The following is a 55824-nucleotide window of genomic DNA, read 5'->3' on the forward strand; positions in this document are numbered from 1 at the left end:
CTGAAAATTGTCTTCTCTTTTGCATAGGATAACAAGTTAATAATTTACACTTAACCTGCTGTCCTATTTTCGGGGTCCATTATACTCTGTGGATGGCTCCCCCTTCAGGGCAGGAAGCCTACGCAAGAGGAATAGGGCCTTCGGGAAATAGCGGCGAACGAAATAATTTTAAGGTACCCGCCTCATCTGTGGGTTTTACCAGATGCTGTTATTTATGATGGAGCTCTGGAGCATTCCTTCAATCTATTCGTCAATCACCTCAAGTTGTAATAGAAGCTTTGCCAGCATTATCAGCTTTACTCCACCGGCACCATTTTCAGATAAACCGGTTTTCCTACTTCAATCTCCTCTCCCGTCGGGCTTAATTTTCCTGTTTCGATGTCACGTGCAAAAACAATTACATTATCGCTGTTCTGGTGGGCCACGAGTAGAAAGCGTCCGGTCGGGTCAATGGTGAAGTTTCGGGGTGTTTTACCGAGCGTGGACTGGCGGTCTACCAAAGTTAAGGTACCCTTTTCTGGGCCGATCTTGTAAATCACGATTTCATTGGCATCGCCACGGTTAGAGGCATACAGGAATTTCCCGTCGGGCGAAATTTTTACCTCCGCAGCACTCACCGCTCCTTTGAAATCCGGTTCAGTCATTGGAACCGTCTGCACATGGCTTAGCTTCCCATTTTCATGCCTAAATACGCTTACTTCTGCAGTTAATTCCTGCACCAGGTAAGCATAATCTCCCAGTTCATCGAAAATAAGGTGCCGCGGTCCTGTACCAGGCTCTACTGCAATAAAAGGCGTGGCAGCAGGCTTCAACGGCTGATTGCTCTCAGGATGGTATTCATAAATATTTACTTTATCCGTTCCCAGGTCGCCTACGAAAAGATGCTTTTCTTCAGGCCCTAAAACGGTCGAGTGCACATGGGCTTTTTCCTGCCGCTCTTTGTTAACACTACTCCCCGCGTGTTGGATTGTCTGAATTGCAGCTCCCAAACTTCCATCTTTCTGTACAGGCAGCACAGAAAGGTTACCACCAGTATAATTACCTACAAAGAGGTTTTCACCCTTTTGATCGACCGTTAAATAAGCCGGATCTCCTCCACCGGAAGCTTGTTTATTGATAAACTCCAGCGCCCCTGTCTCCCGGTTGAATCGGAAGGCACTTACCGAACCTTCTTTTTCTCCCGATACTTCATTAACGGCATACAAATATTGTCCATCAGGACTTAGCACCACAAAGGAAGGGTTTTCCACTCCTTTTGCGGTAAAGGTATGCTCTAACTTTCCAGTCTTCGAATCGAAACGGTACACATAAATCCCCTCGCTTTTCCCTGAAGTATAAGTACCCACAATCAGGTGAAATGATGGAGAGTTTTTTATTTGTTGGGCAACTGCCGATGGATTAACTATTGTCATAGCAGTTAAAAAGCCGAAAAGCAAAATATGTTTTAGCATATGAGTGATTTCTATATGACACCTTTTATGGGATCTCCCAGATCTCTGCCAGGTTTAAGAAAAATAAATTTGGTGTTGAACGGTGGTTATCATTGCCCAGGGATTCAGGATTAAAAGCCTTATTTTCACTACTTTCTCCATTTTATTCCACCTGTCTTGCTGTACCATTCAGGATAATCCCCACTAAAGTTAGTATAAATTCTAAAGAAAAGAACAGTGGAGAGGCTTGTTACTGCCACCTTCTCTCTACTGCCTATTCCTATGCCTGCAAAATTTCATCTTCTCCACTCAGCTTCTCTAACCTTTCACCGAGCCCTACAGGTTTTTACCCTACAAAACTTTAGTACCTAAAAGGCAGGAAGCTATTCCAACAGCCGGAATCAGGAATAATACCACCGGAAAGATACCCGGCGTGAAGATCTACTCAGCTAAGCCAAAGCCACCCGGAGAGAAATTACCACCGCCTCCGGAATAAGCAAAAGGAAAGGCACAAATCAGCATTAGAATACCCCCTTAGCCTCCCCTATACCCTAGCTCATTGCCTATAAATCAACTTTTCCGTTTTCCTGCTTCCGTATGTCCGGCAGATTGCCTAATTTATCTTTTTAAAAAGATTTTAACCCACAACCTCATGAACAAAGGCACTTTATTAAGTGGCGCTGCCCTAGCCGCTTCTCTTCTGGCCTGCGATGCGCAGAAAGAAGGGACGGAACAGGCAGCCATTCAATACCCTACCGTTAAAACCGTCGATACCGTAGATGTTTACTATGGCACCGAAGTGCCTGACCCATACCGCTGGCTCGAAGACGACCGCTCCGAGGAAACCGGTAAATGGGTACAGGCGCAAAATGCGATTACCGAAGATTACCTGGCCCAGATTCCCTTCCGCGATAAAATAGAGGAGCGCCTGACAGAAATCTGGAACTACCCTAAAAGCGGAGCCCCTTTTAAGCGTGGCGACCAATATTTTGTGTACCGGAACGATGGCCTCCAGAACCAGTATGTAGTCTATACCATGGACGAACTGGGCGGTGAAGAAGAAGTATTCCTGGACCCGAATAAATGGTCGGACGATGGCACTACCTCCCTTAGCGGCTTAAGCTTTTCGGAAGATGGCGAATATGCCGCCTACTCCATTTCCGAAGCAGGTTCCGACTGGCGCACTATAAAAATAATGGAAGTCGATAGTCGTAAAGAACTGGAAGACGAAGTAAACTGGGCCAAATTCAGTGGCATTAGCTGGGCCGGCGATGGTTTCTATTACAGTGCCTACGACGCTCCTGAAAAAGGCAATAAGCTCAAGGGCAAAAATGAGTTCCACAAGGTATACTACCACAAACTCGGCACCCCACAAAGTGAAGACCGGCTGGTGCATGAAGATAAAGAGCATGCCCTGCGCAACTTCTATGCCGGCACGACCGAAGATGAGCGCTTCGTTTATGTTGCCGGCTCCGAAGGCACCAGCGGCAATAATTTAATGGTAAAGGACCTGAGCAAGCCCAATAGTGAGTTTGTTACCGTTGTCGATAATTTCGAGAACGACCACAGCGTAGTAGGCAATATTGGAGATGAACTGCTCATCCTCACCACAAAAAACGCCCCTAACAAACGTCTGGTGAAAGTATCGCTCGATAACCCGCAGGAGTGGGAGAATGTAATTGCAGAGAAAGAACAGCTGCTGGAAGATGTGAGCCTTGCAGGCGGAAAAATGTTCGTGAGCTATATGCAGGATGCCGCAACCAAAGTATACCAGTACAGCAAAGAGGGCGAATTGGAAAAAGAAATTGAACTGCCGGGCATTGGCTCTGCCGGAGGCTTTGAGGGTAGCGAAGAGGACAAAGAACTGTTCTATACCTTTACCTCTTTTACTTTCCCGAGCAATATTTACAAATATAATGTGGAAACCGGAGAGTCGGAGCTATATGAAGCCTCAAAAATCGATTTTGATGCCGACAAATTTGAAACAAAACAGGTATTCTACACCAGCAAGGATGGCACCAAGGTTCCCATGTTTATCGTGCACAAAAAAGGCCTTGAGCTCGATGGCAGCAACCCCACCTTCCTCTATAGCTATGGTGGCTTCGACATCAGCATGACCCCTAATTTCAGCGCTGCCCGCCTGGTTTGGCTCGAAAACGGAGGCATATATGCGCAGCCGAGCATCCGCGGCGGTGGTGAATACGGACAGGAATGGCACGAAGGTGGTATGAAGATGAAGAAGCAGAATGTATTTGACGATTTTATAGCTGCAGCCGAATACCTGATTGAAGAAGGCTATACCAGCAAAGACAAGCTTGCCATCAGCGGTGGTTCCAACGGTGGCCTGCTCGTAGGCGCCAGCATGACGCAGCGTCCCGACCTTTTTCAGGTAGCTCTGCCGGCTGTAGGTGTACTCGATATGCTGCGTTACCACAAATTTACCATTGGCTGGGCATGGGCCGTGGAATATGGCGATGTAGACGACAGCGAGGAAATGTTCCGCTACCTGTATGGCTATTCACCTCTTCATAATATCGAAGAAGGTGTACTGTACCCCGCCACCCTGGTTGCCACGGCCGACCATGACGACCGCGTAGTGCCGGCACACAGCTTCAAGTTTATTTCTGAGCTGCAGGCAAATGGTGCACCGGGCAACCCCTACCTCATTCGTATCGAAACCAATGCAGGTCATGGTGCCGGCAAGCCTACCTCTAAAATTATTGAAGAGTGGGCCGATAAGTATGCCTTTACCTGGTACAATATGGGGGTGGAACCCGAGCTGGAGATAGAAAAGAATATAGAACAATTATAATCAGACGGATTCCGAAGGGCAGACTAATTATCTGCCCTTCTTTTTTGTGCCGCAGGGCATAAATTTAACTTTAGCTTTCTATTAAGTGCTGCTCTTCGTAGTTTTAATGGCTAAACAATAAAATATATGCAGATTCGAAAAGGAACGAAAGAAGACCTGCCACAGGTACTGGACCTGATAAAAGAGCTGGCAGAATATGAAAAGGCACCACAGGAAGTAGACAATACCCTCGAGCGGATGGAGCGGGATGGCTTCGGACCTGAAAAAGTGTTTGACTTTATTGTAGCCGAAGAAGAGGGAAAAATCATTGCCCTGGCCCTCTATTTCTGGAGCTACAGTACCTGGAAGGGAAAATGTATGTATCTGGAAGATTTAGTCGTTACCCTGCAGCATCGCCGCAGAGGTCTTGGCGGCTTACTCTTTAAAGAGCTCATCCGCATTGCAAAGGAAAAAGATGCCCGCCGCCTCAGCTGGCAGGTGCTCGACTGGAATGAGCCCGCCATTGAGTTTTATAAAACCATCGGTGCGGAACTTGACGGAGGCTGGATTAATGGAAGACTAACATATGAACAGCTGAAGAATAGTCTTTAGTCATGAGAAAGGATGGGAGACAGGAGATACTAGACCTGAGACAAGTGAAACTTTAAATACTTTCCCAATTCGCATGTCTCATGTCTCACATCGTATGTCTCACTCCTAAATAACCTGTTCCAGGAGGGTACGGAAAGCGAGGGCTTTGTTCTGGTAGCGGTCGGCATGCTCTTTTTGCAGACGGGGGGCATGTTCTCGCTGGTAGGTATTAATATCTTCCGCTTCGAGGGCAAAGTACTGAATGGCATAGGTGGTGCCACCGTCCACTTCGTTCATCAGTTTGTATATCTTATGGTCAATAAAGAGTTTAGTTGCCATTACATCGGGTATATGCACCTCGCGCATCCACTGCAGCCACTCTTTTTCTATACTTCCTTCCACGCTTACGGTTACGTTGTATAAAATCATGCTTTCTGATTAATTTAACTTTAAACACTAGTAAAGATAAGGGGTTTAGCTGAATATATGGAAAATCTGCCATTTTATCGCGTCCTCTCTCCACTCCGGTCATGCTAAAGGAACATGCTCTCCAGTGGGTAAGCTACCTTAATGGCCGGCAAAAGGGCCTGCTGGCGCTAATGGTGGCTACTTACCTGGCAGGTATTGTAGGTTTAATATTACCTGTCAGCCGTACGCTTTTTCAGTCACTTACTCCTGTAAACCTCCTTCTTTCGGCGGGGATCCTTTTTTCCTTTCACCGGCAATGGAATAGTGCTTTTATTCTTTTTGCTGTGGTGTGCTACCTGCTGGGCTTTTTTTCTGAAGTGGTGGGTGTGGCGACAGGTCTGCTTTTTGGCAGCTATACTTACGGGCCTGTTTTAGGATTTCAGCTGTGGGAAGTTCCTCTTATTATCGGCCTGAACTGGCTGATGCTTATTTACAGCACTGGCACTATTTGTGCGAACTTACCCCTATCCAAGTTCTTAAAAGCCCTTTTTGCTTCCGGTTTAATGGTACTCCTGGATTTCTTTATCGAACCGGTGGCCATGGCGCTGAATTTCTGGCAGTGGGAAAATGAACAGATTCCTGTGCAGAACTTTATTGCCTGGTTTGTCATCTCTTTTATCCTGCATCTGCTCTTTTTCCTGCTCCCCTTTCCCAAAGGCAACCCGGCGGCTAAAATTTTATATCTCTGCCAATTGGTATTCTTTATTATTTTATGTTTGTTTACTGTTTATTAGACCACAATTAAACAAGATTTTCAGGCTTCCGTTAACTAAATAATAGTTAACTTATGATACTTGTTGTTTCCGTCATACTCAGCTTCATTGGTATGGAATTAGCCTCATGGCTTATTCACAGGTATATTATGCATGGGCCGTTATGGAATATCCATAAAACACACCACCAGCATAAAGGGGGATGGCTGGAGCTGAACGATGTATTTACCCTCTTCTTCGGTGGTCTGGCAGTTATTTTCCTGGTCGTTGGGCTGGAACACAATAATGGAGTGCTAACATGTACCGGAACAGGAATTACCCTTTATGGACTAACCTATTTTATAGTGCACGACATGCTGATTCACCGCCGACTAAAGCTGTTCGGTCGGGTAAAACATCCGTTTCTAAAAGCCTTGGCCGAGGCCCATCAGGACCACCACAAAAGTAGAGAACGCGATGGCAGCACCTCGTTCGGGTTGCTGTTAATTGATATTAAATATATTCGTAAACACTTTAGACAAGGGAGGAAAACGTGAGTTCCTATTCCATTAAAGACCTGGAGCAGCTTTCGGGCATTAAAGCCCATACCCTGCGTATTTGGGAGCAACGCTATAATTTTATTACCCCAAAGCGTACCGAAACCAATATTCGTTATTACAATGACCATGACCTTAAGCTGATTTTAAATGTGTCGCTCCTCCGCGAAAATGGCTATAAAATATCCAAAATAGCCGAAATGGAGCCGCAGCAAATGGCACAGGCAGTTCTCAGCATCACCGAAAAGAGCGACAACTTCGCTGACCAAATCCACAGTCTGGTTCTCTCGATGATTGACCTGGACGAAGAGCGCTTCGAGAAGATTCTGTCGACGAACATCCTGCAGAACGGCTTCGAAAATACCATGCTGGGTATTATTTTTCCTTTTCTTAACAAAATTGGCATCCTCTGGCAAACAGGTTCAATCAATCCTGCTCACGAACATTTTATTTCTAACCTCATCAGGCAGAAATTAATCGTAGCAATTGATGGATGCTATGTATCCAGCAAAGAAACCCGCAACAAATACCTCCTCTTTCTGCCGGAAGGTGAGCTCCACGAAATCAGCCTGCTCTTTTGTCACTATATTATCAAGAGCCGGAAGAATAAGGTGGTGTACCTTGGCCAGAACGTACCCCTGCCCGACCTTGCCAGTACTTACGATACTTACCAGCCCAATTTTCTGGTGGGCGTACTTACCTGTGCCCCGGTACAGGCTAAGGTGCAAAAATATATTAACCAGCTGGGAGAGAGTTTTCCTAAGAGTAAAATATTCCTGTCCGGGCAGCAGGTAATTGGGCAGGATCTGAAAGCCCCGCAAAATGTAGAGTTTTTTCTTCGGCTCGATAGCTTTCTGAATCTGGTAGAAGAGCTTTCGGCCGGAAAAATAACTGGCTAAACAACGCCTCCAACTATAAAAAGGCAGCATTGTTAAAAGAATTAAAAATTTCTGCAACCTTTATTATAACCGGCCGTACAAGACTCATACCCGGCCTGATAACCCGGGTTTGATAAATTCACAAAATAGTAAGAGCCTTATTTTTTAAACGCCTGTTTTTTTTATTTTTTCACCTTTCCGGGCTTGCTATTTTAGGGAACATATCTTAAATTTGTTTAACTTTTTTACTGAACTTATAAACATTTTTTTGCATGACAGCACTAGAATTCAGTTATTCCCTGAACAAAATGTCCAAGTCGTTAAAACCATTTGCTTTGAAACTGACGAAAGATATGGAAGAAGCAAATGACCTGTTGCAGGAAACCATCCTGAAAGCCTTTACGAACCGAGATAAGTTTGCCGATGGTACCAACCTGAAAGCCTGGTTGTACACGATCATGAAAAACACCTTTATTACCAACTATCAGCGCATGGTAAGAAGGAACACCTTTATCGACACCACCGATAACCTCCACTACATTAACTCAACTGATAATATTACAGAAAACCTGGCCTACTCAAGCTTTGCTTTAAAGGATATAAACGAAGCCATCGTAAATCTGGACGACGCTTACAAAACTCCTTTTATGATGCACTTCCGTGGCTTTAAATACCACGAAATAGCCGATAAACTAAGCATTCCTATCGGTACTGTTAAAAACCGCATCCACATTGCCCGCAAAGAACTCAAGAGTAAGCTGAAGAATTACGCTGTAAAATAACAGCCACACTTCTATGCTTGCATGAACAAAAAAATAGTTGTAATTGGTGCAGGCTTTGCCGGTATTTCGGCAGCCTCCACCCTGGCAAAGCAGGGATACCATGTAACAGTACTGGAAAAACATAAAACCCCCGGCGGACGTGCTCGCGCATTTTCTGCCGAGGGTTTTACTTTTGATATGGGCCCCAGCTGGTACTGGATGCCCGATGTGTTCGAACAGTACTTTAACCGTTTCGGCAAGTCAGCCTCCGACTATTATATACTCCGGCGGCTCGACCCTTCCTATACCATCCACTTTGGTAAAAACGACGCCCTTGCTATACCTGCAGGGTTACCCGACTTATTTACGCTTTTCGAACAGCTCGAAAAAGGCAGCAGCCTTGCGCTGCAGAAGTTTCTGGAACAGGCGGCCTATAAGTACAAAGTAGGCATGCAGCAACTGGTTTATAAACCCGCCCGCTCCATAAAAGAATTTACAAGCCTTCGCCTCCTGCTGGATATAGCCCGGATGGATGTATTCAGCTCCTTTCATAAACATATCCGCAGGTATTTCAGCCATCCTAAAATTCTGCAGCTGATGGAGTTCCCCATCCTGTTTTTAGGCGCCTTACCCCAAAATACTCCTGCCCTCTACAGCCTTATGAATTATGCCGACATTCAGTTAGGCACCTGGTATCCCATGGGGGGCATGCACGAAATTATAAAAGGAATGGTAAGCCTCGCAGAAGAGCAGGGTGTAAACTTTCTGTACGAGCACAATGTGAAGGGATTTGACGTTATCGACGGAAAGATAAAAGCGGTGAACACCGATAAAGGAACTGTTACTGCCGATGTAGTAGTAGGCGGAGCAGACTATCACCACATCGAACAGCAATTGCTGCCCCCTCCCTACCGGAGCTACAGCGAAGCTTACTGGCAAAAGCGCACCTTGGCCCCCTCTTCTCTTCTGTTTTACATAGGGGTCAACAAAAAGTTGAAAGGACTGCAGCACCATAACCTCTTTTTCGATCGTGACTTTATGCCCCATGCCCGTGAAATATACGAGCAGCCACAATGGCCAACTGATCCACTTTTTTACGTTTGCACCCCTTCCAAAACCGATAATTCCGTAGCCCCTGATGGCTCAGAAAATTTGTTTATACTGATGCCGGTAGCCCCGGGCCTGGACGATACCGAAGAAACACGTGAAAAATATTACCACCTGCTAATGGACAGGCTGGAAACATTAACAGGCCAGGAAATCCGGCCCCACGTGGTATACCAGCGCAGCTATGCACACCAGAACTTTATAGAGGATTATAATGCCTTTAAAGGCAATGCCTATGGACTGGCCAACACATTAATGCAGACTGCCCTGCTGAAACCATCTCTTAAAAGCAAAAAGCTCAAAAATCTCTACTACACCGGTCAGTTAACCGTACCCGGTCCCGGGGTACCACCTTCTCTCATCTCCGGACAGGTAGTAGCGGGAGAAATTATCCGGGAAAATTAAACTTTTCCCTTTAACAGCTGATATTATTTATAAAACCTTCGCTTATGGAGCTGTTTAGCCAAACCACCTACGAGTGCAGTAAGCTTATTACCCAACGCTACAGCACTTCCTTTACCCTCGGCATAAAAACGCTGGATAAGCGCTTCCACATGCCTATCTATGCCATTTATGGTTTTGTTCGTTATGCAGATGAGATTGTAGATACCTTCCACGAACATGATAAAGCTAAACTACTTAAGCGCTTCAGGCATGACACCCGCCTGGCCCTGGAAGAGAAAATAAGCCTGAACCCGGTTTTACACTGCTTCCAGGAAGTAGTGCACCAGTATAAAATAGAAACTGCCCTGATAGATGCCTTCCTCGACAGCATGGCCATGGACCTGCAATGGAAGCCATATGACCAGGAGCGGTACCAGGAGTACATCTTTGGCTCGGCCGAAGCAGTAGGACTCATGTGCCTCCGTGTTTTTTGCGAAGGAGATACGGAGCAGTACGAGAAGCTGAGGGCGCCGGCTAAGAGTCTTGGCGCTGCCTTTCAGAAGGTTAACTTTCTACGCGATATAAGGAGTGACTATAACGAGCGGGGTCGGGTATACTTTCCGGGTGTTAATTTTAAGGATTTCAGCTTATCTGAAAAGACTAGAATTGAGGAAGATATAGAGAATGATTTTAAACATGCCTATGAAGGTATTTTAGCCCTGCCAAAAGGAGCCAGGATGGGAGTATACCTGGCGTATATATATTACCTCAAATTGTTTAACAAAATAAAAAACAGCCCTGCTTCAACAGTCATAAACCAGCGCATTAGGATCGACAACCAAAGAAAACTTAGTCTGCTGATACAGACCATGTTCCGATTCAAATTTAATTATTTATGACAATTATTGGTAGGATGATGGAATCTTATTTCCGTATATTTGTTAAAGTAGCAAGCCATTAAAGTTACACAATTTTACCTGCAGTGCCATGCCAGATTTAGAGGTAGCCATCGACCCACACTCAGGCTTCTGTTTTGGAGTAGTGTATGCTATTGCAATGGCCGAAGAAATTCTTGATGAACAGGGCTACCTTTACTGCCTGGGCGATATTGTCCATAACGATGAAGAGGTAAAGCGTCTTCAGCGGAAAGGACTCAGGATTATATCACAAGGTGAACTCCGGAATTTGTATAACGAAAAAGTACTTATAAGGGCCCATGGCGAGCCTCCCGCCACCTACCAGCTTGCCCTGCAAAATAACCTTGAGCTTATCGATGCCTCCTGCCCCGTGGTGCTAAAGCTTCAAAACCGCATTAAAAACTCATTCGATAAGGAAGAGCAAATATACATCTACGGTAAGCATGGACATGCCGAAGTCATCGGCCTGCTCGGGCAAACCAGCAACAAGGCCATCGTATTCCAGGACCTTGAAGAGCTAAAGCTGGAGGAACTTCCTAAGCGCCTTACCCTCTATAGCCAGACAACGAAAAGCACAGATCAGTTTTACCGCATAAAAAAAGCCATGGAGGAAGCGGGCATAGAAGTGAATGCCAATGATACCATTTGCCGGCAGGTAAGCAACAGAGATAAAGAGCTCCGGGAGTTTGCCGGCAGGTACAATAAAATTATATTTGTTTCCGGCACTAAGTCCTCGAACGGGAAAGTGCTGTACGGAGTCTGTAAAGATCGTAACCCTAACACCTATTTTGTTTCCGGACCCGCCGACCTGCAGGCTGCCTGGTTCGAGGAAGGGGATACCGTAGGCATTTGTGGCGCAACCTCTACGCCCCTGTGGCTGATGGAATCGGTAAAGGAGACGATAGAGCGGATTTGAGGGAATAAATGTAGGATAAGAGACGTGAGACCATAGATAGATTATAGAAACAAGAGACGGGAAAGCTCTCTTTATCAGGCCACAGGAACAAGAAGAAGACAGCCTTCAGCTCCGGGCGCCAAAGCTAATATCCGTAATCCTTTAGGCAGTATCCCCGTATAAAATGCCAGCTATGCAGCCAAGCTCATCAGCAAAAGACCTTTATCTAACTTCCCGCGGTACCCTTATTGCAGGCGGTATTATCGTGGGCTGGTTACTGTTATTGCTCTTCCTGCTCGGCAGCTATACCATCAACTGGAGCTCTCCCCTCACCTACCTGTTTGTTTGGCTGCAAACGCACCTGTATACCGGCCTTTTTATTACAGCGCACGATGCCATGCACGGTGCCATTAGCCCAAAGCCAGTAGTTAACAAACGACTCGGACAGCTATCTGCCCTGCTATTTGCCTTTAACTCCTACAATAAGCTCTTCCCGAAACACCACGAGCACCACCGCTTCGTGGCCAGCGATAAAGATCCGGACTACCACGCCAGTCAGAACTTTTTTATCTGGTACTTCAGCTTTCTGAAGCAGTACATCACCTGGTGGCAGATAGTAGCCATGGCCATTACTTACAACCTGCTAAAACTCGCTTTTCCGCAGGAAAATGTTGTTCTCTTCTGGATTGTCCCTTCCCTTTTGGCTACACTCCAGCTTTTTTACTTTGGCACTTACCTCCCGCACAGGGGAGAGCATAGCAATCGGCACAAATCAGGCAGCCAGCGCAAGAATCACCTGTGGGCCTTTTTAAGCTGCTATTTTTTCGGCTACCACTGGGAACACCACAACCACCCCGGCACCCCCTGGTGGCAATTATGGAAAAAGAAGCGATAAAATTATGATATTTTAACCCAGAGAAACCACCTGCTACCTTATTGACAAAGCATGTAAAGCCGCAAGCGACATTGTTGTATCAGGAGCGCCTTTACCAGTCCTGAAAACCATTTTACCTTCCCGTCCATTAATACATTAAAATATTGATACCTCAGCTCATTCACCATGGCTTCAGCAAAGAATATAAGTGCGGGTTTGCTCATGTACCGCAGACACGAAGGAGAATGGCAATACTTTCTGGTTCATCCGGGTGGCCCATATTTCGAAAAAAAGGATGAAGGCTGGTGGATGATTCCGAAAGGCCTCCCCGAAACAGAGGAAGAGTTACTGAATACTGCTATTCGTGAGTTTGAGGAAGAAACCGGCATAAAGCCGGCACCTCCTTACCTCCCCTTAGGCAGCATTAAACAGAAGGGTGGCAAATGGGTCCATGCATGGGCCTTTGAGGGAGAATGGAAGGAAGCAACAGGTTTTAGTTGCAACACCTTCAGGGTAGAATGGCCTTATAAGTCTGGCCGCTGGCAGGAATACCCTGAAGTAGACAAAGCTGGCTGGTTTAGCTATAAAGAGGCCTGTAAAAAAATAAACCCCGCACAAATTCCCCTGCTCGACCGCCTGCTCGAAAACCTGGATTGATACCATTAATGAATGGAGCAACAGGGAACGTTTAGCGATATACTGGAGTTATTCTCACATGGCCAAAGTCACCTTAAAGCAGCTTAAGCGACATTTACAGGAGCTATCGGAAGAGGAGCTGCGAGAAGAAATCATTCGCCTGTACCAGAATGTGCCGCTGGTAAAGGAATATTTTCAGCTGGAACTCAGCCAGGATTCCGCTGCTTTAGTAAGTACTTACAAGCAAAAAATTCAGCGTTACTACTTTCCAAAGGGGAAATCCCTGAAAAGGCCCAAAGCAGCTAAAATGCGGGAGCTTATCCGTGACTTTCAGCGCATTTCCAGCTTCCCCTACGATGTGGCCGACCTCTTACTGTACCAGACAGAGTGTATGGTGGCCTTTTCTGAAAGTAAGGGTTTTGTAAGTACCGGCTTTCAGCAAACACTTATTAACCGCTATAAAGAGGCTTTAGTGCTGATAAAAAAGGAAATGCTCAAAGAAGCGTTTATGCAGCGCTGCCAGCTTATTCTTAAAAAATCGCGCTTTATGCACTGGGACACCTACGAACAGCTCCTCCAACTCTACATCGACAATTTTAATAAGGAGGAACTACCCATCCATCTACACGGGCCCGATCAGCAGAAGTTAGCCTAGGCGATTAAAATTCCTGCTACACCGAAAGAAGCAACATGCCATCCCACAGGGCAAAGCGGGCTTCCAGTGCCGATTTGGCAGCAGCTTCTGCTTCTTTCCATTTCTGCTCATCCTCACCACATAATTCCTGCAGCACTATTTCCACGTGCTCATTATGCTTTTCGGTATCTACATTCGTGTGGCGCTCGAGGTATTCCTTCATTACCGATAATTCCTTCGGGTGGTGCAGAATCAGGTCATCGGCCAGCTTATGAAACAATTGAGGCACCACATCCTCGCGGCCCAGAAAAAAGGCTGCAGCCATGGCATGCGGCTGACCGGAGTGGCTAATTTCCCAGTTAATTTTCAGGTATTTTTTTATGCTGTCGGGCAGCTGTATTTTATCCAGGGCAGCGTGCATACTTCCTTCTTCCTGAAGAAGAATGAGAAAACGGTCGACCAGGTGAGTTTTGGCTCCCGCCTGCTCCATCGCTTTTTTATAAAGCTCGAAGTGACTCATGTTTTCTCCATTATACTTATCACACTCATCTTCCAGCGCCATTTCATTAAATATCCTGATGCTGTTTTTGTAAGGAGAGGGTACCCAGGCATGGTCTATGGTAGAAAGCTCAATCTGCAGAGCCTTCAGCTGCGACATATTGTCCCATACGGCAAACACATGGTGTTCCATGAATTCGCGAATGTCGTCGAGGGTTTCCATTTGCTGGTATATTTCATGCCCGAACAGGCGTACACGGAGAGGCTTGAGGGTAAATCTTATTTTTTCTATCCTTGAAGGTTCCATAGTAGTTTAAAAAATAGTCATTTCTAATATTGTCTGTCTACTTTATGTACGAGCACCCATAGATGGAGGTTCGAAAAACAGGAGAGTATTTACAAGAAGAACACACCTAACCTCCTGATTTACAGGAACAAGAAGTGAATCTCCATACCCATCAACAGACAGACATTCAAGGGAGATACTGACAGCGAAAACCGCCTAAAAGGGAATGACTTCAGGAGTAGCAGACGAAGAAAACACAGGAAGCTCGACAACCGGGGGCGGCTTCAAAAGAAAGTAAAGGAGAGCAAAACAGGCCGTAAAAACAGAACTCTGCTCTAGCAAGAGGCTTTACAGAAGAACAAACCCTGCTTAAATTTTTAGTCTTTTTTCTGAAAAAGGCGCCCCATGCGACTCAGCATTTTCTTTTCCTTTTCCCAGAAGAAGCGAAACTGGCCCAGCAGAAAGCCATAAGCCAGCAGCAATAGCTGATAAGCAGGAAAAACAAAAAGGATATAGGTAACCGCCTTGAGCCAGAAAGGAGTAGCCTCACCGAATTCTAAAAAAGCAAAAAGGAATTTCCGGATGTAAACAACCGTAGAACCGGTAAGGGCAAAAACAGCCAAAACTGCCAGCACCTGCACCAGGCTGTCGAGCTGCCATTTAGCCTTTAATTTATTAAGAAATGATTTTGTTACAGTTCCGGTAATCTCAGCGGTTTGTCCTTTATTTTCCAAGCTCATCGAATCGTTAATGCTGTGAATGTTACTGCAAATCTACAACCTAAATTTTGTTCCGGCTAATCCATTCTGCTAAAATATCCGTATAGATTAACCTGCTACAGGCTTGATAAACAGAGAGGGACCCTGTACATTTAGCAAAGAATCGTAGCCTTAACCGCTGCAGGAACAAAATTAATTCCTTCAACTTCTATAAATTTTATTTTTACGACTATGGAAAAGTCTTTTGAGCTAAAAAAAATAGTGGTATGCCTTGACATGACTCAAATGGACGAATCGCTGATCAGGTTTGCTTCTTATATTTCAAAAAAAATGAATGCCGACCATATCCTCTTTGTGCATATTGCTCCGAAGATGGAAATGCCGGAGGAAATAAAGAAGAGTTATCCTGGCCTTTTCACCCCTGCAGAAGAAACCCTTCGCCAAAAAATGACCGCCACGGTAGAGGAGCTTTTTGAGGCACCAAACAATTGCAGAACAGAACAGCTGGTCGAGGAAGGCAAACCCTCGGACAGCATCCTTAAAATCGCCAAAGAGCGTGATATCGATCTTTTAGTCGTAGGAAAGAAAATGGGATTGAAAGGCGAGGGCATTCTGGCCCGCAAGCTTGCCAAAGTAGCCCACCTTTCCATCCTGATGGTTCCTGAAGTTCTCCCACAGCTCATGGACCGCATTTTAGTACCGGTAGATTTTTCGGAAGATTCGCTTCTTGCTCTTAAGCAGGCCATTAAAATTAAAGAAACCTCCGAGGTACCGATGAACATTACCTGCCACCATGTATATCGCCTGCCAAGTGGCTGGCACAGCACCGGAAAAAGCAAAGAAGAATTTGCCAGCATAATGAAAGGACATGCAGAGAAAGACTACCAAAAGTTCTTAAAACAGCTTGGCCCAGATCATCCCCAGATTCCCTGCATTTTTACACTGGAAGAAGAAAATAATGCGGCCCAGGAGATTTATCAGCAGGCCGTAAAAGACCGCTCCGACCTTATTGTATTGGGCTCTAAAGGAAAAACAGCCGCCGCCTCGGCCTTACTGGGCAGCACAGCAGAACGGCTGGCAGAGTGCGATAAAAATATTCCTTTACTAATTGCCAAAGACAAAACCGACAACCTCAGCTTTCTCGAAGCTCTCTTCAAGATATAGCATTTCCCTAACACAAAAAAATGCACACCCATCATCTTGATGAATGTGCCTTTTTTTGTGTACACCGATTCCGGCAATTCAATATTCAAATTCAGCTTTAATAGCGTACTTAGCCGGCTCACTAAAAATCATTTTCTGTACCCCTTCAATAGTGTAGCCCATGGGTAACCTTACTCCTTTTACTTCCCCATACTCTACCTTTAGCAGTCGTGTAGAGTTGTACAGGATATTTCGGTTACTGAATAAAGCTTCCAGTCGCTCTACTTCTTCTGCCTCCGCATTCAGATACACTTTCAGGTAGTTAACATTCAGGTCTTCCTTATCTTCGGCTACATAAGTAATTACCTGCAGCCCGTTTTCCTCCTTCACCTCTTTTATATAGCTTTCGCTGAACTCCGGCTTGTTAATATCTGCATCGCGAAACACATCGAGCTCCCGAATTATGGCGGCAGAGTCGAGTCGTACGACTGTTTTTTCTACCTCCCCGTCGAAAGAGGCAATTTTAGCCATTTTTACCTCCCGCCGCAGCAGCTCTTCAGCATTAGAAGCCAGCAAACCTTCCACATCGAAGTACTCATCGATTTCCGCCACCTTCTTTTCTGCGATTTCGGGCTCTTCGCAAGCGAACAACAGGGCTATACCTACAAAGGGCAGAAGCTTTATTAACATGCGCTACGACTGTTTGGAAATTAAAATATCTCCTGTCATTTCAGCAGGTTTCGGCACCTCCAAAAGCTGAAGAATGGTGGGCGCCAGGTCTCCTAGCTTTCCGTCTTTAAGCTTTACCGCTTCTTTCTCCGGACTTACCAAAATACAGGGCACCAGATTAGTCGTGTGGGCGGTATTGGGGCTGCCATCTTCATTAATCATAAAATCTGAGTTGCCATGGTCGGCAATAATAATGCTGGTATACCCATGCTCCAAACCTGCTTCTACCACCGCTCTGGCACATTCATCCACTACCTCACAGGCCTTTACGGCCGCTTCAAACACACCGGTATGGCCTACCATATCGGGGTTGGCAAAGTTCAGGCATACGAAATCTACCTCCTCCTTTTCCAGTTCCGGAATAATTTTATCACGAATTTCATAGGCACTCATTTCCGGCTGCAGGTCATAGGTGGCTACTTTTGGAGAAGGGCACATAATACGGCTTTCGCCTTCGAACTCTTTTTCGCGGCCACCGCTAAAAAAGAAGGTTACGTGCGGGTACTTCTCCGTTTCGGCTATTCTTATTTGTTTTTTCCCGGCCCGGGCCAATACTTCTCCCAAGGTATTCTGCAGCTTATCCTTGTCGAAAATAATGCCTACATTCCGGAAAGTTTCGTCGTAGTTGGTAAGGGTAACATAATGCAGGTTGAGCTTTTGCATACCCTGCTCAGGAAAGTCCTGCTGGGTGAGCGCCATGGTAATTTCACGGCCGCGGTCGGTCCGGAAATTAAAGCAGATTACTACATCCCCTTCTTCAATAGTGGCGACAGCTTCGCCCTGTGCATTGGCATGGATAACAGGCTTAATAAACTCATCGGTTACCCCTTCGGCATATGATTCCCTGATGGCCTGCAGGATATCCGTTGTTTTCTTTCCCTCCCCTTTCACAAGGGCATCATAAGCAAGCTTTACCCGTTCCCAGCGCTTGTCGCGGTCCATGGCATAATAGCGGCCTACAACGCTGGCAATTTCTCCGCCGGTAGTTTTCAGGTGCTGCTGTAAATCTTCCAGATAACCCAGGCCACTCTTCGGATCTGTATCCCTACCGTCAGTAAAAGCATGTACGTACACCTGCTCCAGGCCTGCTTCTCCGGCAAGAGTACAAAGTCCTTTCAGGTGGTCGATATGGGAATGCACTCCGCCATCGGAAACCAGGCCGATAAAATGCAGCTTTTTTCCTTCTTTTTTTGCATAGCTAAAAGCCTGCTGCAGCACCTCATTCTCTGCCAGGCTACCATCTTCCAGTGCCTTGCTTACCTTTACCAGGTCCTGGTACACCACCCGGCCGGCGCCAATATTCATGTGGCCTACCTCAGAGTTTCCCATCTGCCCTTCGGGCAAGCCTACTGCCAGGCCGGATGCCTCCAGGCGACTCTGGGGGTATTTCCCTTCCAGGCTATCCATAAAAGGTGTATGTGCTTTCGCAATAGCCGATACCTCCGGATTATCTCCGAGGCCCCAGCCGTCCAATATCATCAGAATTACTTTTTTTGGCATTTGAAGAAATATATCTGTTTAAACTATATTACATCAGAAGGGCTAATTTACCTCTTTTTTTACACAAATCCTGCTCTTACCGCTTAGCCTTGGCTTGGCTTTATGGCATTTTGTATTTACATTGCTATTTAACCTTATCAGATTTCAGGCGCTTTTGTTTCCTGTAAAGGCTCCCAGTTTATGCAATCTGGCATAATTTTGGCAGCACTTTAGAAGACATCATTAGAAAGATTATGCGAGATAGATTGAAGGTAATACTATTGTCTTTTTTCCTGCTGGCTGGCAGTAGCTTCCTGCAGGAAGTTCAGGCGCAGGACCAGGTCATCACCAATATACGCGATGCCATGAAAGCCGGAAGCTCCCGTGAGCTGGCCCGACACTTCAGCGATATGGTAGACCTCAACATTAAAACCCGCCTGTATAGCTTCTCCGACGACGATATCACCAAAGATAAAACTCCCTTTGTTTTAAAGCAGTTTTTCGATAAATACCCTAATGCCGATTATAGTACCGTACACCAGGGCTCTTCGGAAGACGGCATCAGCTTTACCATTGGAAGATACTCGTACGACAGCGGAAAGGCCAGAGTCTGGATCGTTCTGAAAAAGACCGGCAATGAATACAAAGTGACAAAATTTTCCTTGGAAGAAGAATAAATAAAATAACCGGTTCTTTACAAGGCCCTGATGTATTTCGGGGCCTTTTTTATTCCGGAAACTTTTCTCCTGCACCTGAAAAAACGGTTTAATTAACAGCTCACCGGGTATACCGTCTGCCCGCATGGGCTCTGGCATTGGTTGTTACCTGGTTTATGAGCTGCTTCCATTATGCAAAGGGCAATTATCGTGCAGCTATAATCGCATAAGTAGTGCTCTTCTGTTGTGTTTCATAATACTTCCCTGGCAGGCAAACTTACAGCTAGAACGGCCACTCTCTGAATCAATTTCCCGTTTCTCTTAGAATTTCCCGCCTCTCACCTCCATAAATCTACATGCAAAGGCTTTCGATAGGAATAATTCGAAAAATACACCTATTTTTGCAGCTGAATTCATTCGCAGGCTTAAGCTCTGTTACTTTACTTCCCAGGAAGGAAAAAATATGGTTGTAAAACCCCATTACCTGACCGAAAAAAGCATATCTGATTTTATCAGCGCCGCCCTTCTGGAAGACGTCGGCCCCGGCGACTACTCTACCCTGGCGGCTGTGCCTGCCGGAACACAAAACAGGGCTCGCCTGCTCATTAAAGATAGTGGCATACTCGCTGGTGTAGCACTTGCTCAACATATTTTCCACCAGGTGGACCCGGAGCTCCGGGTAAATGTATTGCTTGAGGATGGCTCACCTATTCAGTATGGCGATATTGGCATGACGGTTGAAGGCAGCGCCCGCTCCATTTTAACAGCCGAGCGTCTTGTATTAAACTGCATGCAGCGCATGAGTGGAGTGGCTACCTATACCCACTACCTCAACAGCCTTATTGAAGATACAGGAGTTCGCCTCCTCGACACCCGCAAAACCACGCCTAATTTCCGACTGCCTGAAAAATGGGCGGTAGCCATTGGCGGAGGCAGCAATCACCGCTTCGGCCTATATGATATGGTGATGCTCAAAGATAACCACATCGACTATGCCGGCGGCATTAAGCCAGCCATTAAGGCCACGCAAAAGTACCTGCAGGAAAACAGCCTTTCCCTGGCTATTGAAGTAGAAACCCGTAATCTCGAAGAGGTGAAGGAAGTGCTGGAAACCGGAGGGGTACAGCGGATTATGCTCGACAATATGAGTCCCGTCCTGATGAAAGAGGCCGTTGCTATAATTAACGGCCGGAGTGAAACAGAAGCTTCCGGCGGGATTACAGAAAAAACCATTCGCGAAGTAGCCGAGAGTGGCGTGAACTTCATTTCTGTAGGCGCCCTCACCCACTCCGTTAAAAGCCTGGACATCAGCCTTAAAGCATTTTAAAATAAAAATTTACTGACCGTTATTACGTAAGAAAATAACCAATGATTGTAAAAACAAAGAAGTATAAGCTCGAAAACAGCACCTATATTAAGCTGGCTATGAAAAATATTTTGCGCGAACAATGGTGGGTTTTCCTGATTGCCCTCGCCATTATGTGCGGCTATTTTTTCGCTCCAAGTATCTGGTGGATTATCGGTGCCCTTATTGCCCTGCTGCTATATATCCTGTTCTGGCTTATCCAGTTTGCCGGGGTAACCCAGCTTGAACAAAATAAGATTCTGTTCGAAAAACTGAGCTATGAAATTACCAGCCAGCAGGTTCTTATAAAAGTAAACCCGCGCCAGGGCATGCCCCTGAACTGGACAAATATTAAAAAAGCAGAAATGAGTAAGGATGCCTATAACCTTTTTGTTTCTAAAGCACAGCTTATTCACCTGCCTTTCAGAATTTTTAATACAGATAATGAGCGTAAATTTGTAGAGACAATTCTTCGCAGAAAAGGCTATATCAAATAAAGACAATTCATATGTAAGGTTACAGGCTTCTTACAGGCAGTTCATAACATTACATCTACTACCTTTGAACCAGGGCTAAAGTCCTGGTTTTTTGTTGGTAAGTGAGAAGATATGAATCATCAATTGAAAAAAGTAACCTGCCTGCTGGCGTTCATCACCCTCCTGGTATTTACACAAAAAGTACAAGCACAGAAAAATAGTTTCTTTAATCATTTTCGCTGGAACCAGTCCAGCTATACCTCTGCGGGTAGCGGGGCTAATGGTTTTACTTTCAACTCCCTCTACCGGAATTACAACGACAGCACTAATTACTTTGTCAGCCTGGATATTCCGCTAAACAGGCTGAATAGCGCTTTCGGCTTCTATTACCTGCACAACAGCTCCGGAGAGCAGCAGAACCTGCAAAGTGGTGTATCTTACACTGCCTTTATTCCTCTGGGGCAAAACGGCAGTATCCGCTTCGGTGTCCAGGGTAACCGGCAGCAACATGCTGTTAGCCCACGCACATGGACTTTTGGCGAATACCAGACGGACTCTGTTTCCTATACTGCCGATGCCTCTGTTTTCCTCCAGCGGGAAAAACTCTCCCTTGGTTTTTCCGCCGAAGGATTATATCCTGCCGGACCACAGCATCAGCCGGATTATGTGCTGCTGTTGGGTTTTCATGAGCTGAACACTTCTTCCTGGCTTCGCTCCTCGCCTTTTATGCTTACCAGGTGGCGGAATGATCAGGAGCGGCCCGAATGGCGCTTTAATTATACCGCCACCATTGCCAATACTGTTTTGCTGGGGGCCAGCTACTATAAAAACAGCGAATACCTATATGGCTTCAACGCAGGTTTTAAGCTGTTCAATGCCGTGTGGCTAACAGCAGCGACCGATTTCGAGGACCTTCTCCTGCCCTACCGCGCCCTCTATGAATTCGGACTCCGAATCCATATCAGTAAGCGAACAGCAGCCAGTGTCGCAGCGGATACTCCTGCCCCGGAAGAAGATGAATATAATGACTACTAAGTCAGATGCCTGAGAACCTCCTATCCTCTGATTCCATTGCAACCGAAGTTGAGGATATACTCAAAAACCTTTTGTACCCATAAAAGTCTTCTACAGATAGATAGAAGCCATAGAGTCCAAGAAGGCCTCTCAGCTTTTACTCCTCAGGAATAGAGATAAATTCACTCTAAACCTTTAAATTGAAGATTTAAAACAAAGTGCATTTGGGCCAGGAGGAAAAGGATAAGAATCAGAAGAAGTACACCTATACCGAGGCAAAAGCCAGGGCATGGTCCTATTGTGCTTATCAGGAACGCTCGCAGCAGCAGGTAAGAGATAAACTGTACGAGTATGGCCTCTATCCTGATGAAGTTGAAAGCCTGATAGCAGAGCTCATTAGCGATAACTTTATCAACGAGGAACGTTTTGCCAAAACTTATGCCGGTGGCAAGTTCCGGATAAAGAAATGGGGGCGCCACAAAATCCGGCAGGGATTAAAACAGCACCGTATTTCTGACTATTGCCTGCGGAAAGGAATGGCCGAAATTGACCCCGAGGAGTACTACCAAACCCTGCAGGAACTTCTGCTCAAAAAGAAGAAAGGATTAAAAGAAAAAGACCCTTTTGCGCTAAAAAGTAAGCTGGCCCGCTACGCCATAGGCAAAGGTTATGAACAGGATTTGGTTTGGGAGGCAATTAAAGAGATATTCGAGCAGGAGTAGCGTGATTCTACTACCTGAAGCCCGTTTCCTTCACCCCCGGCAATTATAGCATCCCTTCCGCCTGCCACTAATTTTTCTCAACCGGCACATCTTCAGGCAGCGGCGGCAGAAATACCACCACCTTTCCGGATATTCCTTCCAGCCAGGGCTTCAGCATCGTTTTAGCATTCTGCCGGGTCTCTTCCAGGATGTCCGACGATAGAGCAGCCTCTTTTATCTGTCTTTCTGCCAGGCGAAGAGCCTTTTCTGCCAACCTGGTTTCTTCTTTAAAATACACCTGCTTTTCTATTGAATAAATTTGGGTGTCTTCCATATTCAGCTTATAATAACAAAGCTCAGGCTCCGGCAGGCGAACCATCACCGTATCCGATTTCTCAATTACATCCTGCTCCTTCATTTTAGTGAGGTCGATGCAGCCTACGGCCTCCCCCGCGCTAATCACCAGCACCTTGCTATCCGGCACTTCAAAAACCCACAGGTAGGGCTCATTTCTTTCCTTCAGCTCGACCACTTCTTTAAAGTTATAGCGCACCAGCTCCAGCCTTCCCAGCTTTTCAACTTCCTGCAACACCGTCTGGTGGTTCACCTCTTCCACCACTTCCTCCTCAGGATTACCACCAAACCAGCGGCTGGCTTCTTTTAAAACTAAATACAGGAGAAAGAGTGCCAGCAGCCAGGGTAGCCAGCGCATAAAATATCGGATCATTTGCACAGAAATTGTTTAAAGGTTTTGCTTCTTTCTTCTACTAACAAGATATAACACAAACCCTCCCGCAACTTTTGTATTTCGCCTGCTGCATCCGTAGCTTTACAGGAAGCAAATGCCTATGACTCCCGGCCCTTATTTTGATGGACTCCGCTTTTTGCGGAAGCAAAGCCCCCGCAGGCTTGCCAATGCCGCGCAGGTATTAGGGAGCTACTATGCCTCCCGCCTGAGCGGGAATCCTGCGCACCGGGGCATGCCCCTGAGCTTATCTTTTGAGCCTACCACCAGCTGCAACCTCCGTTGCCCCGAGTGCCCCAGCGGCCTCCGCTCCTTTACCCGCCCTACCGGTATGCTCGCCCCTGAACTGCTTAAAAGTACAATAGACGAACTGCAGAACACACTCATGTACCTGCTGCTCTATTTCCAGGGGGAGCCTTACCTGCACCCGCGCTTCTTCGATATGGTGCGCTACGCGGCAGACCGGAAAATTTATACGGCCACCTCCACCAATGCCCATTTCCTGAGCAGCGAACAGGCACGCAAAACAGTAGAGAGCGGGCTGGACCGCCTCATTATCTCCATCGACGGCACTACACAGGAAACCTACCAGAGCTACCGTATCGGCGGAAAGCTGGAGAAAGTAATTGAGGGAACCCGCCAGGTGGTAGAGTGGAAAAAGAAACTCCGCAGCGCTACTCCTCATCTTATTTTTCAGTTTCTGGTCGTGCGCCCCAATGAGCACCAGATTGCAGAAGTACAGGCACTGGCAAGCCGGCTGGGTGTTGATGAGGTGCGGCTGAAAACGGCCCAGATTTACGATTACGAAGAAGGCTCTCCCTTAATTCCCTCCCTCAACCAGTACAGCCGCTACCGGCAACTGCCCAACGGCCGCTGGACAGTTAAAAACAAGCTCGACAACCACTGCTGGAAAATGTGGCACAGCGCCGTAATTACCTGGGATGGAAAAGTGGTTCCCTGCTGCTTCGATAAGGACGCACAGCACCAGATGGGAAGCTTACAGGAGAAGAGCTTCAGGGAGATATGGCAGCACTCCACTTATCAGAACTTCCGGAAATCCATCCTGAAAGGAAGGAGCAATATAGACATCTGCCGGAACTGTACCGAAGGTTCCCAGGTGTGGGGGTAATAAGCAGGAAGATTTTACTTCTCCCACTTAATGTTCATTACCTGTGGAGGGAGATTATCCTTTTTCTGGCTCCTCTTGCTATTTCAATAAGCCCTTTTCTATCTTTTTCTTGTTCTCCACGGATATTTCAGAACCTTCTGCAAGCATTACAGAAACCGGCTTTTGCTTATTTAAGAATCCGAACTTTGCTCCATACACCTGCTCAAAATTCACCCCTATGGAGTAATCCAGCACTTCATAAGCCTTCCACCTTGGGTGTATTACTTCATACTCATGGGTTTTTGAACCACTTACTTTAGCATAGCCCCAGTAGTGCTCTGTAATGAACTCCGTTTTACTATCCGCTTTTATCTCTTCCGCTGTTCTGCCTGCCCTGATATGGAAATTGTTCCATTGATTATTTTTTCTCCAGCTGTACTCCACTCTGCGTTCATTACCCGACTCCTCCCAGAAGTGACGCATGGGAAGGGTTTCATAATTTTCATTGTAAATCGTGTTGGCAACAAAGGATATGGCTGGCTTCGGAACAATTTCTTTCAGGAACACTACCCCACGTTTCCACTCTTTGCCTTCCCGCCTTTTGACATAAAAGCGGAGATTTACCTCTTCAAAATTAATGTGGAAGGGGATTTTAATACCCATCAGTTGAGTATTTAAAAACATAAAGGCCACTAAGCTCACATAGCACCTGTCCTGGTACATGTCCAGCTTGGTACCATAGGGAAGAAATTCCTGCAGCAATGCACTATCCACTTCATAGTTGGCTATTGCAAGCTTTCGCCATTCTGCTTTTAAAAAACTCATTTTATTTATTTAACTGGCCTGCAACACCGGCTTCTGCTTCCTACTTCAGCAAGCTCCAGTTATTCTGTATAACCTGCTGCATTTCGGAATGGACGCTCCCGTTGCTGGCCAGCATCTGTCCGCCAAAAAGGAAGTTTTTTCCGCCCTTAAAATCTGTTACTTTACCGCCAGCCTGCTGCACAATAAAAGCACCGCCTGCCACATCCCAGGCCTTGAGCCCATACTCGTAAAAGCCTTCGAAGCGGCCACAGGCAACATAGGCAAGATCTACAGCGGCACTGCCCATACGGCGAAGACCGTGTGAGCCTTTCATAAACTCAGTGAGAATAGCAAGATAATCCTCCATCTGCTCAAAATGCGCATAAGGGAAACCGGTGGCCAGGAGCGACTCGCTCATTTCCTGAACAGGCGAAATTTGAATTTCGCTGCCGTTGCAATAGGCTTTGCCTCCTTCACGAGCATAAAAACACTCATCTTTGTTTACCTCATACACTACCCCCATTACCAGTTCTTCGCCCCGCAGGAGGCCAATGCTTACCGCAAAGACAGGCAATGTGTGTAAAAAATTGGTCGTCCCATCCAGCGGGTCAATAATCCATTTATATTCTTCGCCCTGCTCTTCGGCAGTTCCCTCTTCGGTAATAAAGCCTGCTTCGGGTAAAATTTCGCTGAGCCCTTTTACCAGCTGTTCTTCAGCCTGTTTATCTACATATGACACCAGATCGTTAAAGCCTTTCTTCTCTATATTTTTCCGGTCGAAGTTGTGTCCCTCTTTCTTAATCAACTGACCTACTTCTTTTGTAAGCGGAATGGTTTGTTCTAAAACTGCCTGTAAATCCATTTAACGTAAAAGTTTATTTTTCACAAAGGCTGCTAAAAATACAAAAGCAGCCAGCCATACCGCCGTGCGCGACAGGTAGTCGCCATAGCGGGCATAAAAAGTTAGTTCTTCATTGGCGCGAATTTCGCCTTTAATCACAGCTGGTTCCCAGTAATTGGTCCGCTGCAGTACATCGCCACGCTGGTTAAAAAAGCCGGAGATGCCCGTATTGGCACAACGGGCAATACTCCTGCGGGTTTCAATAGCCCGCAGACTGGCGTAATGGAAGTGCTGCCGGTGCCCCGGGGAATCGCCCCACCAGGCATCGTTCGTGATGATAAAGATATAGCTGGCGCCATTCCTCACATACTGCGCCATAAAATCGCCATAAATAGATTCGTAGCAGATAGACGGGGCAATGCCCGCCTCTTCGGAACTGTAAAATACCGTCCGTTCTTCCTGCTGACCAAAGCCTCCGGAGGTACCACCAAGGTTTAAGATGGTTTCAGAAATAAAGCCAAATACCTGCGGGTAGGGCATGATTTCCACCCCGGGTACTAACTTCGATTTATGATAAAGAGAATCTTCGCCCGTATCGGACAAAAACAGCCCGGTATTATAAAAATCGTAATAGCCAATATCCGGCTGATAACGGGCAGTACGAGGAGCATCTCCTTCGTAGACCGAGTAAGAAGTTATACCGGTAAGCAGACTGAGCTCCTCGTACCGGGATCTGAACTGGCGGATGCGCCTGATGAGTGGCTCATTATGGAGTGTAGCCTCATTAAAGGCTTTATCGATAGCGGTTTCGGGCCAGAGCAGAAAGTCAGTACTATCCGTCAGCTTTTCTTCCGACATATCCATAAAGCGGCGCACCTGTTCATCGAAAGGGATAAAGTTTTCGGTACCGACAAACTTCTCTGTAAAAGGATCGATATTAGGCTGCAGCACTACTACTTCATGAGCCGGCCCTTTTTCTTCGTAAGAGGCATAGCGGTAATAGGAGTAGAGAATCGGCAGCAACACCCACAAGAGGGTATAGGTGATGCTCCGCCATGGAATAAAGCCTCTTTCCACCGCTCCACTCCGGAACAGCACAAAGTAAAAAGCCAGATTCCCTAATAGTACCCAAAGTGTTCCGCCAAATACACCTGTCCACTCATACCATTGTATCCATTCAGGGAACATGGCAAAGGCATTGCCAAGGGTAAGCCAGGGCCAGCTCAGGTCCCAGTTCAGGTGAATATGCTCAAAAGTCATCCAGTACAGTACAAAACCAAAGTAGCCCCATGCTTCGCCAGCCCATTTTTTTGTAGAGCGAAAAGCCCAGAGCGGCAGGTACATGAGCAGGGCATTGGCCAGAATGGCAAATACACCACCAGCCAGAGTTGAATTAATGACCCACCAGGTGGTAGTAGCATTCCAGATGAGGAGCGCCAGGTAGCTGTAGCGAAAAAACTTTCGGCCAGCTTTCCGATCAACTTTGCTATCCAGGGCTTCATCGAGCAGGAAGATGGGCACAAAGGCCAGGAAGAGAAAAGGCGCCAGAGGCTTGACCGGCCATGCCAGCCAGAACAGCAAACCGCTGCTGACAGCCAGCAGCAAATAATAATAACGGCTATTTCTTACCTTCCACCACCAGGACGATCTCTCCTTTGAGGGTGTTTGTACTGTAGTATTCATGTAATTCCTTTAACGTTCCGCGCCGGTTCTCTTCGTATATTTTGGTTAGCTCTCTACTAACACATGCCCGGCGTTCCTCTCCGAGATATTCGGCCAGTTGCTGCAGGGTTTTGAGCAGCCGGTGTGGCGATTCGTATAAGATAATGGTCTTAACTTCCTCGGCCAGTTCTTTCATGCGCGTCTGCCGACCCTTCTTATGGGGCAGAAAGCCCTCAAACACAAAGCGATCTGCCGGAAGTCCACTGTTTACCAGGGCCGGCACAAAGGCCGTTGCACCCGGCAGGCATTCGACCTTTAGCTCGTGGGCGATACACTCCCGCACCAGCAAATAACCGGGATCGGAAATAGCCGGAGTGCCGGCATCGCTGACCAGCGCCACCACAGTCCCTTCTTCCATCTTCGCAATTACCCTCTGCAGTTGTCCATGCTCGTTATGGGCATGGAAGCTCTGGAGGGGCTTTTTAATATCATAGTGCTTAAGCAGCTTTCCGCTGGTGCGCGTATCTTCCGCCAGTATCAAATCTACCTCATTCAGTATCCTGAGAGCACGCTGGGTAATATCTTCCAGGTTGCCAATAGGCGTTGGCACAAGGTATAGAGAGGTTGTTTCCTGCATAGGCTCAAAGGTACAAAAGAATAGAATTAAGAACCAGAAAGGGGCAGTGGACAGTGAGTCGAACTGCTTAGTTTCCTTTCCCTAACAACTGAGTAATCTGGCGGGCCAATTCGCGGTCTTTGTCTGTTACGGTATTGCCGGCATCATGAGTAGTAAGGTTGATTTCTACCTTATTGTACACATTGCTCCAGTTCGGGTGGTGGTCCATCTTTTCAGCCAGCAAAGCGACTTTGCTCATAAAACCAAAGGCCTCCACAAAGTCCTTAAAAGTAAAAGTTCGGCTGAGTTGATTATTTTCTTCTTTCCACATAGTTGAATATTGAGTAGTGGGTATTGAGTAGTAAGTAAATTTTGAATGAGTGAATGATAGAATGAGTGAATATCAGTGCAGATGTAAAACATCCATGCCAGCATATTAAAGTTTTTCCATTACCACATGAGCATAGCCTTTAAACCAGGTCCTTCTTTTATTCTATCATTCACTCATTCTGTCATTCATAAAATATTAGGCGAACCATTTTTTGTAGATGGGGCGGCGGTAAAGGAACTGGGCCTGCATAACCGGATAGAGAAGTATGTCGCTAAATAAGCTTCCTGTGCTGTAATGAACATTATCTACGATTACACTTTGCTCCTCGCCTGCCTTTTCCACCCAGTGCCGGTGCCGCCATTTTTTTAAAAAGAAGGGCAGGAGTTTTCCTTCATCTTCAAAGAAAAAATAGCTGCCGGTGGTATCGTCGGCCACAATATGGCTCTCCCAGCGCTGTTCAAACAGACCAAACTGTAATTCCATATCTACCACATCGCCTTTACGACATCCATCGAAACGCCTGAGTTTTACCTTTGGAAAAGGCGGATTTAACGAGCGGAACAACTCTTCATTAAAACCCTCTTTTACCTGCAAATAAGGCCTGTTTACTTTTGTTCTGACAGTTATTTCCATAAAAATAGAAAGTCTGCTGACAGGAAAAAGGTTTAGAATAAAAAAAGCACCTTTTCAGGTGCCTTAAAAGTCTTTTGCATGTCAACTGGCTTTTTTTAAGAAAGAACAGCTTCTGTACCACTTATTTCAGGACTGAGATATCTTTAAGGTTGAACAACAAATCCATTGTCTCACATCCATTGCCCCTTGTCTGGCAACTCCCGCCTACAACCTCAGTTGTACTGCTTCTGATAATAGTCCTGGTAAGTGCCGGAGGTTACATGCTCCAGCCATTCTTCATTTTGCAGGTACCAGTCGACCGTTTTTTCGAGGCCCTCCTCGAACTGAAGGGATGGCTTCCAGCCCAGCTCCTCCATAATTTTGGTGGCATCGATGGCATAGCGGAGGTCATGCCCTGCACGGTCCTTAACATACGTAATAAGCTGCTCAGAGCTGCCTTCGGCCCTGCCGAGCTTCTTATCCATTACCTTGCATAGCAGCCGCACAATATCTATGTTTTTCCATTCATTAAAGCCGCCAATGTTATAGGTTTCGCCATCTTTTCCCTGGTGAAATACCACATCGATGGCGCGGGCATGGTCAACTACATATAGCCAGTCGCGCACATTTTCGCCCTTCCCATATATGGGCAGTGGCTTATTATGCTTGATGTTGTGTATACAGAGCGGAATCAGCTTTTCCGGAAACTGGTTAGGGCCATAGTTATTAGAACAGTTGCTGATGACCGTACGCAGCTTATAGGTGTTGGCATAGGCCCGCACGAAATGGTCGGAGCTGGCTTTAGAAGCTGAGTAGGGTGACTGCGGATCGTAGGAAGTTGACTCCAGGAAGTAACCACCATCATCGAGTGAGCCATATACCTCATCGGTCGATACATGGTAAAACAGGTGCTTATCGAAATTCCCCTCCCATTGTTTACGGGCCGCGTTGAGCAGGTTAACCGTTCCTATTACATTGGTGTAGATAAAAGCAGTAGGGTCGGCAATGGAGCGGTCGACATGCGACTCAGCGGCCAGGTGAATGACATCGGTAATGTCATGCTGGCTGAATACCTCGTGCATCTTATCCTGGTTGGTAATATCAGCCTTAATAAAGGTGTAGTTTGGTTTTCCTTCCAGGTCTTTCAGATTCTCCAGGTTCCCTGCATAGGTAAGGGCATCGAGGTTAAAAATCCGGTAATGGGGATACTGGTTGATAAAAAGCCGCACAACGTGCGAACCAATAAATCCGGCCCCGCCGGTTATCAGGATGTTTTTTTGTTCTGCCATTTTTATTTCTTCGAGAGCTGTTGCTGCCAGCGCCAGGCATCGTCCAGACTTTTCTCAATATCGTGCTTCGCCTGCCAGTTTAATACCTGATTGGCTTTGTCGACGTTCGCCCACACTTTTTCAATATCGCCCGAGCGGCGGTCACCTATTTTATAATTTAGCTTTTCGCCACTCACCTTTTCAAAAGCCTGAATCACCTCCAGTACGCTATTGCCTTTGCCGGTTCCAACATTTACGGTATCGTAAAAGCTTTCCTCGCTTACCTTATCCAGGTATTCAAAGGCTTTGATATGCGCATCAGCAAGGTCCATTACATGAATATAGTCGCGAATACAGGTACCATCGGGCGTATTGTAGTTATCGCCAAAAACGGTTATCTGCTCCCGGATACCGGCAGCCGTTTGGGTAACAAATGGAATCAGATTATTTGGAACACCATTGGGCAGTTCGCCAATAAGGCCACTTTCGTGCGCTCCTATGGGGTTGAAATAGCGAAGGGCAAGTGAACGGACAGGGCTTTTGCTCTTCCGGAGGTCGCTGAGAATATCCTCGCACATTTGCTTGGTACGGCCATATGGAGAGGTCGCAGGCTGTGTTGGCGTTTCCTCCGTTACCGGCAGCTTTTCGGGCTGGCCATAAACCGTACAGGAAGAGGAAAACACAAGGTTTTTCACCCCTTCTTCCTCCATCAGTTCCAACAACACCAGCAAAGAGCCAAGGTTGTTCTGATAATACTTTAGTGGCTCATTTACCGATTCTCCTACCGCTTTAAAGGCAGCAAAATGAATTACCCCCTGCAGGCCTTTTTCTTTCTGAAACACCTCCCGCATAGCCTTTCGGTCGGTACAGTCCAGTTCATACAGCTTCGGGCGGCGGCCGATAATTCCTTCGAGTCCATCCAGCACACTTTTGCTGGAATTGGCAAAATTATCGACAATGACCGCCTCATAACCTGTGTTATGCAGGGCCACTACAGTGTGGGAGCCGATATATCCGGCTCCGCCGGTTACAAGTATCTTTCTTCTCACTACTAAATGACTTCTTTTTTCAGAATCTTCTTTTTGAAGTATTCATATGTTGGCTTCAGGCCTTCGGCACGGCTGTACTTTGGCTTCCAGCCCAGTATCTTTTTCGCGACGCTGATATCGGGACGGCGCTGCTTTGGATCATCCTGCGGAAGCGGCTTATACACTACCTTCTGGTCTGTGCCGGTTAAACGAATAATTTCTTCTGCAAACTCACCTATAGTAATCTCATCGGGGTTGCCAATGTTTACCGGCTGTGCATAGTCGCTCAGGAGCAGGCGATAGATACCTTCTATAAGGTCGTCGACATAGCAGAAAGAACGGGTTTGTGAGCCATCTCCAAATATGGTAAGGTCTTTCCCCTGCAGAGCCTGACCGATAAAGGCTGGCAGTACGCGGCCATCGTCGAGGCGCATGCGAGGACCATAGGTATTAAAGATACGCACAATGCGGGTTTCGAGACCGTGGAAAGTATGGTAGGCCATGGTCATGGCTTCCTGGAAGCGTTTCGCTTCATCATAGACCCCCCTCGGTCCAACAGGGTTTACATTGCCCCAGTAATCCTCGGTTTGCGGGTGCACCAGGGGGTCGCCATATACCTCGGAAGTGGAGGCTATCAACATACGGGCTCCTTTGGCCTTGGCAAGCCCCAGCAGATTATGTGTGCCCAGCGAACCTACTTTCAGGGTTTGGATGGGCATTTTAAGGTAATCAATAGGGCTGGCAGGAGAGGCAAAGTGAAGGATATACTTTAGCTCGCCCGGCACGTGTACGAATTTCGATACATCGCAGTGGTAATACTCAAAATCCGGGTGGCCCATCAGGTGCTCGATGTTTTCCATGGAACCGGTAATGAGGTTATCCATGGCAATAACATGATAGCCCTCCTTAATGAAGCGGTCGCAAAGGTGGGAGCCTAAAAAGCCGGCTCCCCCTGTTACTAATACTTTTTCCTTAGCCATTGACTACTCTCCTTCCTATGCTATAGTAGGTAAAACCTAATTCTTCCATATTTTCAGGATCGTAAAGGTTACGACCATCAAATATCACTTTATTTTTCAGGGCTTTCTCGAGGCGGTCGAATTCAGGAGTACGGAACACCGGCCATTCGGTCATAATCATGAGGGCATCGGCTCCTTCGGCGCACTCATAGTAGTTGGTGCAAAACTCTACCTTATCGCCCATCAGCTCTTTAACATGCTCAATAGCTTCAGGGTCGTAGGCTTTCACCTTGGCGCCGGCAGCCAAAAGCTCCTCGATGTTATAAAGGGCAGGCGCTTCGCGTATATCGTCGGTATAAGGCTTGAAGGAAAGTCCCCAGATGGCGATGGTTTTTCCTGTAAGGTCGCCACCAAAATATTCTTTCACCTTCGGAATGAGCTTCGTCTTCTGCTTATGATTGATATCCATCACCGACTGCAGGATTTTAAAGTCGTAATCCACATCGGAAGATGATTTAGCCAGGGCCTGTACATCTTTCGGGAAGCAGCTGCCACCATAGCCAATGCCGGCAAACAGGAAGCGCTTCCCTATACGCGTATCCGTACCCACTCCACGACGAACATCATCGACATTGGCACCCAGCTTCTCGCACAGGTTAGCAATTTCGTTCATGAAGGTAATTTTCGTGGCCAGGAAAGAGTTGGCTGCATATTTCGTCAGCTCGGCCGACTTCTCATCCATAAAAATAACAGGATTGCCCTGGCGTACCAGTGGGGCGTACAGGCGCTCCATTATTTTGCGGGCTTTCCCGGAATTGGTACCGATCACTACCCTGTCCGGCTTCATAAAGTCTTCCACTGCCACCCCTTCTCGCAGGAACTCCGGATTCGACACCACATCAAATTCTACGTTTGCTTTTTCTGCAATTTTTGCCCGTACTTTTTCAGCCGTACCTACAGGCACGGTGCTTTTATCAACCACAACAGTATATTTTTCCAGCAGAGGACCTAAATCTTCCGCAACCTTCAGGATATACCGCAGGTCGGCAGAGCCATCTTCTCCGGGAGGGGTTGGTAATGCCAGGAAGATTACATCGGCACCTTTAATTCCTTCGGCCAGACTGGTTGTAAACTCGAGGCGGTTTTGCTCTATATTTCGTTCAAACAGGATATCCAGGCCCGGCTCGTATATGGTCATTTTACCGCTCTGGAGCTTCTGTACTTTCTTTTCATCGATATCAACACAGGTAACGTGATTACCTGTTTCAGCAAAGCATGTTCCGGTAACAAGGCCAACATAGCCCGTACCTACTACTGCAATTCTCATAAATGGGTGGTTTTTAGCTAAAAAAAATTAAATTCTATACAAATCTATTCCGAATGGGTTGATAAAACTAGTTTGCTGTAAGTAAAAAGAAAAAATAAAATACTAATTTTACGAACGAATGTTAGTTTGCTTAACTTCCAATTTTTTAAAAATCTTGAACGATGACGGACAATACGATCGCACAGCCTGAGGCAGCAGGCATGAACTTTGAATACGGCGAAAACCAGAAAATGGTTGCAGATATGTGCCGCGATTTTGCCGAACGTGAAATCACGCCTTTCCGCCGCGAATGGGACGAGACACAGGAATTTCCGGTACCACTCTTTAAAAAAATGGGTGAACTGGGCCTGATGGGCGTTCTAGTACCTCAGGAGTATGGAGGAGCAGGCTTTACTTACTTCGAATATGTGGCCGCTATTGTAGAAATATCTAAAGCCGATGGCGCCATTGGCCTTTCCATGGCCGCCCATAACTCTCTCTGCACAAACCACATCCTTACCTTCGGTAACGAAGAACAGAAAAAGAAGTGGCTGCCTAAGCTGGCGACCGCCGAATGGATTGGCGCCTGGGGGCTTACCGAGCCTAATACCGGCTCTGATGCAGGAAACATGAAAACTGTGGCAAAGGAAGATGGCGACCATTACGTACTGAATGGAGCCAAAAACTTTATTACCCACGGTAAATCCGGCAATGTAGCGGTTGTGATTGCCCGCACCGGCGAAACCGGCGACTCGCATGGCATGACCGCTTTTGTAATTGAAAAAGGCACTCCAGGCTTTAAAGCAGGTCGCAAAGAAGATAAACTGGGTATGCGTGCCTCCGAAACTACAGAGCTCATTTTCGAAGACTGCCGCGTACCAAAAGAGAATATTTTAGGCAAAGTAGGTGAAGGATTTATTCAGGCCATGAAAATTCTGGATGGTGGCCGCATTTCCATTGCTGCCCTGAGCCTCGGCATTGCCAAAGGCGCACTTGAGGCCTCTATTGCTTACTCCAAGGAGCGCCAGCAGTTCAACAAGCCAATTTCTTCCTTCCAGGGCATTGCTTTTAAACTGGCCGACATGGCTACCAAAATTGAAGCAGCGGAGCTCCTTACCTACCAGGCAGCAGCGCTTAAGCATGCCGGCAAGCCTATGACTAAAGAATCGGCCATGGCCAAGTATATGGCTTCCGAAGTAGCAGTAGAAGTATCGACTGAAGCTATCCAGATTTTTGGTGGTTATGGGTATACGAAGGACTATCCGGTGGAGAAGCATTACCGCGATTCCAAGCTTTGTACCATAGGCGAAGGCACTTCTGAAATTCAGAAGCTGGTTATCTCCCGTGCGCTGCTGAAGTAATAAGCTATTATTAATATTCATAAGCTGCTATTGTACCGGGTCTCCGGAAGCGATAGCAGCTTTTTTAGTGCACTTTATTTTGATAGCCCTATCAGAAGATATTGTATTCCTTCTTAAAGAATGTTATGTTTGCTGCCGATTGAAAGGAGGTGTAAATCCATGATAATTGTTAAAGTAAACGAAAACGAATCTATCGAGCGGGCGCTCAAAAGATTTAAGCAGAAATTTGACCGTACAGGTGTACTGAAGGAAGTTCGCACAAGAAATTACTTCGAAAAACCAAGTGTAAGCCGCCGTACAGAAAAGATAAAAGCCGCTTACCGCCAGAAGATGTACGCGAGCGAAAATTTCTAAGCGCCTCAACCCATTTTCCATAAATTTTGATTATGTTAGTACTGCATCACGGCAGTGCTAACATGATTGATACCTACCTCCGATACCTCACCTTTGAAAAGCGCTACAGCGCCCACACCCTTACTTCTTATCAAAACGATCTGGAGCAGTTTCAGGCCTTTCTGCAGGAGCAGTATCAGCAAAACGAACTTTCCCGGGCTGAGTTTACCCACATCCGTGCCTGGATTGTGTCGCTGGTCGATGAAAAGCTGCAGGCCCGCAGCATCAACCGCAAAATTGCCAGCCTCCGCTCCTTCTATAAATTTTTACTGAAGCGCGAACTCATTCAGCAGGATCCCTGCCTGCGCATTAAAGCCTTGAAAACACCAAAAGCGCTTCCCCACTTCGTGCAGGAAAAGGAATTATCGCAGCTGCTCGACCAGTTTCCTTTTACCAACGATTTTTCCGGAAGCCGCGACAAGCTGGTGTTAGAGTTGCTGTATGCTACCGGCATTCGTTTGGCTGAGCTCATTGGTCTGCGGGAAGAAAGTGTAGATATGAAAGCCGGTACTATTCGTGTGCTCGGCAAGCGCAATAAAGAACGGGTTATTCCTGTTTCCCTGGCTATGAAAGCAGTAATGGAACAATATCTGGCTCAGAAAAACAGTTTATTTGGTAAGGAGGCCAACCCACGGCTTATTCTTACAGATAAAGGGGAGCAGGCCTACCCGATGTTTGTTTACCGACTGGTAAAAAAATACCTGGGTACTTTTACGAGCAGCGACAAACAAAGCCCGCATGTTTTACGTCATACTTTTGCAACACACCTGCTCGACAAGGGCGCCGATTTGAATGCCGTAAAAGATTTGCTGGGCCATACCAGCCTTGCCGCAACCCAGGTGTACACACATAATTCATTAGAAAAACTTCGGAAAGTCTTTGAACAGGCACATCCGAAGGCATAGTTAAACACATAACCCTTACTACTATGAAGATAGACATTCGTTACATCGACATTGAGTCCGACGACAGACTGAACGACTTTATTCAGAAGAAGGTAGATAAACTCGAAACTTTTTACGACCGAATTGTAGACTGTGAAGTGTTTCTGAAGAGAAGCAACAACAATACAGAAGAAAATGCAGTGGTGGAACTGCTCATTAACGTACCTGGCAACAGACTTTTTGCAAAGGAGCAGGCCAAGAACTTTGAAGCCGGCGTAGATGCCTGCGTGGAAGCCATGCGCCGCCAGATAAAGAAGGTGAAGGAAAAGCAGGCTTCACATCCTTAACAGATTTTAAACATCATAAAAAAACCGGAAGCGAAACTTCCGGTTTTTTTTATGATTTACAGATTGCCTTTTACAGCTTAAATGCTTTCTTAATTTTATCTACGTAATCGAGTCTTTCCCATCCGAAGAATTCGAGCTCACGATTTTCTTTACGACGGATTTCACGCTTCTCCTGCTCGTTCTCCTCCATCTCTACAATATTCAGCTCCACTTCTTTTTTATACGCCTCACGCCCCATATGACCGTAAGCGGCAGTTTCGCTGAAAATAGGTGTTTTAAGCGCAAAGCGTTCTACGATTGCCTTAGGGCGCATATCAAACAGCTCATTCACCACCTTACTAATTTCGGAGTCACTCATATCTACTTTAGCCTTACCAAAAGTAGAAACATTCAGCGATACCGGCTTGGCTACCCCAATAGCATAGGCCACCTGCACCAGCGCCTCATCTGCTACACCAGCTGCCACCAGGTTTTTAGCAATATGGCGGGCTGCATAAGCGGCACTACGGTCTACTTTAGAGGAATCTTTTCCGGAGAAAGCGCCACCACCGTGGGCTCCTTTGCCACCGTAGGTATCCACAATAATTTTACGACCTGTTAAGCCGGCATCGCCGTGTGGACCACCAATTACAAACTTACCGGTTGGGTTAATGTGGAAAACAGTTTCATCGTCCAGCATTTCGGCCGGCACAACCTTCTTCACAACATGCTCGATAACATCCTGGCGAATTTTATCCAGCATTTTTTTATCGGCCGCCAGTCGGGCTTCGCGCGAATCGTTCTCCGGCTTAATAAAGTTGCTGTGCTGTGTCGATACCACCACGGTATGTACCCGTACAGGGCGGTCATTATTATCGTATTCAATGGTTACCTGTGCCTTGGCATCGGGGCGCAGGTAAGGCATCAGCTCCCGCTCCTGCTTGCGGATGTCGGCCAGTCGCTTTACCAGGCGGTGCGAATATGCAAGGGCCATGGGCATGTATTCAGGCGTTTCTTTGGTCGCATAGCCAAACATCATGCCCTGATCGCCTGCACCCTGCTCCTTATCTTCGCCTTCGTCTACACCCTGTGCAATATCGGGCGACTGAGAGTGCAGGGTAACCATTACACCGCATGATTCTGCATCGAATTTAAAGTCATCGTGTGTATAGCCAATCTTTTTAATGGTATCACGCACGATATCCGGGATTTCAACATAGGCTTTAGTTGTAACCTCACCCCCCACTACTACCAGTCCGGTCGTTACAAAAGTTTCGCAGGCTACACGCGAATCAGGATCCTGTGCCAGCATGGCATCAAGAATTGCATCTGATATCTGATCCGCAATTTTATCCGGGTGTCCTTCAGATACTGACTCTGAAGTAAATAAATATGACATAGAGAAAAAGTTTTAATGGTTTCTAAAGAAAGCTCAAATTTAGGTGAATTAAAAAAAATATAAAATTACAGGTAACATTTCGCTCAAAGGCCAAATACTTAGCCTCATAGTTTAATTTTTTACTGTTCCCAGCAGAAAGATAGTAGGAATTTTATGTAAATCCACCTTCTGTTTTTTCCATTCCGCAACAGAAAGTGTCCTGATAAATTCGCCCTCTCCTGTAACACCACTGGCAACACATAAAGAGCTGGCCGGGTGGCAGTGCTGGAGCAAATCGCTCAGCAGCTGATTATTTCTATAAGGCGTTTCCATAAAAATCTGGGTTTGCCCTTGTTGTGCCTGCTTTTCGAGCTGCCGGATAGCCTGCACCTTTTCGGGGCTCTTTACCGGCAAATAACCATGAAAAGCAAAATGCTGTCCGCTCATGCCCGAAGCCATCAGGGCCAGCAATATGGAAGAAGGTCCCACCAGCGGCACCACCTGCACGCCGTTTTTATGGGCCCAGGCCACTGCCCGTGCACCAGGGTCGGCTACTCCGGGGCAACCCGCTTCAGATAAGACTCCTACGTCCTTCCCCTGCAGTAAAGGCTGCATGAGCGCGGCAACCTCGGCATCAGGTGTTTTTTTATCCAGCAAAGAAAACTGAAGTTCAGGAATAGAAATACCCAGTTCCAAACTACTGATAAACCTTCGGGCGGTCCGAATGTTTTCAGCAAGATAAAAAGTTGTATTTCGGCAGACTTCATAAACCTGCCCTGAAAGCACCGTACCGGCTGTATTTTCGGCAATTACCGAAGGAATTAAAAAAAGTTTTCCTTTAATTTTGTTCATAGACTTTGAGAGGTGAGACGGAAGACATGAGACAATGGATATCAGATATAAGACACAGGGCAGGAGCAATCATGAGCAGGACAGGAATCGGTACCCTAACGCCAGAGAAGAAGTACCGCTAAGATTAATTAAAAGTAAATCTCATTTCTAATTCTTAATTCTTCATTTTTAATTCTTTGGCAATGCAGCAAATCGGAAAATCACTTTTAGTTATTGGTGGTCTGCTTTTTCTGGCAGGACTGATTCTCTATTTCTTCGACCGGATTCCTTTTTTCGGCAAAATGCCGGGAGACATTGTGGTTAAAAAGAAAAACTTCACTTTCTATTTTCCGCTGGCCACCAGCATTATCCTCAGTATTCTGCTATCACTGGCACTTTACCTCATTAACCGCTTCCGCTAAAAGTGCAGTAAAATATCAGCTTTCCAGAAATGCCCTAACAACCTTCTCAAATTCTTCCGGCTTTTCGGCATGCATCCAGTGCCCGGCGCCTGTAATGGTCTGCACCTGAGACTGCGGAAAGATTTGCTGAATCAGGGCTTTATCGGCGTCTTTTATGTAACCCGAATTCGCTCCCCGAATAAAGAGGGTCGGCTTTTCAAAATGCTCCTCTTCCTTTAAGCCTTCGCCTACATTCTCAATTTTTTCATTTATTACCGGCAGGTTAATCTTCCATTCATAACCTCCTTCGGTCTTTCTACCTAAATTCTTCAATAAAAACTGCCGCACCCCCAGCTCAGGCACATATTCTGCCAGCGTAGCATCGGCCTCGCGCCTGGTTTTTAAGGAGTTGATATCAATCGCCTGCAGACCCTGCAGAATTACCTCATGATGCACAGGATAATAGCGCGGCGCTATATCTACCACAATAAGTTTTTGAAGTAAATCAGGATGAGACAGGGCGAACTTCATTACTGTTTTTCCACCCATTGAATGCCCCATAATTACCGGGTCCTCAATTTTGTGTCCCGTAATAAATTCTTCCAGGTCTGCAGCCATATCGGTGTAGGTAAAAGAAGAGCTGTGTGGCGAGTCGCCATGGTTGCGCTGGTCGAGCAGGTATACTTTATAGTCGCCGCTCAGTTCTTTACCTACGCTCAGCCAGTTATCGGAAGAACCGAAGAGGCCGTGTAAGATAATTATGGGGGCTCCCTCGCCCAATTCGCGATAGTGTAACTTCATATTAAAAAAAGGTATAAGACATTAGACATAGGACACAAGACGGTAAACATATATCTTATGGCTCGATATTCAACTTCCGCAGGTACATCTGAATAGTGTTTTCAAGACCGTAATACAATGCATCGCTTATTAAGGCATGGCCAATGGAAACCTCATCGATATAAGGAATGCTTCTTTTCAGAAATGCAAGGTTCTCAAGGTCAAGGTCGTGGCCGGCATTTATGCCCAGGCCCAACGCTTTTGCCCTGTAAGCAGCATTGGCATATGCCTGAACGGCCTCTTCTTTATTATTGTGGTAGCCGCGGGCATAGGCTTCGGTATACAGTTCAATACGGTCAGTTCCACAGGCCGCAGCTCCTTCGACCATTAATTCTTCCGGCTCCACAAAAATAGAGGTGCGCACACCCCAGCCCTTAATTTGGGCAATAACCTCCTGTAGCTGCTCTTTTCGGGCATAGGTATCCCATCCGGCATTGGAGGTAAGCACATGGGGCGGATCGGGCACCAGGGTAGCCTGGGCGGGCCTTACCTCTTCAATTATTCGCATATACCGCTCATCGGGGTACCCTTCAATATTAAACTCAGTGGTTACTACCTCCTTCAGGGCCATTACATCACTCAGGCGGATATGCCGCTCATCGGGCCGGGGATGTACCGTAATTCCCTGCGCTCCAAAACGCTCGCAATCCTGCGCCACCTGCACAACATCGGGTTTATTTCCGCCACGGGCATTCCGTAAGGTGGCAATTTTATTTATATTTACACTCAGCTTAGTCATAGGCCAAAAGTTTTGACGGGCGATGGCTTTAACGGGAGGAATTACTAATCCGGCAGGAAGCCCGCACTTTTTTGTAAAGAGTTTAATAGTTAAATTTGTTGCAAAGGTACAGAATTGCAACCTAAAAAATAAAGAGCATGTCGCTAAAGCACCAGATAGACGAGGATATTAAAACCGCTATGCGGAATAAGGAAAAGGATCAGCTGCGGGCCCTGAGGGCGCTAAAATCCATGATTCTGCTGGCCGAAACAGAGAAGGGTGCACAGGAAGATCTCCTGCCTGAAACCGAGCTCAAGCTATTAACCAAAGCTGCCAACCAAAGGCGGGAGTCTTTAGCCGTTTTTCGCGAACAAGGACGTGAAGACCTGGCAGAAAAAGAAGAAGCAGAGCTGGCAGTAATTGAAAAATACCTGCCCAAACAGTTATCGGAAGATGAAATGCGCGCAGAGCTGGAGAAAATAATAAGCCAAACAGGTGCCAGCAGCCCACAGGACATGGGAAAGGTAATGGGCCCGGCCACTAAGTCAATGGCAGGTCGGGCAGATGGTAAAGCCATTTCGGCCATGGTTAAAAGTTTACTTGGAGAGCAGGGATAATTGAGCGCTGTTGATATTGTTCTTTTACTGCTCCTGCTGTTAGGAGCGTACAAAGGCTACACCAAAGGCCTGTTGCTCGAAGTCATTGGCATAATAGCCCTTGTTGTAGCCCTTATTGCAGGCTTTCAATTGCTGCAGTGGGCTATGGACCTGCTGGGCACACAGCTCGACATTAACGAAAGCCTGCTGCCCTACATCGCCTTTCTGTTGCTTTTTGCTGCCATTGTCGTGGGTATTAACCTGCTGGGTAAAGCACTGAAAAAAATCCTGGACATGACCTTCTTTGGCACCTTCGACAACCTTATCGGTGCCATGGTGGGCCTGCTAAAGTGGGCGCTGGCCTTAAGTGTACTCATCTGGCTTATCAATACCCTTGAGGTCAAACTTCCTGCCGAAGCAGTGGCCGATTCATTTGTGTATCCAGTACTGGAGCCTTTTGCGCCCCAGGTATTTGGCATGATGGGCGATGTATTACCTGCCATTCAAAATCTGCTTCAGCCAAAAGTTTATGTGCAACCCTGAGCCTGCTCCCCGGCATTAAATCAGGAACAGCATGTTATTAATTCATTAAAAGTGGTTCTGCTTTTAGATAATTTCGATTCCTTTACCTATAATCTGGCAGATTACCTCAGGCAGGCAGGGGCTGAGTGTGTTGTACTTAACAACCAGGTAAGCCCGGAGCAACTCAGCGAATTAAATTTAAAAGGAATTGTGCTTTCGCCGGGCCCTGAAACACCAGCCAAAGCCGGCAGACTGCTACAGGTCCTTGGGACCTTTTATAATAAATTGCCTATATTAGGCATATGCCTGGGGCACCAGGCCATCGGGCAGTTCTTTGGCGCAGCGCTTGAAAAGGCGCACAAGCCCATGCATGGAAAAATTTCCATGATCAACTGCGAAGAGGATTACCTCTTCAATGGGCTGGCAAGGCAGCTAAAGGTTGTACGTTACCACTCGCTGGTATTAAACAGCCTGCCCGAAGCTCTTAGCAGCATTGCTGCCACAGATAGTGGAGAAATTATGGCCATAAAACATAAGCACCTGCCCATTAGGGGGGTGCAATTCCATCCGGAAGCCATTTTAACAGAAAGCGGGTTGGCAATGTTAAAAAATTGGCTGCGTTTCAATAATATTGTCGATGAAGACATCTGATGTAGAATATTTAGCGTAATAAGTGAACACATGAAGAATGCCGTTAAAGAAGAAGGAGATTTCCAATACATAGAAGAAGGAGAAGGAAAAGTACTGTTGCTCCTGCACGGATTATTTGGTGCGCTCAGCAATTGGGATGGCGTAATAGACCGATTTAAAGGTGAATATAAAGTGGTAATCCCACTGCTCCCGATATATGAAATGCCCCTGCGGCAAGCCGGTCTCGAAGGACTGGTCAAGCACCTTACCGGCTTTGTAAAGCAAAAAGGCTTTGAAAAGATGACAGTGATGGGCAATTCCCTTGGTGGCCATGTAGCCATGATGTATACGCTCGAAAACCCCGATAAAGTGGAACGCCTTATTCTTACAGGAAGCTCCGGACTTTTCGAAAATGGTATGGGCGGCTCTTACCCTAAGCGGGGAAGCTATGAGTATATAAAAGAGCGTGTTGAGTATACCTTTTATAACCCTGCCACCGCCACCAAAGAGTACATCGACGAGGTGTTTGAAACCACCAAGAGCATTCCTAAATGTATGCGCATTGTAGCGATTGCCAAGTCGGCACAACGCCACAATATGGCCGAGGATATTCCGAACATTAAGGCACCTACGCTGCTGATATGGGGGCTGAACGATACCATTACCCCCCCCATGGTAGCACATGAATTTAACCGCCTTATTCCCAACTCCACGCTCCGGTTTATTGATAAATGCTGCCATGCGCCTATGATGGAGCACCCGGAGAAGTTTAATGATATACTGGCCGAATTTTTAGAAGCAACCAACGATAAAACCCAAGCGGCATGATAGCCTCTGAACTCATAAACCCTATTATCTCACCTGTACAAACTACCGACAAGGTTCATAAAGCCCTTGACTGGATGGAAGATCTCCGCCTGAACGAGCTACCGGTTATGGAAAATGGGGTTTATGTTGGCCTGCTGCGCGACCCACACCTATCGGAACAGGATAATGGAGACTCCCACCAGAAAGAGGCACTGGTCCAAAACTTTCCGCTGGTCGACAGGCAGTGCTTTGTCTATGAAAACCAGCATTTCTTCGATATTATTAAGGCTGCTGCCGATTTTAATGTTCAGACTGTTCCTGTGCTGGATTTGGAGGGAACTTATAAGGGCACTATTACGCTCGACGATACCATTGCTGCTTTTGCGCAAACCGCTGCCGTGCAAAGCCCGGGTGCTATTTTTATCCTTTCGCTAAAACAAATCGACTATTCGCTGGCCGAGATCAGCCGCCTTATTGAGTCTGATAATGCCAAAATATTGTGCTCCTCGGTTAGCAACGACTCTCTTGATCCATCTAAGATTAAGCTCACTGTTAAGGTAAATAAAACAGATCTGTCGCGCATAATTGCTACTTTGGAGCGCTTTGGATATAAAATTATTGCAAGCTTTCAGGAATCGGAGATTATTTCGAATGATAAAGAGCGGCTGGACATTCTCCTCCGGTACCTGGATATTTAAATTTAACTCTGCCCCGGCTTATGAAAGTTGCTTTACATGGAAAAACGCTCAGTAAAGAAACATGCCCTTACATTCAGGAAGTAATTGGTGAGCTTTACCGGCGGCAGGCCCAGCTATACCTCTCTCAGCATTTTCTTAAAGAAGTCCGAAAGTACGGGCTTCGTATCGACAAGGTGGAGACCTTCAGCAAAAAGGACAGCCTCCACGAGCTTGACTTTATGTTTAGCCTTGGGGGCGATGGTACGCTGCTCGACACCCTCACCTACGTAAGAGAAGCCGAACTACCACTCGTGGGGGTTAATACCGGCCGCCTCGGCTTTTTGGCTACTACGCCAAAAGATAAAATTAAAGCCGTAATAGACGCCCTCTACAACAACTACTTTACCTACGACTACCGTACCCTTATTCGCCTCGATGCCGATGAAGACCTGTTCGAAGGCATGGGTTTTGGCCTGAACGAGTTTGCCATTCTGAAAAAGGACACCTCTTCCATGATCGTGGTCCATACCTATATCGATGGAGAGTTTTTAAATTCGTACTGGGCCGATGGTCTGATTGTTGCTACCCCCACAGGTTCTACAGGTTATTCGCTGAGCTGTGGCGGCCCTCTGGTACTGCCGCAGTCCAACAACTTTGTCGTAACCCCTGTAAGCCCCCACAACCTGTATGTAAGACCTATGGTAGTTTCTGACAATAGTGTGCTCTCGTTCGAGATTGAAGGACGTAGTAAAAACTTCCTCGTTTCGCTCGACTCCCGCTCCAGAACAGTCGATGCTTCCATACAAATGGCCGTACGCAAGGAAAACTTCCGGGCTAAACTGGTGAAACTCACCGGATACAACTTCTTTGATACCCTCCGGCAGAAGCTTAACTGGGGGTTAGATAACAGGAATTATTGAAGTTTTTTTTCTTCTAACTATTAATAATTTTGTGTACTCCCGCAGGATGCGATTGTATCTCTGTACCTATTGCCTTGTTATCTATGAAAAAACTTCTCCTGCTCTTTTCCCTCTTTATGGTGGGTATACTTATTTCTTCGGATGTCCTGGGACAGCGCATTTCGCAGTTCAGAGGCCGCCGCATGCCTTTCGCCAAAAATAAAAGGTACCTGTCTGTTGGCTTTACAGTAAACGCATTTAATTATTTTGGCGATCTGACTCCCCAAAGCCATTTTGCCAGCACCTCTGTTTCTTATACCCGCCCCGGTGTGGGCGTAACAGGCATGTATCGCATGGGTCCCCGTTCCTTTATGAGAGGAAACTTTATGTGGGGCCGACTCCAGGCAGATGATTTTAAAGCAGATCCATTCGGTGAGGATTCCAAATACCGTTATGTGCGCAACCTCCACTTCCGAAATGATATAAAGGAACTTTCACTTGAATATGTTTTCGATTTTATTCCTCACCATCGCACCTTCATTACCCGGCCTCAGCTAATCCCGTTTGTCTCTGTTGGCCTTGCCATTTTCCACCACAATCCAAAGGCCAAAGTGCCTTCGGTTGATGCTTACCATTATAATATTGGTAATGCACAGCCTATTGAAGAAAATGATCTCCGCTATGGAGGTGTTTCGCCCGGCGATTGGATTGCCTTAAAACCCTTAGGCACAGAAGGGCAATATATTGAAAATTCAGGCGTTGAACCCTACAGCAACTGGCAGTTTGCCATCCCGCTTGGAGCAGGTGTGCGGTACAGGTTAAACAGATTCGTTGATATTTCGTTTGAACTTTCGTACCACCAAACTTTTACAGATTACCTCGACGATGTAAGTGGCCTGTATGTAAATCCGGAAGAGTTTGGAGATACACCGGAAGCAAACCTGGCCCGCTTAATGGCCGATCGCTCGAAAGAGCCTTTCGCCGCCCTTAGCGGAGAGGAACGGGATCTTAATTACATTCGTGAGCACATTAACGGTACTCATTTATATGGGCAGGTTCCGCCGGATTTTGGTGACCTTCCATACGAGCTCATAAGCGGGTACGGAAGCAGAGGGACAGAGGAATTTCCGAACATACGCGGAAAAGACGACTGGGACGTTTACCTGGTAACAAAATTTCAATTAACCTATATTATTGGAACGAACATACGTAATGCAAAATTCAGGTAAGAAATTAACAGCACTCATTTCAACAATTAAGGGAAGGCCTTTAAGGGCTTTTCCTTTTTTTATGCTAGCCTTTCTCTGGCTGCTGACTCCCGCTGCAGGTCAAAAACATGATATTGGCATTGGCCTTGGAGCAGCAAACTATACCGGAGAACTATCGAGAAGTTACAGCCTGCTTACCCACCGCCCGGCAGGCTGGTTGTTTTACCGCTATAACCTTAATGAGGCTGTAAGCCTGAGAGGGAGCCTTAGTCTGGGTCTCCTTACAGGCAGTGATCAGCCTCCCTTTGATGCTTTTGCCGGGCAGCGCGCTGACCCTAGTTTTACCGTAACCCAAACAGAAATAGGCGCAGTGGTTGAGTACAACTTTCTGGATTATAAAGATCCAAAATCACTTGTTCGCTGGTCACCTTACTTTTTTGGAGGGGTTGCAGTATTTATGAGCAGGGGACATGGCCAGAGAGCAACGGACTACAGCAGAATCCAGCCTTCCATACCTGTGGGAATTGGCATAAAATACATGCTTACCCCCTACCTTACACTCGGCTATGAATGGGGTGCCCGCAAAACCTTTTTCGACTATATCGATAATGTTGGAGCCTTCCTTCCCGAGGAAAATGGTTTTGACAAAGACTACCAGTATGGAAACATCCATAACAAAGACTGGTACTATTTTACCGGCTTCACTTTAAGTTATACCTTCTGGACTATTCCCTGTCCTTTTACCTTTGAATAAAAGCCCTTTATCTCAAAGAAACTTTACCATCCTTACCGATTAAAATACCAAATTTTGTAGCTTTGCAAATTAATTTGCAGCATACAACAGGGAATGAAAGAAAATCTTGATTTACATAATTTGCCGGAGCACGTAGCCGTTATAATGGATGGTAACGGACGTTGGGCAAAAAAGAAGGGGGCCATGAGGATTTTCGGACATAAAAATGCCATTGAGGCAGTTCGGGATACTACAGAGGCATGTGCAGAGCTGGGAGTAAAATACCTGACCCTTTATGCCTTTTCTACAGAAAACTGGAACCGGCCCAAGGCAGAGGTCAATGCCCTGATGGAGCTTCTGGTTATGACCATCCGAAAAGAGCTGAATACCCTCCAGAAAAACAATGTGCGGTTAATGGCAATTGGCAACCTCCTTACCCTCCCGGAGGGCTGCCGGCAGCAATTAAAAGATGCCATTGCTCAAACCAGCCAAAACACCGGACTTACGCTGGTTCTTGCGCTCAGCTACAGTGGCCGCTGGGAAATAATGAATGCTGTAAAAGAACTAAGCCGCAAAGTTGCCGCCGGCACCATCGCCCCGGAGGCTATTGATGAGTCTCTTTTCGAGAACCACCTGAATACCCACAGCATTCCGGACCCGGAACTCCTTATCCGTACCAGTGGCGAAATGCGCATCAGCAATTTTATGCTATGGCAGTTAGCTTATACCGAATTATATATAACCGAAATTCTTTGGCCTGATTTTCGCCGGGAACATTTGTATGAAGCTATTTATGCTTACCAGCAAAGAGAAAGACGGTTTGGCAAAACCAGTGAACAAATAAACCTGAAACAGAACGGATGAAGAGATATATCTTAGCCACTTTAGTTGTTTTACTCCCTGTGGTAGTGCAGGCACAGATTGGAGTTGGCGTACGCAAACCTAACCGCTCTTCCGAAAATATCGACCTTAACTACGCCAATCCTAAGGAATATGAAATTGCCGAAATAAAAGTATCCGGCGTTGAAACGCTCAATACCGATGCCCTTATCTCAGTGGCAGGTCTGAGGGTAGGCGATAGAATTACCATTCCGGGCGATGCCCTTAGTTCCGCTATTAATAAGCTCTGGAAGCAGGGCATTATCGGCGATGCAAGTATCAGTATTTCGAAAGTAGAAGGCGACAAGGTATACCTGAACATCGACCTCAAGGAAAGACCACGCCTAACGAGCATCAACATCAGTGGTGTTAATAAATCGCAGCAAAAAACCCTTCAGGATAAAATAAAGGTAATTCGTGGAAGGGTGGTGACAGATGCCCTCATCAAGAATACCGAAATGACCATCCGCGACCATTATGTAGATAAGGGGTTCCTTAATGCAGAGGTACGCGTGGTACCTGAAAAAGACACCACTCAAACCAACAGTGTAAAGCTGAATATTCTGGTCGATAAAAACCCGAAAATTAAAATCGACCAGATTAACTTCATTGGCAACGAAAACATTGCCGACTCCCGCTTAAAGTCAAAAATGCGGAGCACCAAAGAAAAGCCCCGGATTACCCTCTTCGAAGACCTTATTCGCAGGGCCATTAACTTCCGCCCTTCCGACCTGGTAGAATTTTTTAGCAATAAAAAAGAAACAGAACCGCAGGATATTAAGGATTATCTTGCCACCCATGTAAAAGCAAATATCTTTAGCGGCTCTAAATTTATTCGCGAAGATTTTGAGGCAGACAAAGAGGCCGTAATTGACTTCTACAATTCGCAGGGTTACCGCGATGCCAAAATTGTAAGCGATACCATCCTGAACTCCCCAAAGAAGAACATGATTAGCCTTAACCTGAGGGTAGATGAAGGGGACCGGTATTATTTTAGAGATATCAGCTGGGAAGGAAACTATGTTCACAGCGATAGTTTGCTTAACCGTATCCTTGGAGTGGAAAAGGGAGATATCTACGACATGGCCCTTATCGACAAAAAGCTTCACTACAACCCCATGGGTAGCGATGTAAGTGCGCTGTACATGGATAATGGCTATCTGTTCTTTAATGCCAATCCGGTAGAGGTAGCCGTAGAGGGCGACTCTATCGATTTAGAGATCCGATTGACAGAAGGGCCACAGGCCACTATTAAGCGGGTAATCATCAATGGCAACGACCGTACAAAGGATCATGTTATTTTGCGGGAGGTGCGCACGCTCCCCGGCGAAAAATTCAGCCGCGAAAAGTTAATTCGTACCCAGCGCGAAATTCTGGCACTTGGCTTCTTCGATCAGGAAAACTTCGGTATGCAACCAATACCAAACCCACAGGATGGTACGGTTGATATTGAGTATACTGTAGTAGAAAAGCCAACCGACCAGATTGAATTATCGGCAGGCTGGGGCGGACGTAGCAGCTATGGGGCCGGAGGCTTTATTGGTACCCTTGGCCTTGTTTTTAATAACTTTTCCATCCAGAACATCCTGAAGCCACGCTCCTGGGATCCGCTGCCGGTTGGCGACGGGCAAACCCTTGCATTACGGGTACAGGCCAGCGGACGCCGATACCAGACCTATTCATTTTCTTTCGTAGAGCCCTGGTTAGGGGGTCGTCGTCCTAATGCCTTTTCCGTTAACTTAAGCCATTCAATTAACCGTAGCTACCCCTATGGAAGGGCTCTTTTAGATTTCAATGAAGAAGTAGGCCGTATCAGTGTTACCAGTGCAACCGTAGGCCTGGGCCGCCGGATTAGGTGGCCTGACGACTTCTTTACCCTGCAGAACTCTGTATCTTACCTCTACTACGACATATTTGCCAAGCTGGATGAGAATGGCCGGCCAAGCCCATATGCATATGCTCCCTTCGAGAGCTTTGGTTTGTACAATGGAAACGCCAATACAGTTACCCTGAATACGACCATTGCCAGAAACAGCATCAACTATCCTATGTATCCAAGAGGAGGTTCCTCCCTCTCTCTGCAGGCAAGCTTTACGCCTCCTTATTCTCTTTTCAATGAAAAGAATTATGAAGAGCTGAGCACAGAAGAAAGATTCCAGTGGGTAGAATACCACAAATACATGTTCGATGCCGATTTCTTTACCCAGATAATCGGAGACCTTGTTCTAAATGCCAAAGCAAATATGGGCTTCATTGGCTCCTATGGTAGCGGCAACCCTATTGGTCCTTTCGAGCGCTTTGTATTAGGTGGCGATGGCATGTCAGGTCAGGCAGGTGGTTACTATATTGGCCGCGACATTATTGGCCTGAGAGGATATGAAACCACCAGTATCGGCCCGAGAGTTGGTAACCGTACAACCGGTACCGGCGGGGTGGTATATAATAAGTTTACGTTACAACTACGCTACCCTTTATCTTTAAACCCTGCTGCTACTATTTACCTGCAGGCCTTTGGCGAAGCGGGTAATAACTGGGGAAGTTACCGCGAATTTAATCCGTTTGACCTGTACCGCTCGGCTGGTATTGGCGCCCGTATCTTTATGCCAGCCTTTGGCCTTATTGGTATTGACTGGGCGTATGGCTTCGACGAAATCCCAGGCCTTCCGGAGCAGAATGGTTCGCAGTTCCACTTCACTATCGGGCAGCAAATCAGATAAATCGTATGAAAAGACACTTTTTTTTAATTTTTTTCCTTTTTTTGGTCTCAAATTCAATTTTTGGCCAGAAATTTGGATATGTTGATACAAACTATATCCTGGGGCAGATGCCTGAGTTTGCAGGAGCCCAGCAGGAAATAGAAAAGGTATCACTTGCATGGCAGGACGAAATTAAAGACAAACAAAAAGAAATCGATGCCATGTACAGTGCCCTGCAGGCCGAAGAAGTACTGCTGACCGAAGCCATGAAAAAGCAAAGGCTGGCAGAGATTAAAAAGAAGGAAGAGGAACTAAAAGAATACCAGAAACAGGTATTTGGCTTTGAAGGCCTTTTTTTCCTCAAGCAGCAGGAAATACTTCAGCCGGTACAGGAAAAAGTATTTGAAGCAGTAGAAACCGTTGCCGTAAAGCAAAAGCTGCAGATAGTATTTGACAAAGCAGGAGGCCTTACCATGATTTACACCAATCCGGTACACGATTATACCGATTATGTACTCGAAGAATTAGGCCTTGGAGATAAAACCGATACAATAAAATAAGTTAATTAAACTGATAGTGCTCATGAAAAACAAATTTGTACTTGCTTTAACAGCATTAATGCTTGCCGGATTTTCAGTATTTGCGCAGGGAACCACTAATAAGCCAATAAAAATCGGCTACGCCAGTGTTAATTATATTTTGAGCGAAATGCCGGAGTATAAGCAAATAGAGCAGCAGCTGATGGAATATGAAAAGCAGCTCTCTAACCAGCTTCAGTCGCAGTACCAGGAGCTTCAAACCAAGGCGACTACTTACCAGCAGAGTGCCGAAACCATGCTGCCGGAAATTCGCCAGCAGAAAGAAACTGAATTACGCGAACTACAGGGTCGCATCGAGAAATTCCAGCGCGATGCCCAGCAGCTAATCCAGAAGAAAGAAGCTGACCTTTTGGCGCCGGCTTACGATAAAATTCAGAAAAATATAGACGTTGTAGCTGCAGAAAATAACTATACACACGTACTTAACTCAGAAGTAGCCGGTGTACCTACTCTTCTGTTCGTATCAGACCAGAGCCACGATATCTCAAACCTGATATTGAAGAAAATGGGAATTACTCCTACCCAGGAATAAAAAATATCTCTTATCTTTATAAGCCCCGCTGCAGTTTGCTCCGGGGCTTTTTTATGGTTTCATTTGAAGCTTTACAAGGGCTTCGCTACTGATCTACTGCTTATGCAACCTCCTTTTCTAACCCAAGGCGACACCATTGGCATCCTCTCCACTGCCCGAAAAACCGAGGCAGCCACCATCCATAAGGCAGTTAGGATAATGGAAGGCTTAGGATACAGGGTAAAGCTTGCTCCAAACCTTTTTGCCGATGCTCATCAGTTTGCCGGCACCGATGCCGAAAGAATTACTGACATGCACACCCTCCTGCAGGACCAGGAAGTAAAGGCAATTATTTGTGCCCGTGGCGGCTACGGAACCAGTCGGATTGTCGATAAGATCGACTGGTCTTTACTAGATCGCCAGCCAAAATGGATTTGCGGCTTTAGCGATGTTACCGCTATTCTGTGTCACCTCCAACGCAAAGGTATCGAAAGCATGCACTGTACCATGGCGGCTCTTTTCGATACAGAAAATGCCGAAAAAAGAACCAGCGTGGAGAGCCTCTTCCATTTACTGGAAGGCAAACCCTTTGAAATGAAAGCGCCTTCACACTCCTTTAATCGCCCCGGGCTGGCCAGTGGAGAAATCATCGGCGGCAATCTTTCCATCCTCAACCATCTTATCGGCACTCCTTCCGACCCGGACTACCGCGGAAAGATCCTTTTTATCGAAGACCTGGATGAATACCTCTACCATGTAGACAGAATGCTGGTACAGCTAAAACGCGCCGGAAAACTGGCAGAGCTGGCAGGCCTGGTGGTAGGGCATATGTCGGCCATGAACGACAATACTATCCCTTTTGGTAAAACAGCCTATGAAATTATTCAGGAACATACTGCGGAATATTCTTACCCTTTAGCCTTTGGATTGCCTGTAGGCCATGAGCCGCTAAATATGGCTGTTCCGGTAGGAAGAAGAGTACGACTAAATATAGAGAAAGATGGCAGCCACCTCTTTGAAATTCCTTCTGCTTAAACCAGCCAGCCCAGCAGTAATCCTCCAATAATAATAACAGGGGCCGGAATGCGGGTTAACAGTAGCACACCAAAAGTCAGCAGAATGATGCCAATATTAATGCTGGTAGAAGGAATAGGCTCGAAAAGCAATATCGCTGCGCCAATAACCACCCCGGCACTCGCGGCGTTTATTCCTTCCAGTGAAGCCCTCACCGGCCTGTACTTCTTGAGCTTATCCCAGAACCGAATTACAAAAAAGATCAGGAAAGTGCCGGGCAGGAAGACTCCTGCCGTGGCTGCAAAAGCACCTATTAACTGATCGCCCACGGTACCATTCTGCATACTCATAGCCCCTATATAGGCAGTAAAAGAAAAAGTAGGCCCCGGCACTGCCTGCACAATGGCAAAGCCACTCAGGAATTCTTCTGAGCTGAGGTACTGCTTAAACTCTACAAATTCGGTATACAGCAGCGGCACCAGCACCTGCCCACCCCCAAAAATAAGGCTGCCATTTCTGTAAAAGTTCTCGAACAGCCGGACAGGCAGGGACTGTGTGAGTGCACCTATAACCGCTGCTGCTATTAACACCCCTGCCCAGAGAAAGAAGTTAGCCCAATTGACACTAAAAGGGTGCTTTTCTTCCTTTGGCTGCATTCTGTACTTTAAAGAGGTTGCCGCACCGGAAAGTAGCAGGAGCACCGGAAAAACGTAAGGCGTACGGATATAGTAGGAAATGGTAGCTGCCACCACCATCAGGAAGATATCCAGGCGATTATGAATAAGTTTAAAACTAATCTTGTAAGCAGCAAAAGCGACAAAACCTACGGCCATAGGCTGTATAAAGCGGGTAAATTCCATTGAAAAGCTCCGCTCCTCCATATGGGAAAGGGTAATTGCTGCCCCCGTCATCAGGCACACAGCCGGTAATACCCACACCAGCAGAGTAAGGTAGGCAAGCGGTGCTCCTCCTATTTTAAAACCTATGGCCGTAACTGTTTGAGTAGAGGTGGGTCCGGGTAAAATCTGGCAGAGGGCATTCAGCTCAATAAGCTCTTCTTCCGTAAGGTAGCGGCGCTTCTCTACAAACAGATCAAACATGAGCGCAAAATGGGCCTGCGGCCCTCCAAAAGCGCTAACAGCAAACAGCAGCACATCGCGCAGAAAAATATAATGCCTGGCGACCATAGTTTTACTACGGTCACCAGGCATTTTTAACAGTATTCTTTGGTAGTAATTAGTCAACTCACTTCAGCCGATTATTTCTTCAGGCCAATTTCTGCCAGACGCTGGTTCAGGAATTCTCCTGCAGTAATATCATCGTACTGCTTGGGGTGCTCTGCATCGATACATCCTTCCAGGCAGCTCAGGTCCATCTCTGAACGTGGATGCATAAAGAAAGGAATCGAGTAACGCGAAGAATTCATTTTTTCGCGTGGAGGGTTCACCACCCGGTGAATGGTCGACTTCAGCTTATCGTTGGTATGCCGCGCCAGCATATCGCCTACGTTTACCACTATCTGCTCCGGCAGGGCGGTTATCGGAATCCACTGCCCGTCGCGACGAAGTACCTGCAGGCCATCGGCGCTGGCCCCCATGAGCAGGGTTATCAGGTTAATGTCACCATGTTCCGCCGCACGTACTGCATCGGCCGGAACAGCATCCGGGTTTTCGATAGGGAAATAATGGATAGGGCGAAGAATGCTGTTACCAAATTTTACCTTGTCTTCGAAATAATTCTCGTCCAGCTCAAGGAAAAGGGCAATGGCCTTCAACATGTTTTTACCTGCCTGCTCAAGAGTGCGGTAAGCCTCAAGGCAAACATCCTGCATTTCCGGCAGTTCCGTTGGCCACACATTATCCGGGTATTCTTTTTTGATTGGATCGCTGGCATCGGTTACCTCCTGCCCGACATGGTAGAATTCCTTCAGGTCGCCTGTGCTACGGCCCTTGGCATGCTCTTTTCCTTTAGGCGTATATCCGCGCTGGCCTGCAAGCTCAGGCTTGGCATATTTTAACTTCACCTCATCAGGCAGCTGAAAGAAGCGTTTAATTACATCGTAAAGCTGGCTTGTCAGTGCTTCTGAAAGGCCATGGTTTTTAATGGCTACAAAGCCTATGTTGGTATATGCAGCACCTAATTCCTGTACAAATTTATTCTTCCGCTTCGGATCATTGCTCAGAAAATCAGCTAAATCCAGGGAGGGAATTTCATCATATAACACTTTGCTCATAAGGTAGTTTGTTTGAAATGCAAACTAATAAATTTTTAAACAACTTTTAAATTAAATACCTTCGCAAATAACAACCAACCACAAAACGCTATGAAAAAATCAATTCTTTTAGCTAGTCTGTTTTCAGCCACTTTTTTTTATGCCTGCGATAGCGGACAACAAGAAACCGAGGAAGGAGAAGTCGAAGTTATTGCCGAAACTGAAGAGCCGGTAGCCGAAGAGATCATTCTCACTCCTATTGAGGAAGATACCCAGTTTGCCAATGCCATTCTGGAGCAGAATGTTCCTGCCGAAGGAGCAGTATTAGAACCAGGGCTGGTTCCTTTCGAGTTTAATGTTAAGAATTACCAGCTGACGGAAATGACAAAGGCAGACCATGCCACCATGATAGCCAATTCCGACAAAGGACAGCACATTCACCTTATATTGAATAACAGGCCTTACGATGCACTTTATGAAACCACTTATCAAAAAAAGCTGGAGCCCGGCAATTATGTAGAACTGGCTTTCCTTTCCCGCTCTTTCCACATGAGCCTTAAGCACCCCGAAGCCTATGTACTCCGCCAGTTTACCGTAGGCGATGTACCGGAAGAGGAAGTAGACCTGAATGCGCCGCACATGTTTTACAGCCGCCCTAAAGGCACTTATACCGGCGAAGGAGAAACCGATAAAATAATGCTCGACTTTTACCTGGTAAATACTGAGCTGGCCGAAGATGGATATAAAGTACGTGCGACTGTTAATGAC

Annotated in this window: 61 protein-coding genes (1 of these 61 only partly in view); 38 read left to right on the top strand and 23 right to left on the bottom strand. The window is 46.5% G+C overall.

Features of this window, described 5'->3' with window-relative positions; genetic code table 11:
- Positions 1–296: 296 nt before the first annotated feature.
- Positions 297–1412, bottom strand: a complete 1116-nt coding sequence (locus F752_RS0101575) for a lactonase family protein (protein ID WP_017729965.1) — start codon at positions 1410–1412, stop codon at positions 297–299.
- A gap of 670 nt (positions 1413–2082) precedes the next feature.
- On the opposite strand from F752_RS0101575, the gene F752_RS0101580 reads away from it, so the two are divergent.
- Positions 2083–4242 (top strand): prolyl oligopeptidase family serine peptidase, encoded by a 2160-nt coding sequence (locus F752_RS0101580; protein WP_017729966.1) that lies wholly within the window; start codon positions 2083–2085, stop codon positions 4240–4242.
- 126 nt (positions 4243–4368) lie between these two features.
- Positions 4369–4833 (top strand): GNAT family N-acetyltransferase, encoded by a 465-nt coding sequence (locus F752_RS0101585; protein ID WP_017729967.1) that lies wholly within the window; start codon positions 4369–4371, stop codon positions 4831–4833.
- A gap of 105 nt (positions 4834–4938) precedes the next feature.
- Here the strand turns inward: F752_RS0101585 and F752_RS0101590 are convergent, their stop codons facing one another.
- Complete coding sequence (locus tag F752_RS0101590; protein ID WP_017729968.1) at positions 4939–5241, bottom strand: DUF4286 family protein; 303 nt, start codon at positions 5239–5241, stop codon at positions 4939–4941.
- 101 nt (positions 5242–5342) lie between these two features.
- Here F752_RS0101590 and F752_RS0101595 point away from each other — a divergent pair, with 101 nt between their 5' ends.
- The 10 genes from F752_RS0101595 to F752_RS0101645 all read left to right on the top strand — a co-directional run bounded on the left by F752_RS0101595 (position 5343) and on the right by F752_RS0101645 (position 13636).
- On the top strand, positions 5343–6014 hold the full coding sequence (locus tag F752_RS0101595) for a carotenoid biosynthesis protein (protein WP_017729969.1): 672 nt from the start codon (positions 5343–5345) through the stop codon (positions 6012–6014).
- A gap of 53 nt (positions 6015–6067) precedes the next feature.
- Positions 6068–6529, top strand: a complete 462-nt coding sequence (locus F752_RS0101600) for a sterol desaturase family protein (protein WP_017729970.1) — start codon at positions 6068–6070, stop codon at positions 6527–6529.
- Positions 6526–7428 (top strand): MerR family transcriptional regulator, encoded by a 903-nt coding sequence (locus tag F752_RS0101605; protein WP_017729971.1) that lies wholly within the window; start codon positions 6526–6528, stop codon positions 7426–7428. The genes F752_RS0101600 and F752_RS0101605 overlap by 4 nt, the downstream gene beginning before the upstream one ends.
- Positions 7429–7679: 251 nt before the next feature.
- Positions 7680–8189, top strand: a complete 510-nt coding sequence (locus F752_RS0101610; protein WP_017729972.1) for an RNA polymerase sigma factor — start codon at positions 7680–7682, stop codon at positions 8187–8189.
- 21 nt (positions 8190–8210) lie between these two features.
- Positions 8211–9680 (top strand): phytoene desaturase family protein, encoded by a 1470-nt coding sequence (locus F752_RS0101615; RefSeq protein WP_017729973.1) that lies wholly within the window; start codon positions 8211–8213, stop codon positions 9678–9680.
- Between the two features lie 44 nt (positions 9681–9724).
- Positions 9725–10558 (top strand): phytoene/squalene synthase family protein, encoded by an 834-nt coding sequence (locus F752_RS0101620; RefSeq protein WP_017729974.1) that lies wholly within the window; start codon positions 9725–9727, stop codon positions 10556–10558.
- Between the two features lie 88 nt (positions 10559–10646).
- Positions 10647–11492 (top strand): 4-hydroxy-3-methylbut-2-enyl diphosphate reductase, encoded by an 846-nt coding sequence (locus F752_RS0101625; RefSeq protein WP_017729975.1) that lies wholly within the window; start codon positions 10647–10649, stop codon positions 11490–11492.
- Positions 11493–11655: 163 nt separating this feature from the next.
- Positions 11656–12366 carry a fatty acid desaturase gene (locus tag F752_RS0101630; protein ID WP_017729976.1) on the top strand — a complete coding sequence of 237 codons (711 nt, stop codon included), beginning with the start codon at positions 11656–11658 and terminating at the stop codon, positions 12364–12366.
- Positions 12367–12531: 165 nt separating this feature from the next.
- Positions 12532–13002 carry an NUDIX domain-containing protein gene (locus tag F752_RS0101640; RefSeq protein WP_081604488.1) on the top strand — a complete coding sequence of 157 codons (471 nt, stop codon included), beginning with the start codon at positions 12532–12534 and terminating at the stop codon, positions 13000–13002.
- Positions 13003–13060: 58 nt separating this feature from the next.
- Complete coding sequence (locus F752_RS0101645) at positions 13061–13636, top strand: DUF6155 family protein (RefSeq protein WP_017729979.1); 576 nt, start codon at positions 13061–13063, stop codon at positions 13634–13636.
- A gap of 16 nt (positions 13637–13652) precedes the next feature.
- Here the strand turns inward: F752_RS0101645 and F752_RS0101650 are convergent, their stop codons facing one another.
- Together F752_RS0101650 and F752_RS0101655 are read right to left on the bottom strand one after the other, a co-directional pair.
- Complete coding sequence (locus F752_RS0101650) at positions 13653–14420, bottom strand: DUF3050 domain-containing protein (protein ID WP_017729980.1); 768 nt, start codon at positions 14418–14420, stop codon at positions 13653–13655.
- 356 nt (positions 14421–14776) lie between these two features.
- Positions 14777–15139 (bottom strand): DUF6787 family protein, encoded by a 363-nt coding sequence (locus tag F752_RS0101655; protein ID WP_017729981.1) that lies wholly within the window; start codon positions 15137–15139, stop codon positions 14777–14779.
- Between the two features lie 210 nt (positions 15140–15349).
- Here F752_RS0101655 and F752_RS0101660 point away from each other — a divergent pair, with 210 nt between their 5' ends.
- The gene (locus F752_RS0101660) at positions 15350–16282 is read left to right on the top strand and encodes a universal stress protein (protein WP_017729982.1); all 933 of its coding nucleotides are present in this window, start codon (positions 15350–15352) and stop codon (positions 16280–16282) included.
- Positions 16283–16360: 78 nt separating this feature from the next.
- Here F752_RS0101660 and F752_RS0101665 read toward each other — a convergent pair whose 3' ends face one another.
- Positions 16361–16951, bottom strand: coding sequence for a hypothetical protein (locus tag F752_RS0101665; protein ID WP_017729983.1), 591 nt, complete (start codon positions 16949–16951; stop codon positions 16361–16363).
- Positions 16952–16954: 3 nt separating this feature from the next.
- Positions 16955–18490 (bottom strand): 2,3-bisphosphoglycerate-independent phosphoglycerate mutase, encoded by a 1536-nt coding sequence (gpmI, locus tag F752_RS0101670; protein WP_017729984.1) that lies wholly within the window; start codon positions 18488–18490, stop codon positions 16955–16957.
- A 233-nt stretch (positions 18491–18723) separates the two neighbouring features.
- Between gpmI and F752_RS0101675 the strand changes: the two genes are divergently transcribed.
- The 5 genes from F752_RS0101675 to F752_RS0101695 all read left to right on the top strand — a co-directional run bounded on the left by F752_RS0101675 (position 18724) and on the right by F752_RS0101695 (position 22682).
- On the top strand, positions 18724–19146 hold the full coding sequence (locus tag F752_RS0101675; protein WP_081604489.1) for a DUF4783 domain-containing protein: 423 nt from the start codon (positions 18724–18726) through the stop codon (positions 19144–19146).
- A 442-nt stretch (positions 19147–19588) separates the two neighbouring features.
- Positions 19589–20452 carry a carboxylating nicotinate-nucleotide diphosphorylase gene (nadC, locus tag F752_RS0101680; RefSeq protein WP_017729986.1) on the top strand — a complete coding sequence of 288 codons (864 nt, stop codon included), beginning with the start codon at positions 19589–19591 and terminating at the stop codon, positions 20450–20452.
- Between the two features lie 41 nt (positions 20453–20493).
- Positions 20494–20967 carry a YcxB family protein gene (locus F752_RS0101685; protein WP_017729987.1) on the top strand — a complete coding sequence of 158 codons (474 nt, stop codon included), beginning with the start codon at positions 20494–20496 and terminating at the stop codon, positions 20965–20967.
- A gap of 111 nt (positions 20968–21078) precedes the next feature.
- Positions 21079–21981 carry a type IX secretion system membrane protein PorP/SprF gene (locus tag F752_RS0101690; RefSeq protein ID WP_081604490.1) on the top strand — a complete coding sequence of 301 codons (903 nt, stop codon included), beginning with the start codon at positions 21079–21081 and terminating at the stop codon, positions 21979–21981.
- A gap of 203 nt (positions 21982–22184) precedes the next feature.
- Positions 22185–22682 carry a regulatory protein RecX gene (locus F752_RS0101695; RefSeq protein ID WP_017729989.1) on the top strand — a complete coding sequence of 166 codons (498 nt, stop codon included), beginning with the start codon at positions 22185–22187 and terminating at the stop codon, positions 22680–22682.
- Between the two features lie 67 nt (positions 22683–22749).
- Here the strand turns inward: F752_RS0101695 and F752_RS0101700 are convergent, their stop codons facing one another.
- The gene (locus tag F752_RS0101700) at positions 22750–23388 is read right to left on the bottom strand and encodes a DUF4230 domain-containing protein (protein ID WP_152424993.1); all 639 of its coding nucleotides are present in this window, start codon (positions 23386–23388) and stop codon (positions 22750–22752) included.
- A gap of 121 nt (positions 23389–23509) precedes the next feature.
- Between F752_RS0101700 and F752_RS0101705 the strand changes: the two genes are divergently transcribed.
- A complete protein-coding gene (locus F752_RS0101705) occupies positions 23510–24535 on the top strand; it encodes an SPASM domain-containing protein (RefSeq protein ID WP_017729991.1) in 1026 nt (341 codons plus the stop codon).
- A gap of 78 nt (positions 24536–24613) precedes the next feature.
- On the opposite strand, the gene F752_RS0101710 is transcribed toward F752_RS0101705, so the two are convergent.
- The 10 genes from F752_RS0101710 to F752_RS0101755 all read right to left on the bottom strand — a co-directional run bounded on the left by F752_RS0101710 (position 24614) and on the right by F752_RS0101755 (position 33962).
- A complete protein-coding gene (locus F752_RS0101710) occupies positions 24614–25339 on the bottom strand; it encodes a YqjF family protein (RefSeq protein ID WP_017729992.1) in 726 nt (241 codons plus the stop codon).
- Between the two features lie 40 nt (positions 25340–25379).
- The gene (locus F752_RS0101715; protein WP_017729993.1) at positions 25380–26180 is read right to left on the bottom strand and encodes an inositol monophosphatase family protein; all 801 of its coding nucleotides are present in this window, start codon (positions 26178–26180) and stop codon (positions 25380–25382) included.
- Complete coding sequence (lnt, locus tag F752_RS0101720; RefSeq protein ID WP_152424994.1) at positions 26181–27842, bottom strand: apolipoprotein N-acyltransferase; 1662 nt, start codon at positions 27840–27842, stop codon at positions 26181–26183.
- Positions 27778–28458, bottom strand: coding sequence for a 16S rRNA (cytidine(1402)-2'-O)-methyltransferase (gene rsmI / locus F752_RS0101725; protein WP_017729995.1), 681 nt, complete (start codon positions 28456–28458; stop codon positions 27778–27780). Before rsmI ends, lnt begins: the two co-directional genes overlap by 65 nt.
- Positions 28459–28525: 67 nt before the next feature.
- Positions 28526–28768, bottom strand: coding sequence for a 4a-hydroxytetrahydrobiopterin dehydratase (locus F752_RS0101730; RefSeq protein WP_017729996.1), 243 nt, complete (start codon positions 28766–28768; stop codon positions 28526–28528).
- A 195-nt stretch (positions 28769–28963) separates the two neighbouring features.
- The gene (locus tag F752_RS0101735) at positions 28964–29401 is read right to left on the bottom strand and encodes an SRPBCC family protein (protein ID WP_017729997.1); all 438 of its coding nucleotides are present in this window, start codon (positions 29399–29401) and stop codon (positions 28964–28966) included.
- Between the two features lie 212 nt (positions 29402–29613).
- A complete protein-coding gene (gene rfbB / locus F752_RS0101740) occupies positions 29614–30669 on the bottom strand; it encodes a dTDP-glucose 4,6-dehydratase (RefSeq protein WP_017729998.1) in 1056 nt (351 codons plus the stop codon).
- Between the two features lie 2 nt (positions 30670–30671).
- Positions 30672–31697 (bottom strand): UDP-glucose 4-epimerase GalE, encoded by a 1026-nt coding sequence (galE, locus tag F752_RS0101745; protein ID WP_017729999.1) that lies wholly within the window; start codon positions 31695–31697, stop codon positions 30672–30674.
- 2 nt (positions 31698–31699) lie between these two features.
- Entirely contained in the window at positions 31700–32656 is a 957-nt protein-coding gene (locus F752_RS0101750; protein WP_017730000.1) for a UDP-glucuronic acid decarboxylase family protein, read from the bottom strand.
- Positions 32649–33962: a UDP-glucose dehydrogenase family protein gene (locus F752_RS0101755; RefSeq protein ID WP_017730001.1), complete on the bottom strand. Its 1314-nt coding sequence runs from the start codon at positions 33960–33962 to the stop codon at positions 32649–32651. Before F752_RS0101755 ends, F752_RS0101750 begins: the two co-directional genes overlap by 8 nt.
- 200 nt (positions 33963–34162) lie before the next feature.
- Here F752_RS0101755 and F752_RS0101760 point away from each other — a divergent pair, with 200 nt between their 5' ends.
- From F752_RS0101760 to hpf, 4 genes are all read left to right on the top strand, one after another.
- A complete protein-coding gene (locus F752_RS0101760) occupies positions 34163–35302 on the top strand; it encodes an acyl-CoA dehydrogenase (protein WP_026135443.1) in 1140 nt (379 codons plus the stop codon).
- Between the two features lie 159 nt (positions 35303–35461).
- Positions 35462–35656 (top strand): 30S ribosomal protein S21, encoded by a 195-nt coding sequence (gene rpsU, locus F752_RS0101765; protein ID WP_017730003.1) that lies wholly within the window; start codon positions 35462–35464, stop codon positions 35654–35656.
- A gap of 32 nt (positions 35657–35688) precedes the next feature.
- On the top strand, positions 35689–36600 hold the full coding sequence (locus F752_RS0101770) for a tyrosine-type recombinase/integrase (protein WP_017730004.1): 912 nt from the start codon (positions 35689–35691) through the stop codon (positions 36598–36600).
- Positions 36601–36623: 23 nt separating this feature from the next.
- On the top strand, positions 36624–36926 hold the full coding sequence (gene hpf / locus F752_RS0101775; RefSeq protein ID WP_017730005.1) for a ribosome hibernation-promoting factor, HPF/YfiA family: 303 nt from the start codon (positions 36624–36626) through the stop codon (positions 36924–36926).
- Positions 36927–36996: 70 nt separating this feature from the next.
- On the opposite strand, the gene metK is transcribed toward hpf, so the two are convergent.
- On the bottom strand, positions 36997–38304 hold the full coding sequence (metK, locus tag F752_RS0101780) for a methionine adenosyltransferase (RefSeq protein WP_017730006.1): 1308 nt from the start codon (positions 38302–38304) through the stop codon (positions 36997–36999).
- A gap of 111 nt (positions 38305–38415) precedes the next feature.
- Positions 38416–39135, bottom strand: coding sequence for an SAM-dependent methyltransferase (locus F752_RS0101785; RefSeq protein ID WP_017730007.1), 720 nt, complete (start codon positions 39133–39135; stop codon positions 38416–38418).
- Positions 39136–39317: 182 nt separating this feature from the next.
- Here F752_RS0101785 and F752_RS0101790 point away from each other — a divergent pair, with 182 nt between their 5' ends.
- A complete protein-coding gene (locus F752_RS0101790) occupies positions 39318–39536 on the top strand; it encodes a DUF2905 domain-containing protein (protein WP_017730008.1) in 219 nt (72 codons plus the stop codon).
- Positions 39537–39551: 15 nt separating this feature from the next.
- On the opposite strand, the gene F752_RS0101795 is transcribed toward F752_RS0101790, so the two are convergent.
- Together F752_RS0101795 and F752_RS0101800 are read right to left on the bottom strand one after the other, a co-directional pair.
- Entirely contained in the window at positions 39552–40316 is a 765-nt protein-coding gene (locus tag F752_RS0101795) for an alpha/beta fold hydrolase (protein WP_017730009.1), read from the bottom strand.
- Positions 40317–40371: 55 nt separating this feature from the next.
- Positions 40372–41094 carry a pyridoxine 5'-phosphate synthase gene (locus tag F752_RS0101800; RefSeq protein ID WP_017730010.1) on the bottom strand — a complete coding sequence of 241 codons (723 nt, stop codon included), beginning with the start codon at positions 41092–41094 and terminating at the stop codon, positions 40372–40374.
- Between the two features lie 137 nt (positions 41095–41231).
- Here F752_RS0101800 and F752_RS0101805 point away from each other — a divergent pair, with 137 nt between their 5' ends.
- The 13 genes from F752_RS0101805 to F752_RS0101865 all read left to right on the top strand — a co-directional run bounded on the left by F752_RS0101805 (position 41232) and on the right by F752_RS0101865 (position 52865).
- The gene (locus tag F752_RS0101805; RefSeq protein WP_017730011.1) at positions 41232–41690 is read left to right on the top strand and encodes a GatB/YqeY domain-containing protein; all 459 of its coding nucleotides are present in this window, start codon (positions 41232–41234) and stop codon (positions 41688–41690) included.
- A complete protein-coding gene (locus F752_RS0101810) occupies positions 41691–42212 on the top strand; it encodes a CvpA family protein (protein ID WP_017730012.1) in 522 nt (173 codons plus the stop codon). It abuts the gene before it with no gap.
- 51 nt (positions 42213–42263) lie between these two features.
- Positions 42264–42842 carry an anthranilate synthase component II gene (locus tag F752_RS0101815; RefSeq protein ID WP_017730013.1) on the top strand — a complete coding sequence of 193 codons (579 nt, stop codon included), beginning with the start codon at positions 42264–42266 and terminating at the stop codon, positions 42840–42842.
- Between the two features lie 30 nt (positions 42843–42872).
- The gene (locus tag F752_RS0101820) at positions 42873–43649 is read left to right on the top strand and encodes an alpha/beta fold hydrolase (protein WP_017730014.1); all 777 of its coding nucleotides are present in this window, start codon (positions 42873–42875) and stop codon (positions 43647–43649) included.
- On the top strand, positions 43646–44326 hold the full coding sequence (locus tag F752_RS0101825; RefSeq protein WP_017730015.1) for a CBS domain-containing protein: 681 nt from the start codon (positions 43646–43648) through the stop codon (positions 44324–44326). Before F752_RS0101820 ends, F752_RS0101825 begins: the two co-directional genes overlap by 4 nt.
- Positions 44327–44346: 20 nt before the next feature.
- On the top strand, positions 44347–45225 hold the full coding sequence (locus F752_RS0101830) for an NAD kinase (RefSeq protein WP_017730016.1): 879 nt from the start codon (positions 44347–44349) through the stop codon (positions 45223–45225).
- 83 nt (positions 45226–45308) lie between these two features.
- Positions 45309–46433: a DUF6089 family protein gene (locus tag F752_RS0101835; RefSeq protein WP_026135445.1), complete on the top strand. Its 1125-nt coding sequence runs from the start codon at positions 45309–45311 to the stop codon at positions 46431–46433.
- Between the two features lie 61 nt (positions 46434–46494).
- Positions 46495–47166, top strand: coding sequence for a type IX secretion system protein PorG (gene porG, locus F752_RS0101840; RefSeq protein ID WP_040664006.1), 672 nt, complete (start codon positions 46495–46497; stop codon positions 47164–47166).
- A 93-nt stretch (positions 47167–47259) separates the two neighbouring features.
- The gene (locus tag F752_RS0101845; protein WP_017730019.1) at positions 47260–48009 is read left to right on the top strand and encodes an isoprenyl transferase; all 750 of its coding nucleotides are present in this window, start codon (positions 47260–47262) and stop codon (positions 48007–48009) included.
- Complete coding sequence (locus F752_RS0101850) at positions 48006–50741, top strand: BamA/OMP85 family outer membrane protein (protein ID WP_017730020.1); 2736 nt, start codon at positions 48006–48008, stop codon at positions 50739–50741. The genes F752_RS0101845 and F752_RS0101850 overlap by 4 nt, the downstream gene beginning before the upstream one ends.
- 5 nt (positions 50742–50746) lie before the next feature.
- Positions 50747–51280 (top strand): OmpH family outer membrane protein, encoded by a 534-nt coding sequence (locus F752_RS0101855; RefSeq protein ID WP_017730021.1) that lies wholly within the window; start codon positions 50747–50749, stop codon positions 51278–51280.
- 22 nt (positions 51281–51302) lie between these two features.
- Positions 51303–51851: an OmpH family outer membrane protein gene (locus tag F752_RS0101860; protein WP_017730022.1), complete on the top strand. Its 549-nt coding sequence runs from the start codon at positions 51303–51305 to the stop codon at positions 51849–51851.
- A 102-nt stretch (positions 51852–51953) separates the two neighbouring features.
- A complete protein-coding gene (locus F752_RS0101865) occupies positions 51954–52865 on the top strand; it encodes a S66 peptidase family protein (protein ID WP_017730023.1) in 912 nt (303 codons plus the stop codon).
- Here F752_RS0101865 and chrA read toward each other — a convergent pair.
- Complete coding sequence (chrA, locus tag F752_RS0101870) at positions 52862–54031, bottom strand: chromate efflux transporter (protein ID WP_017730024.1); 1170 nt, start codon at positions 54029–54031, stop codon at positions 52862–52864. The two genes, F752_RS0101865 and chrA, sit on opposite strands and share 4 nt — an antisense overlap.
- Before the next feature lie 71 nt (positions 54032–54102).
- Positions 54103–55077 (bottom strand): isopenicillin N synthase family dioxygenase, encoded by a 975-nt coding sequence (locus F752_RS0101875; RefSeq protein ID WP_017730025.1) that lies wholly within the window; start codon positions 55075–55077, stop codon positions 54103–54105.
- 90 nt (positions 55078–55167) lie between these two features.
- On the opposite strand from F752_RS0101875, the gene F752_RS0101880 reads away from it, so the two are divergent.
- A protein-coding gene (locus tag F752_RS0101880) for a hypothetical protein (RefSeq protein ID WP_017730026.1) crosses the window boundary here: on the top strand, positions 55168–55824 show its 5' portion. It continues 174 nt past the right edge of the window; 657 of the gene's 831 nt are visible here — the first part of the coding sequence; its start codon is at positions 55168–55170; the stop codon falls past the right edge of the window.

Source organism: Nafulsella turpanensis ZLM-10 (assembly GCF_000346615.1).
Lineage (GTDB): Bacteria > Bacteroidota > Bacteroidia > Cytophagales > Cyclobacteriaceae > Nafulsella > Nafulsella turpanensis.

What these genes read in the sequence shown, in the direction of transcription:
- F752_RS0101575 (WP_017729965.1), bottom strand. Translation starts at nt 1,412, where the DNA reads ATGACAATAGTTAATCCATCGGCAGTTGCCCAACAAATAAAAAACTCT.
- F752_RS0101580 (WP_017729966.1), top strand. Translation starts at nt 2,083, where the DNA reads ATGAACAAAGGCACTTTATTAAGTGGCGCTGCCCTAGCCGCTTCTCTT.
- F752_RS0101585 (WP_017729967.1), top strand. Translation starts at nt 4,369, where the DNA reads ATGCAGATTCGAAAAGGAACGAAAGAAGACCTGCCACAGGTACTGGAC.
- F752_RS0101590 (WP_017729968.1), bottom strand. Translation starts at nt 5,241, where the DNA reads ATGATTTTATACAACGTAACCGTAAGCGTGGAAGGAAGTATAGAAAAA.
- F752_RS0101595 (WP_017729969.1), top strand. Translation starts at nt 5,343, where the DNA reads ATGCTAAAGGAACATGCTCTCCAGTGGGTAAGCTACCTTAATGGCCGG.
- F752_RS0101600 (WP_017729970.1), top strand. Translation starts at nt 6,068, where the DNA reads ATGATACTTGTTGTTTCCGTCATACTCAGCTTCATTGGTATGGAATTA.
- F752_RS0101610 (WP_017729972.1), top strand. Translation starts at nt 7,680, where the DNA reads ATGACAGCACTAGAATTCAGTTATTCCCTGAACAAAATGTCCAAGTCG.
- F752_RS0101615 (WP_017729973.1), top strand. Translation starts at nt 8,211, where the DNA reads ATGAACAAAAAAATAGTTGTAATTGGTGCAGGCTTTGCCGGTATTTCG.
- F752_RS0101620 (WP_017729974.1), top strand. Translation starts at nt 9,725, where the DNA reads ATGGAGCTGTTTAGCCAAACCACCTACGAGTGCAGTAAGCTTATTACC.
- F752_RS0101625 (WP_017729975.1), top strand. Translation starts at nt 10,647, where the DNA reads ATGCCAGATTTAGAGGTAGCCATCGACCCACACTCAGGCTTCTGTTTT.
- F752_RS0101630 (WP_017729976.1), top strand. Translation starts at nt 11,656, where the DNA reads ATGCCAGCTATGCAGCCAAGCTCATCAGCAAAAGACCTTTATCTAACT.
- F752_RS0101640 (WP_081604488.1), top strand. Translation starts at nt 12,532, where the DNA reads ATGGCTTCAGCAAAGAATATAAGTGCGGGTTTGCTCATGTACCGCAGA.
- F752_RS0101645 (WP_017729979.1), top strand. Translation starts at nt 13,061, where the DNA reads ATGGCCAAAGTCACCTTAAAGCAGCTTAAGCGACATTTACAGGAGCTA.
- F752_RS0101650 (WP_017729980.1), bottom strand. Translation starts at nt 14,420, where the DNA reads ATGGAACCTTCAAGGATAGAAAAAATAAGATTTACCCTCAAGCCTCTC.
- F752_RS0101655 (WP_017729981.1), bottom strand. Translation starts at nt 15,139, where the DNA reads ATGAGCTTGGAAAATAAAGGACAAACCGCTGAGATTACCGGAACTGTA.
- F752_RS0101660 (WP_017729982.1), top strand. Translation starts at nt 15,350, where the DNA reads ATGGAAAAGTCTTTTGAGCTAAAAAAAATAGTGGTATGCCTTGACATG.
- F752_RS0101665 (WP_017729983.1), bottom strand. Translation starts at nt 16,951, where the DNA reads ATGTTAATAAAGCTTCTGCCCTTTGTAGGTATAGCCCTGTTGTTCGCT.
- gpmI (WP_017729984.1), bottom strand. Translation starts at nt 18,490, where the DNA reads ATGCCAAAAAAAGTAATTCTGATGATATTGGACGGCTGGGGCCTCGGA.
- F752_RS0101675 (WP_081604489.1), top strand. Translation starts at nt 18,724, where the DNA reads ATGCGAGATAGATTGAAGGTAATACTATTGTCTTTTTTCCTGCTGGCT.
- nadC (WP_017729986.1), top strand. Translation starts at nt 19,589, where the DNA reads ATGGTTGTAAAACCCCATTACCTGACCGAAAAAAGCATATCTGATTTT.
- F752_RS0101685 (WP_017729987.1), top strand. Translation starts at nt 20,494, where the DNA reads ATGATTGTAAAAACAAAGAAGTATAAGCTCGAAAACAGCACCTATATT.
- F752_RS0101690 (WP_081604490.1), top strand. Translation starts at nt 21,079, where the DNA reads ATGAATCATCAATTGAAAAAAGTAACCTGCCTGCTGGCGTTCATCACC.
- F752_RS0101700 (WP_152424993.1), bottom strand. Translation starts at nt 23,388, where the DNA reads ATGATCCGATATTTTATGCGCTGGCTACCCTGGCTGCTGGCACTCTTT.
- F752_RS0101705 (WP_017729991.1), top strand. Translation starts at nt 23,510, where the DNA reads ATGACTCCCGGCCCTTATTTTGATGGACTCCGCTTTTTGCGGAAGCAA.
- F752_RS0101710 (WP_017729992.1), bottom strand. Translation starts at nt 25,339, where the DNA reads ATGAGTTTTTTAAAAGCAGAATGGCGAAAGCTTGCAATAGCCAACTAT.
- F752_RS0101715 (WP_017729993.1), bottom strand. Translation starts at nt 26,180, where the DNA reads ATGGATTTACAGGCAGTTTTAGAACAAACCATTCCGCTTACAAAAGAA.
- lnt (WP_152424994.1), bottom strand. Translation starts at nt 27,842, where the DNA reads ATGAATACTACAGTACAAACACCCTCAAAGGAGAGATCGTCCTGGTGG.
- rsmI (WP_017729995.1), bottom strand. Translation starts at nt 28,458, where the DNA reads ATGCAGGAAACAACCTCTCTATACCTTGTGCCAACGCCTATTGGCAAC.
- F752_RS0101730 (WP_017729996.1), bottom strand. Translation starts at nt 28,768, where the DNA reads ATGTGGAAAGAAGAAAATAATCAACTCAGCCGAACTTTTACTTTTAAG.
- F752_RS0101735 (WP_017729997.1), bottom strand. Translation starts at nt 29,401, where the DNA reads ATGGAAATAACTGTCAGAACAAAAGTAAACAGGCCTTATTTGCAGGTA.
- rfbB (WP_017729998.1), bottom strand. Translation starts at nt 30,669, where the DNA reads ATGGCAGAACAAAAAAACATCCTGATAACCGGCGGGGCCGGATTTATT.
- F752_RS0101750 (WP_017730000.1), bottom strand. Translation starts at nt 32,656, where the DNA reads ATGGCTAAGGAAAAAGTATTAGTAACAGGGGGAGCCGGCTTTTTAGGC.
- F752_RS0101755 (WP_017730001.1), bottom strand. Translation starts at nt 33,962, where the DNA reads ATGAGAATTGCAGTAGTAGGTACGGGCTATGTTGGCCTTGTTACCGGA.
- F752_RS0101760 (WP_026135443.1), top strand. Translation starts at nt 34,163, where the DNA reads ATGAACTTTGAATACGGCGAAAACCAGAAAATGGTTGCAGATATGTGC.
- rpsU (WP_017730003.1), top strand. Translation starts at nt 35,462, where the DNA reads ATGATAATTGTTAAAGTAAACGAAAACGAATCTATCGAGCGGGCGCTC.
- F752_RS0101770 (WP_017730004.1), top strand. Translation starts at nt 35,689, where the DNA reads ATGTTAGTACTGCATCACGGCAGTGCTAACATGATTGATACCTACCTC.
- hpf (WP_017730005.1), top strand. Translation starts at nt 36,624, where the DNA reads ATGAAGATAGACATTCGTTACATCGACATTGAGTCCGACGACAGACTG.
- metK (WP_017730006.1), bottom strand. Translation starts at nt 38,304, where the DNA reads ATGTCATATTTATTTACTTCAGAGTCAGTATCTGAAGGACACCCGGAT.
- F752_RS0101785 (WP_017730007.1), bottom strand. Translation starts at nt 39,135, where the DNA reads ATGAACAAAATTAAAGGAAAACTTTTTTTAATTCCTTCGGTAATTGCC.
- F752_RS0101790 (WP_017730008.1), top strand. Translation starts at nt 39,318, where the DNA reads ATGCAGCAAATCGGAAAATCACTTTTAGTTATTGGTGGTCTGCTTTTT.
- F752_RS0101795 (WP_017730009.1), bottom strand. Translation starts at nt 40,316, where the DNA reads ATGAAGTTACACTATCGCGAATTGGGCGAGGGAGCCCCCATAATTATC.
- F752_RS0101800 (WP_017730010.1), bottom strand. Translation starts at nt 41,094, where the DNA reads ATGACTAAGCTGAGTGTAAATATAAATAAAATTGCCACCTTACGGAAT.
- F752_RS0101805 (WP_017730011.1), top strand. Translation starts at nt 41,232, where the DNA reads ATGTCGCTAAAGCACCAGATAGACGAGGATATTAAAACCGCTATGCGG.
- F752_RS0101820 (WP_017730014.1), top strand. Translation starts at nt 42,873, where the DNA reads ATGAAGAATGCCGTTAAAGAAGAAGGAGATTTCCAATACATAGAAGAA.
- F752_RS0101825 (WP_017730015.1), top strand. Translation starts at nt 43,646, where the DNA reads ATGATAGCCTCTGAACTCATAAACCCTATTATCTCACCTGTACAAACT.
- F752_RS0101830 (WP_017730016.1), top strand. Translation starts at nt 44,347, where the DNA reads ATGAAAGTTGCTTTACATGGAAAAACGCTCAGTAAAGAAACATGCCCT.
- F752_RS0101835 (WP_026135445.1), top strand. Translation starts at nt 45,309, where the DNA reads ATGAAAAAACTTCTCCTGCTCTTTTCCCTCTTTATGGTGGGTATACTT.
- porG (WP_040664006.1), top strand. Translation starts at nt 46,495, where the DNA reads ATGCTAGCCTTTCTCTGGCTGCTGACTCCCGCTGCAGGTCAAAAACAT.
- F752_RS0101845 (WP_017730019.1), top strand. Translation starts at nt 47,260, where the DNA reads ATGAAAGAAAATCTTGATTTACATAATTTGCCGGAGCACGTAGCCGTT.
- F752_RS0101850 (WP_017730020.1), top strand. Translation starts at nt 48,006, where the DNA reads ATGAAGAGATATATCTTAGCCACTTTAGTTGTTTTACTCCCTGTGGTA.
- F752_RS0101855 (WP_017730021.1), top strand. Translation starts at nt 50,747, where the DNA reads ATGAAAAGACACTTTTTTTTAATTTTTTTCCTTTTTTTGGTCTCAAAT.
- F752_RS0101860 (WP_017730022.1), top strand. Translation starts at nt 51,303, where the DNA reads ATGAAAAACAAATTTGTACTTGCTTTAACAGCATTAATGCTTGCCGGA.
- F752_RS0101865 (WP_017730023.1), top strand. Translation starts at nt 51,954, where the DNA reads ATGCAACCTCCTTTTCTAACCCAAGGCGACACCATTGGCATCCTCTCC.
- chrA (WP_017730024.1), bottom strand. Translation starts at nt 54,031, where the DNA reads ATGGTCGCCAGGCATTATATTTTTCTGCGCGATGTGCTGCTGTTTGCT.
- F752_RS0101875 (WP_017730025.1), bottom strand. Translation starts at nt 55,077, where the DNA reads ATGAGCAAAGTGTTATATGATGAAATTCCCTCCCTGGATTTAGCTGAT.